This window comes from Microvirga sp. jy35, from assembly GCF_056148915.1.
This window is the reverse complement of the sequence record NZ_JBWBEW010000026.1, coordinates 1-57,671: the sequence shown is the minus strand read 5'-3', so window position 1 is coordinate 57,671 and position 57,671 is coordinate 1. Positions and strand designations below refer to the sequence as shown.

46 protein-coding genes (1 of these 46 running past the window's edge) are annotated in these 57,671 nt (G+C 62.8%); 26 read left to right on the top strand and 20 right to left on the bottom strand.

The genetic code is table 11. From position 1 onward, the window contains the following. The 5 genes in view from AC0QTX_RS18090 to AC0QTX_RS18070 are tightly spaced (at most 10 nt apart) and all read left to right on the top strand, a layout consistent with a single transcriptional unit that may run on beyond the window. Window positions 1-681, top strand: partial view of an ABC transporter substrate-binding protein gene (locus AC0QTX_RS18090; protein ID WP_474605207.1) — the 3' portion only. The gene continues 360 nt to the left of window position 1, outside the view; only the last 681 of its 1,041 coding nucleotides appear in the window; the start codon falls outside the window, past its left edge; the stop codon is at window positions 679-681. 10 nt (window positions 682-691) lie between these two features. Beyond that, window positions 692-1,540: an ABC transporter permease gene (locus tag AC0QTX_RS18085; RefSeq protein WP_474605206.1), complete on the top strand. Its 849-nt coding sequence runs from the start codon at window positions 692-694 to the stop codon at window positions 1,538-1,540. Then, on the top strand, window positions 1,537-2,328 hold the full coding sequence (locus tag AC0QTX_RS18080) for an ABC transporter permease (RefSeq protein WP_474605205.1): 792 nt from the start codon (window positions 1,537-1,539) through the stop codon (window positions 2,326-2,328). Before AC0QTX_RS18085 ends, AC0QTX_RS18080 begins: the two co-directional genes overlap by 4 nt. A 6-nt stretch (window positions 2,329-2,334) precedes the next feature. Beyond that, window positions 2,335-3,402, top strand: coding sequence for an ABC transporter ATP-binding protein (locus AC0QTX_RS18075; RefSeq protein WP_474605204.1), 1,068 nt, complete (start codon window positions 2,335-2,337; stop codon window positions 3,400-3,402). Then, entirely contained in the window at window positions 3,402-4,727 is a 1,326-nt protein-coding gene (locus AC0QTX_RS18070; RefSeq protein WP_474605203.1) for an amidohydrolase family protein, read from the top strand. The genes AC0QTX_RS18075 and AC0QTX_RS18070 overlap by 1 nt, the downstream gene beginning before the upstream one ends. Window positions 4,728-4,730: 3 nt before the next feature. Here the strand turns inward: AC0QTX_RS18070 and AC0QTX_RS18065 are convergent, their stop codons facing one another. Further along, window positions 4,731-6,605 carry an adenine deaminase gene (locus AC0QTX_RS18065; RefSeq protein WP_474605202.1) on the bottom strand — a complete coding sequence of 625 codons (1,875 nt, stop codon included), beginning with the start codon at window positions 6,603-6,605 and terminating at the stop codon, window positions 4,731-4,733. An 80-nt stretch (window positions 6,606-6,685) separates the two neighbouring features. Here AC0QTX_RS18065 and AC0QTX_RS18060 point away from each other — a divergent pair, with 80 nt between their 5' ends. Both AC0QTX_RS18060 and AC0QTX_RS18055 read left to right on the top strand, forming a co-directional pair. After that, a complete protein-coding gene (locus AC0QTX_RS18060; RefSeq protein WP_474605201.1) occupies window positions 6,686-7,648 on the top strand; it encodes a nucleoside hydrolase in 963 nt (320 codons plus the stop codon). Next, window positions 7,645-8,169, top strand: coding sequence for an ankyrin repeat domain-containing protein (locus AC0QTX_RS18055; RefSeq protein ID WP_474605200.1), 525 nt, complete (start codon window positions 7,645-7,647; stop codon window positions 8,167-8,169). The genes AC0QTX_RS18060 and AC0QTX_RS18055 overlap by 4 nt, the downstream gene beginning before the upstream one ends. 21 nt (window positions 8,170-8,190) lie before the next feature. Here the strand turns inward: AC0QTX_RS18055 and AC0QTX_RS18050 are convergent, their stop codons facing one another. The 6 genes from AC0QTX_RS18050 to AC0QTX_RS18025 form a co-directional block, all read right to left on the bottom strand. Then, window positions 8,191-9,039: an SAM-dependent methyltransferase gene (locus AC0QTX_RS18050; protein ID WP_474605199.1), complete on the bottom strand. Its 849-nt coding sequence runs from the start codon at window positions 9,037-9,039 to the stop codon at window positions 8,191-8,193. Next, window positions 9,036-10,190 (bottom strand): NAD(P)/FAD-dependent oxidoreductase, encoded by a 1,155-nt coding sequence (locus AC0QTX_RS18045; protein ID WP_474605198.1) that lies wholly within the window; start codon window positions 10,188-10,190, stop codon window positions 9,036-9,038. Before AC0QTX_RS18045 ends, AC0QTX_RS18050 begins: the two co-directional genes overlap by 4 nt. Continuing rightward, window positions 10,187-10,900 (bottom strand): methyltransferase domain-containing protein, encoded by a 714-nt coding sequence (locus AC0QTX_RS18040; RefSeq protein WP_474605197.1) that lies wholly within the window; start codon window positions 10,898-10,900, stop codon window positions 10,187-10,189. The genes AC0QTX_RS18045 and AC0QTX_RS18040 overlap by 4 nt, the downstream gene beginning before the upstream one ends. A gap of 7 nt (window positions 10,901-10,907) precedes the next feature. Beyond that, entirely contained in the window at window positions 10,908-11,999 is a 1,092-nt protein-coding gene (locus AC0QTX_RS18035; protein ID WP_474605196.1) for a type III polyketide synthase, read from the bottom strand. Between the two features lie 125 nt (window positions 12,000-12,124). Further along, window positions 12,125-13,045, bottom strand: coding sequence for a DMT family transporter (locus AC0QTX_RS18030; protein ID WP_474605195.1), 921 nt, complete (start codon window positions 13,043-13,045; stop codon window positions 12,125-12,127). Window positions 13,046-13,138: 93 nt separating this feature from the next. Further along, window positions 13,139-13,450 (bottom strand): hypothetical protein, encoded by a 312-nt coding sequence (locus AC0QTX_RS18025; RefSeq protein WP_474605194.1) that lies wholly within the window; start codon window positions 13,448-13,450, stop codon window positions 13,139-13,141. A 319-nt stretch (window positions 13,451-13,769) separates the two neighbouring features. On the opposite strand from AC0QTX_RS18025, the gene purT reads away from it, so the two are divergent. Continuing rightward, complete coding sequence (gene purT / locus AC0QTX_RS18020) at window positions 13,770-14,942, top strand: formate-dependent phosphoribosylglycinamide formyltransferase (RefSeq protein ID WP_474605193.1); 1,173 nt, start codon at window positions 13,770-13,772, stop codon at window positions 14,940-14,942. 9 nt (window positions 14,943-14,951) lie between these two features. On the opposite strand, the gene AC0QTX_RS18015 is transcribed toward purT, so the two are convergent. Continuing rightward, a complete protein-coding gene (locus AC0QTX_RS18015; protein ID WP_474605192.1) occupies window positions 14,952-16,475 on the bottom strand; it encodes a peptide ligase PGM1-related protein in 1,524 nt (507 codons plus the stop codon). A 258-nt stretch (window positions 16,476-16,733) separates the two neighbouring features. Here AC0QTX_RS18015 and AC0QTX_RS18010 point away from each other — a divergent pair, with 258 nt between their 5' ends. The 3 genes from AC0QTX_RS18010 to AC0QTX_RS18000 are packed head-to-tail and all read left to right on the top strand — an operon-like array spanning window position 16,734 to window position 20,292. After that, window positions 16,734-18,812 (top strand): PAS domain-containing sensor histidine kinase, encoded by a 2,079-nt coding sequence (locus tag AC0QTX_RS18010; protein ID WP_474605191.1) that lies wholly within the window; start codon window positions 16,734-16,736, stop codon window positions 18,810-18,812. Between the two features lie 29 nt (window positions 18,813-18,841). Then, entirely contained in the window at window positions 18,842-19,243 is a 402-nt protein-coding gene (locus AC0QTX_RS18005) for a response regulator (RefSeq protein ID WP_474605219.1), read from the top strand. After that, entirely contained in the window at window positions 19,240-20,292 is a 1,053-nt protein-coding gene (locus tag AC0QTX_RS18000) for a sensor histidine kinase (protein ID WP_474605190.1), read from the top strand. Before AC0QTX_RS18005 ends, AC0QTX_RS18000 begins: the two co-directional genes overlap by 4 nt. Before the next feature lie 93 nt (window positions 20,293-20,385). Here AC0QTX_RS18000 and AC0QTX_RS17995 read toward each other — a convergent pair whose 3' ends face one another. Both AC0QTX_RS17995 and AC0QTX_RS17990 read right to left on the bottom strand, forming a co-directional pair. Next, entirely contained in the window at window positions 20,386-22,854 is a 2,469-nt protein-coding gene (locus AC0QTX_RS17995) for an SdrD B-like domain-containing protein (protein WP_474605189.1), read from the bottom strand. A gap of 258 nt (window positions 22,855-23,112) precedes the next feature. Further along, on the bottom strand, window positions 23,113-23,454 hold the full coding sequence (locus tag AC0QTX_RS17990; RefSeq protein ID WP_474605188.1) for a hypothetical protein: 342 nt from the start codon (window positions 23,452-23,454) through the stop codon (window positions 23,113-23,115). Between the two features lie 396 nt (window positions 23,455-23,850). Between AC0QTX_RS17990 and AC0QTX_RS17985 the strand changes: the two genes are divergently transcribed. Beyond that, window positions 23,851-25,494 (top strand): Na/Pi cotransporter family protein, encoded by a 1,644-nt coding sequence (locus tag AC0QTX_RS17985; RefSeq protein ID WP_474605187.1) that lies wholly within the window; start codon window positions 23,851-23,853, stop codon window positions 25,492-25,494. Window positions 25,495-25,503: 9 nt separating this feature from the next. Here the strand turns inward: AC0QTX_RS17985 and AC0QTX_RS17980 are convergent, their stop codons facing one another. Then, window positions 25,504-25,704: a hypothetical protein gene (locus tag AC0QTX_RS17980; RefSeq protein WP_474605186.1), complete on the bottom strand. Its 201-nt coding sequence runs from the start codon at window positions 25,702-25,704 to the stop codon at window positions 25,504-25,506. 131 nt (window positions 25,705-25,835) lie between these two features. Between AC0QTX_RS17980 and gcvA the strand changes: the two genes are divergently transcribed. Continuing rightward, a complete protein-coding gene (gene gcvA, locus AC0QTX_RS17975) occupies window positions 25,836-26,771 on the top strand; it encodes a transcriptional regulator GcvA (RefSeq protein WP_474605185.1) in 936 nt (311 codons plus the stop codon). 18 nt (window positions 26,772-26,789) lie between these two features. Here the strand turns inward: gcvA and mdoH are convergent, their stop codons facing one another. After that, entirely contained in the window at window positions 26,790-28,985 is a 2,196-nt protein-coding gene (gene mdoH / locus AC0QTX_RS17970; RefSeq protein WP_474605184.1) for a glucans biosynthesis glucosyltransferase MdoH, read from the bottom strand. Beyond that, on the bottom strand, window positions 28,961-30,391 hold the full coding sequence (locus tag AC0QTX_RS17965) for an OpgD/OpgG family glucan biosynthesis protein (RefSeq protein ID WP_474605183.1): 1,431 nt from the start codon (window positions 30,389-30,391) through the stop codon (window positions 28,961-28,963). The genes mdoH and AC0QTX_RS17965 overlap by 25 nt, the downstream gene beginning before the upstream one ends. Window positions 30,392-30,716: 325 nt before the next feature. Here AC0QTX_RS17965 and glmU point away from each other — a divergent pair, with 325 nt between their 5' ends. The 3 genes from glmU to AC0QTX_RS17950 all read left to right on the top strand — a co-directional run bounded on the left by glmU (window position 30,717) and on the right by AC0QTX_RS17950 (window position 34,593). After that, window positions 30,717-32,090 carry a bifunctional UDP-N-acetylglucosamine diphosphorylase/glucosamine-1-phosphate N-acetyltransferase GlmU gene (glmU, locus tag AC0QTX_RS17960; RefSeq protein ID WP_474605182.1) on the top strand — a complete coding sequence of 458 codons (1,374 nt, stop codon included), beginning with the start codon at window positions 30,717-30,719 and terminating at the stop codon, window positions 32,088-32,090. 110 nt (window positions 32,091-32,200) lie between these two features. Then, a complete protein-coding gene (glmS, locus tag AC0QTX_RS17955; protein WP_474605181.1) occupies window positions 32,201-34,027 on the top strand; it encodes a glutamine--fructose-6-phosphate transaminase (isomerizing) in 1,827 nt (608 codons plus the stop codon). A 125-nt stretch (window positions 34,028-34,152) separates the two neighbouring features. Further along, window positions 34,153-34,593, top strand: coding sequence for a GNAT family N-acetyltransferase (locus tag AC0QTX_RS17950; protein ID WP_474605180.1), 441 nt, complete (start codon window positions 34,153-34,155; stop codon window positions 34,591-34,593). Here AC0QTX_RS17950 and recG read toward each other — a convergent pair. Next, window positions 34,545-36,662 carry an ATP-dependent DNA helicase RecG gene (gene recG / locus AC0QTX_RS17945; RefSeq protein ID WP_474605179.1) on the bottom strand — a complete coding sequence of 706 codons (2,118 nt, stop codon included), beginning with the start codon at window positions 36,660-36,662 and terminating at the stop codon, window positions 34,545-34,547. The genes AC0QTX_RS17950 and recG overlap by 49 nt on opposite strands. A gap of 88 nt (window positions 36,663-36,750) precedes the next feature. Between recG and AC0QTX_RS17940 the strand changes: the two genes are divergently transcribed. The 3 genes from AC0QTX_RS17940 to AC0QTX_RS17930 all read left to right on the top strand — a co-directional run bounded on the left by AC0QTX_RS17940 (window position 36,751) and on the right by AC0QTX_RS17930 (window position 41,630). Continuing rightward, the gene (locus AC0QTX_RS17940) at window positions 36,751-37,047 is read left to right on the top strand and encodes an FAD assembly factor SdhE (protein WP_474605178.1); all 297 of its coding nucleotides are present in this window, start codon (window positions 36,751-36,753) and stop codon (window positions 37,045-37,047) included. Window positions 37,048-37,233: 186 nt separating this feature from the next. After that, window positions 37,234-40,755 carry a transcription-repair coupling factor gene (mfd, locus tag AC0QTX_RS17935; RefSeq protein ID WP_474605177.1) on the top strand — a complete coding sequence of 1,174 codons (3,522 nt, stop codon included), beginning with the start codon at window positions 37,234-37,236 and terminating at the stop codon, window positions 40,753-40,755. Next, window positions 40,755-41,630, top strand: a complete 876-nt coding sequence (locus AC0QTX_RS17930) for a serine hydrolase domain-containing protein (protein WP_474605176.1) — start codon at window positions 40,755-40,757, stop codon at window positions 41,628-41,630. The genes mfd and AC0QTX_RS17930 overlap by 1 nt, the downstream gene beginning before the upstream one ends. Here AC0QTX_RS17930 and AC0QTX_RS17925 read toward each other — a convergent pair. Both AC0QTX_RS17925 and AC0QTX_RS17920 read right to left on the bottom strand, forming a co-directional pair. Continuing rightward, window positions 41,627-41,971 (bottom strand): hypothetical protein, encoded by a 345-nt coding sequence (locus AC0QTX_RS17925; protein WP_474605175.1) that lies wholly within the window; start codon window positions 41,969-41,971, stop codon window positions 41,627-41,629. The genes AC0QTX_RS17930 and AC0QTX_RS17925 overlap by 4 nt on opposite strands. Before the next feature lie 128 nt (window positions 41,972-42,099). Beyond that, window positions 42,100-43,908: an extracellular solute-binding protein gene (locus AC0QTX_RS17920; RefSeq protein ID WP_474605174.1), complete on the bottom strand. Its 1,809-nt coding sequence runs from the start codon at window positions 43,906-43,908 to the stop codon at window positions 42,100-42,102. A gap of 213 nt (window positions 43,909-44,121) precedes the next feature. On the opposite strand from AC0QTX_RS17920, the gene AC0QTX_RS17915 reads away from it, so the two are divergent. Beyond that, window positions 44,122-44,928 carry an invasion associated locus B family protein gene (locus AC0QTX_RS17915; protein ID WP_474605173.1) on the top strand — a complete coding sequence of 269 codons (807 nt, stop codon included), beginning with the start codon at window positions 44,122-44,124 and terminating at the stop codon, window positions 44,926-44,928. A gap of 86 nt (window positions 44,929-45,014) precedes the next feature. Here the strand turns inward: AC0QTX_RS17915 and hspQ are convergent, their stop codons facing one another. Next, window positions 45,015-45,344 (bottom strand): heat shock protein HspQ, encoded by a 330-nt coding sequence (gene hspQ / locus AC0QTX_RS17910; protein WP_474605172.1) that lies wholly within the window; start codon window positions 45,342-45,344, stop codon window positions 45,015-45,017. Window positions 45,345-45,553: 209 nt separating this feature from the next. Here hspQ and AC0QTX_RS17905 point away from each other — a divergent pair, with 209 nt between their 5' ends. Beyond that, window positions 45,554-46,525, top strand: a complete 972-nt coding sequence (locus AC0QTX_RS17905) for an AEC family transporter (RefSeq protein WP_474605171.1) — start codon at window positions 45,554-45,556, stop codon at window positions 46,523-46,525. Here the strand turns inward: AC0QTX_RS17905 and AC0QTX_RS17900 are convergent. Continuing rightward, window positions 46,522-47,730: a UbiH/UbiF family hydroxylase gene (locus tag AC0QTX_RS17900; protein ID WP_474605170.1), complete on the bottom strand. Its 1,209-nt coding sequence runs from the start codon at window positions 47,728-47,730 to the stop codon at window positions 46,522-46,524. The two genes, AC0QTX_RS17905 and AC0QTX_RS17900, sit on opposite strands and share 4 nt — an antisense overlap. A gap of 203 nt (window positions 47,731-47,933) precedes the next feature. On the opposite strand from AC0QTX_RS17900, the gene AC0QTX_RS17895 reads away from it, so the two are divergent. The 5 genes from AC0QTX_RS17895 to AC0QTX_RS17875 all read left to right on the top strand — a co-directional run bounded on the left by AC0QTX_RS17895 (window position 47,934) and on the right by AC0QTX_RS17875 (window position 53,394). Next, window positions 47,934-49,481, top strand: a complete 1,548-nt coding sequence (locus tag AC0QTX_RS17895) for an ABC transporter ATP-binding protein (protein ID WP_474605169.1) — start codon at window positions 47,934-47,936, stop codon at window positions 49,479-49,481. After that, window positions 49,471-50,547: an ABC transporter permease gene (locus tag AC0QTX_RS17890; protein ID WP_474605168.1), complete on the top strand. Its 1,077-nt coding sequence runs from the start codon at window positions 49,471-49,473 to the stop codon at window positions 50,545-50,547. Before AC0QTX_RS17895 ends, AC0QTX_RS17890 begins: the two co-directional genes overlap by 11 nt. Further along, entirely contained in the window at window positions 50,544-51,461 is a 918-nt protein-coding gene (locus AC0QTX_RS17885) for an ABC transporter permease (protein WP_474605167.1), read from the top strand. Before AC0QTX_RS17890 ends, AC0QTX_RS17885 begins: the two co-directional genes overlap by 4 nt. 103 nt (window positions 51,462-51,564) lie before the next feature. After that, complete coding sequence (locus tag AC0QTX_RS17880) at window positions 51,565-52,647, top strand: BMP family ABC transporter substrate-binding protein (protein ID WP_474605166.1); 1,083 nt, start codon at window positions 51,565-51,567, stop codon at window positions 52,645-52,647. Between the two features lie 96 nt (window positions 52,648-52,743). After that, window positions 52,744-53,394, top strand: coding sequence for a nicotinamidase (locus AC0QTX_RS17875; RefSeq protein ID WP_474605165.1), 651 nt, complete (start codon window positions 52,744-52,746; stop codon window positions 53,392-53,394). A gap of 110 nt (window positions 53,395-53,504) precedes the next feature. Here AC0QTX_RS17875 and rimO read toward each other — a convergent pair whose 3' ends face one another. Next, a complete protein-coding gene (gene rimO / locus AC0QTX_RS17870) occupies window positions 53,505-54,821 on the bottom strand; it encodes a 30S ribosomal protein S12 methylthiotransferase RimO (RefSeq protein ID WP_474605164.1) in 1,317 nt (438 codons plus the stop codon). Window positions 54,822-55,228: 407 nt separating this feature from the next. Beyond that, window positions 55,229-56,674: an exopolysaccharide biosynthesis polyprenyl glycosylphosphotransferase gene (locus tag AC0QTX_RS17865; protein ID WP_474605218.1), complete on the bottom strand. Its 1,446-nt coding sequence runs from the start codon at window positions 56,672-56,674 to the stop codon at window positions 55,229-55,231. Window positions 56,675-57,671: the final 997 nt, after the last annotated feature.

The window sequence follows — 57,671 nt, the reverse complement described above, 5'->3', positions numbered from 1 at the left end:
CCCCAGGGACAGTTCGGCCCGGCCTATACCATTGGGCGTGTCGGCATCATCTACGACAGCGCCAAGGTCAGTGCGCCGATTACCTCATGGAACGACCTGTGGCGCGAGGATCTCAAGCGCCGCGTCTCGCTCCCGGGCATCACCACCACGGCCGGTCCGATGACAGTTCTGGTGGCTGCCAGCAAGGCGGGCGTTGATCCCTACAAGGACGAGAAGGCAGCCTTCAAGGCGATCGAGCAGCTCAAGCCAAACGTGGTGAAGAACTACAACACCGGCTCCGAGCTCGTGAACCTGTTCTCGACCGGGGAGGTCTCCGTTGCCATGGCGCAGGACTTCACCCTGGCCCAGATCCAGGCGGCGGTGCCGACCGTCCGCTGGGCTGAGCTGAAGGAGGGCGACTATGCGACCCTCAACACGGTGAACATCGCCAAGGGCGCGGCGAACGCGGAACTCGCGCACCAGTTCATCAACTTCATCCTGGATCCTAAGATCCAGCAGACGCTCGCCGAGCGAGGCGTCGATGCTCCCGTCGCGACCGCGGTCCAGTTGAAGCCCGAGGAGGCGGCCCGCTGGACCTACGGACCTCAGATGATCTCGTCGCTCAAGCGCCTCGACTATGAAAAGCTCAACGCGGCGAAGAACGACTGGATTGATGCCTGGAGCGAGGTCTTCGGGAAGTAATCCAGCCATCATGACCTCAGGACGTTTCTGGCGCCGCAATGGCGCAACCGGGTGGGCGCTCTCAGCGCCCGCCACGCTCGCCGTCATCGGCTTCCTGCTGATACCCATTGGCGCCGTGATCGCCGGCACCTTCATGGATCCGCGCGGGGTTTTTGCTCCCTACATCTCGTATTTCAACAGCGGCTTCCGCACGACCGTCCTGTTCCGGACGCTCCAGATTGCCGCAATCACGACGGTCATATCCCTCATCTTCGGCTTCATGACCGCCTATGTGGTCTCCCGGGCTCCAGGAAAGCTGAAGAGCCTGCTCATCGTCGCGGCGGTGTTTCCGCTGCTGACAGGCGTCGTCGTGCGCGCCTTTGCCTGGCTCATCATCCTGGGCCGCAACGGCATCCTGAACCAGACACTGCTGGCGCTCGGCATCACCAGCGAGCCGCTCGAGATGCTTTATACGCAGGGGGCCGTCATCATCGGCATGGTCTATCTCTTCGTGCCGCTGATGGTTCTCTCTCTGGTCGGCGTGCTGGAGAACATCCCCAGGGATGTGCTGCAGGCCTCCTCGTCCCTCGGGGCCTCGCCGCTCGCCACCTTCTGGCAGGTGCTGCTTCCGCTCGCGGTGCCTGGCTTGATCGTCGGCGCGGTGCTCGTCTTCACCGGCAGCTTCACCGCCTATGCCACGCCGCAGCTTCTCGGCGGCGAGCGTCAAACCGTGCTCGCAACGCTGCTCCACCAGCGCGCGATGGTGTCCTTCGACTGGGTAGGTGCCTCGACCATCGCGGCCATCATGACGGTGATTACCATCACCATCGTGCTCGCGATGAGTCACATCGCCCGCCGCATCAATCCCATGGCTACGTGATGTCCGATAGACCTCATCCTTTTCTCATCATCGTTGCGGCGCTGGTCTACCTGTTCCTCATGCTGCCGCTGGTCATCGTCGTTGGCGCGGCGCTCAGCGACACAACCTATCTCACCTTCCCACCGCAGGGGCTGTCCCTGCGCTGGTTCGAGAACATCTTCGAGATCAGCGCCTTCCGTCGAACCATCGTGACGAGCCTGCAGATCGCCTTCATGGGAACGCTTCTCGCGCTCCTGATCGGCATCCCGGCCGCTTATGCCCTCAACCGCTTCCGGGTCGAGCTGCCGAAATGGCTGGGAACGCTGTTCGTGCTGCCGATCCTTGTGCCCGAGATCGTCTTCGGCTTCGCCTTGCTGAAGTCGCTGACTGTGGGCACGGGAGTGCCGATCTTCGCGGCTCTCCTCATCGGCCACACGCTCCTTGTGTTGCCTTATGTGGTCCGCGTGATCAGCGCGAGCCTTGCCTCGTTCGACTTCTCAATCGAGGAGGCGGCGATCAGCCTCGGTAGCGAGCGGGTGAAAACGTTTTTCACCATCGTGCTGCCGAACGTGAGGGCAGGGGTTATTGCGGCCTTCATCCTCGCTTTCATCACTTCCCTCAATGACGTGTCGGTGTCGCTCTTCCTGACAGGACCGGGGATCAGCACCCTTCCGATCCAGATTCTCGCCCATGTGGAGCAGTTCTTCGACCCGACCGTCGCCTCCGTCTCCGTCCTGTTGATGTTCCTTACCGTGGCCGTCATGGCGGTGGTTGAGCGAACCCTCGGCCTCACCTTTCTTGCGAAGTAGCTTTCCGTGACACAGCCCCTCGATCTGCAAGCCGTCTCCGCCCATTACGGAACGACCAAGGTCCTCGAAGACCTCTCGCTCTCGGTGCAGGCCGGCGAACTCGTCTCGCTTCTTGGCGCCAGCGGCTGCGGCAAGACCACGACCCTGCGCCTGATCGCGGGCTTTCTCTCGCCGACCGCCGGAACGATCCAGCTTGGGGGGCGCGACCTGACGCGATTGCCGCCTCATAAGCGCGATATCGGCCTCGTCTTCCAGAACTACGCCCTGTTTCCGCATCTATCCGTGCTCGACAACGTCGCCTTCGGGCTCAAGCAGCGGGGAATAGCACCGGCCGAGCGCCGCAAACGCGCCATGGCCATGCTGGAGCGCGTAGGCCTTGCGGCGCTGGCGGATCGGTCGCCCGGAGCGCTCTCCGGCGGCCAGAAGCAGCGCGTCGCCCTGGCGCGCGCCCTCGTCATCGAGCCGCCGCTGCTGATGTTCGACGAGCCTCTCTCGAATCTCGATGCCAAGCTCAGGGTCGACATGCGTGTGGAGATCCGTCAGCTGCAGCGGTCGAACGGCACCACCTCGGTCTATGTCACCCATGACCAGGAGGAGGCTTTCTCTATCTCGGATCGCGTCGCCATCATGAATGCCGGGCGGCTCATGCAGTTCGACCGGCCGGAGGTGCTCTACCGGCGCCCCGCCAACACCTTTGTGGCGCGTTTCGTCGGGTTCGAGAACGTCATTCCATTCAAAGTCACCGCACGCGAAGGCGACATAGTCACTGCGGAAACGGCTGGGGTGACTCTCCGTCTGTCGCAGGCCGCCTACGGCGCCATCCCGGATGCCTTTCTCCTGGCCACGCGGCCCGATGGCCTGGTGGTATCCACCGAACCCTCCGCCGAAGGTCTTCCGGCACAACTGGGTCTGCGGACCTATCTCGGCCGCGCCTATCAGTACCAATGCGAGACTCCTGCCGGCCATCTCGTCGCCAACGGCAGCCTCATGACGCCGCTGGAGGCTGGGACAGGCGTGAAGCTCGTGCCCATGCCGGAGCAATGCACCATCCTCACCGCGGACGGAGGGCAGTGATGGCGTCGATCCTCATCAGGAACGCCTGCCTGCTCCCCATCGACGACACAATGAGCGTCATCGAAGGCGGGTGGATCCACATCGAGGGCAGCACGATCCGGGCGCTGGGCTCCGGCGAGCCCCCGCAAGTGGATGGGGTGGAGATCATCGACGTGGACGGCGACGTGCTCATGCCCGGCATGGTCAACCCCCATGCCCATCTGGCGATGACCCTGTTCCGCGGCCTCGGCGAGGATGTGGATGACCGGCTCTTCCGCTATGTGCTGCCGATGGAGCGCAAGTTCGTCACGCCGGAGATGGTGCGCGTGGGCACGCTCCTCGGCGCGCTCGAGTCCATCGAAGCCGGGGTCACCACCGTCGCCGACATGTATTATTACGAGACGGAGGTCGGGCGCGCTCTGGACCAGGCAGGTGTGCGTGGGGTTGTCGGCCAGACGCTGGCGACCTTCGATCCGCCGGACCACAGGAGCATCGACGAGGGGTTCGGGCTTGTCGAGGAACTCGTCTCTGAATTCGCCGGCCATGACAGGATCATCGCATCCATCGCACCTCATGCGCCGTATTCGACCGATATCGACGTAATGGCGCGGGTCGCCCGCTGGGCTGAGGCGCATCCTGCGGTGCCTGTGCAACTCCATCTCGCCGAGATGGACAGCGAGATGGAATGGTGCCGCAAGAACCATGGCCTGCGTCCGGTCGCGGTCGTGGAGAAGGCGGGGCTCCTCATTCCCGGTCTGATCGCGGCTCACTGCCTGCACGTCGATTCGTTCGAGATCGAGCGCATGGCTAAAGCCGATGTACGCGTTGCCCACAATGCCCGCTCGAACGCCAAGGCGGGGCGTGGGATCGCCCCGATCGAGGCTATGCGGGCGGCAGGCATCAAGGTCGGCATTGCCACCGATGGCCCCATGAGCGGCAACACGCTGGACCTGTTCAGCCAGTTCGGCCCTGTCTCCATGTTCCAGAAGCTGCTCGGCCACAGCCGCAAGCCCATGCCGGCAGCCCAGGTGATCCGGATGGCGACGCTGGAAGGCGCTCAGGTGTTGGGCCTCGACAGACGCATCGGTTCTCTGGAACCAGGCAAGCAGGCCGATCTCATCCGTATGGACCTGTCCGCGCCGCGCCTGCAGCCGGTCTACGACATCTACGCCACCCTCGTGTTCTCAGGTATGCCAGGAGATGTGCAGGACGTGATGGTGGGTGGGCGCTGGATCATGCGCGGCCGCCAGGTGCAGAGCCTGGAACGCAGAAAAATCCTGCGCGATGCTGGACAGATCGCGACCGCGTTCAAGGCCGAGATGGCCCGAATAGACGCAGCGGGATGAAGCTTACCAGACGACCGGGTGCGTTTGCCCTGTCGCCACATTGACGAAGCCCTGCGGAGCGGCCTCGCACGGCGCGACCAGAACCCAGCGCCACGGGGCGCAGGTGAGAGTGGCGAATTGCAGCCGCTCGGGGAAGCCCGGATACCAACGTGGCGAGAACGTAGGCTCGTAGAGCCACTCGATGTTTTCCGCAGCTGCATAAAGCTGCTGCATGTCGGCGTCCAGCTCTTCGGCTGGTCGCTGGGTCATCAGCCCGCCGATCTCGTAACGCACCTCGGCCAGAACCCTTCCGCCGCTCACAAGCACCCAGCCGCCGCCGATCTCTGCCACACGGTTCGCTACCATCGCCATGGCTTCGTCCGAGGAACCGACGATCCAGAGGTTGTGCTTGTCATGCGCGACCGTGCAGCCCACCGCCGTGTCGGGCGTCTTGGGCCCGCAGCCGAGCCAGAACATGCGCGAGGTTCTCGCCTCTCCTGAGAAGCGGTCGACGATGGCGAACTTGGTGATATTGCGGGCAGGATCGCGCTGAACCGCGCCATCTTCGACCGGCAACTCCGTGGTGATGAAGTCGTCATGCCAATGGAAAGGTCGCAGCAGCGCCGCCTGCATCGTGGCTCGTCCAGGCTCAGCTGGGATCACGAAATCGTCAGGCTCGATCCTGCGCTTGATATTGACCGTATCGGACGCCCAGTCAGGCCAGTTGATGGAAGGTAAGGCGCCAATATATTCTGTGCCTCCGGAGACACGCTGACCGTCGGCCCACACCTCGGCGATGGAGAGCTTTTCGATATCGTCGATCAGTACGATGTCGGCAAAGCGTCCGGGCGCGATGCTGCCGACCCATGGAGTCAGGCGCATATGGCGCGCCGGGTTGATGGTCACGCACTGGATCGCGATCTCAGGCAGGAGACCTGACTGTATCGCGAGGCGCACATTGTGGTCCGTCGCGCCTATCCGCAGTGTGTCCGAGGCGCTGCGGTCGTCGGTGGCGAAGGCCACCTGCGACCAGTCGGAAAGACCGCGTTCGAGCAGGCCCTGAATGATCTCCGGCATGGAATGCGGCCGGATCTCGATGAAGATGCCGTGGCGCAGCTTGTCCCACACCTCCTCTGCGGTCCAGCCTTCGTGGTCGGACGCAAGGCCTGCTGCCGCAAAGGCGTTGATGGAGCCGAGATCCCGTAGACCCGCGCCGTGGCCTTCCACCACGCCGCGCTTTTCGAAGGTGGCCTGGATCATGCCCCACAGTCGCTTGTGCGACGGGTTCTCCGGGTTCCACACGGCAGGCCAGTCCATCACCTCGTCGAGGCCGGCGACCATGAGGCTCTGCTGGAGAAAACTCGCCTGCTCGTCGTAGCCATAATGCCCGCCCCCCCATTCATAGGCCGTGGGCGGCACTGCCGAGCCGGGGAGCGGGAAGATCTTCATGGGCGAGCCGTGCCGGCGCGCCGTGAGCCAGAATTCAAGATTGTGCGGACCATCCACATTCGAATATTCGTGGCTTGCCTCGCAGGTCCAGGTATTGCCTCGCGGCAGAACTAGGGCGGCCTCGAATTCCGGCGTGATATGCGAGCTTTCGATGTGCTTGTGCACCTCACCGAACCCGGGAGCGGCGGCGAAATCCGAGCGATCCTCCCGCGCGAGGGCCGTTCCAGGAAACGCTCCCGCGGGTCCGGTCCAGGCTATGCGCCGACCCCGGATGGCAATTTCCTGATCCACCGCCCAAGTGCGGGCGTGAACGTCGAGCAGCCGCCCGACGCGCAGGAGCCTATCCGCCGGCCGCTTGCCGAGTGCGACCAAGACGAGATCCTGACGGACCTTCACTTCGTCTGCGGCATTCACCAGGAGGTCGTCGGGAAGCGAAGCGGAACGGGGCACGGCGCACCTGTGGCTATGGTCAAACGCGGTCCGCTGGCGGATAAGAAACCGAACTGACCCGAAAGGTTTCTACCCTGATCATGCCCTCCGCAAAACCCCGCCTGACCGTCATCGACACCGATCCCGGCATCGACGATGCCATCGGGATCCTCCTCGCACTCGCCTCGCCCGACTTCACCATTGCCGGGATCATGACGGTGGCAGGCAATATCGGCATAGAAACCACCACGCGCAACGCAGGCCGCCTTCTCGCGTTCGCCGGCCGAAATGACGTTCCGGTGTTCCAAGGGGCCGCCACTCCGCTGTCGCGCATGGGACCTGAGCCGCTGAACCTGCATGGTGAGGACGGAATCGGCGGGGTTGCCTTGCCTGACCCCGCCAAGCTCCCCGAAACACTGCGCGCCGTGGAATGGCTGGCGGATTTTCTGCTCGGCCAGCCGGCCAGCACCGTAGACGTGCTCGCCCTCGGACCGCTCACGAACCTGGCCTATCTCTTTCTGGAACGGCCTGAAGCCGCAAAGCGCATTGGGCGGATCATCGCCATGGGCGGCGCGATTCATGAGCACGGCAATGTGGGGCCACATTCCGAGTTCAACCTGTGGGCCGATCCAGAGGCGGCCGCGGTTGTTGTCACCTCCGGACTGCCTCTCGTGCTCATCCCCCTCGACGTCACCCGACGCGTGCGCGCTACTCGTGAGTTCGTGGAGACGCTGTCCGCGAGCGGAAAACCCGTGGCCGCTATGGTGGCCAGCCTCATCGAGTCCTATTTCGAGGCCACCACGAACCGGGAGAGCCGTCCTCTCCACGATCCCTGCGTGATGTTGTACGCTCTCTCATCCGATCTCTTCCAAGTTGAGGAACTCCGCCTCAGCGTCGACATCGGAGGTGCCGAGACGGCCGGAGCGGTCACGATCAATCCAGGGGGGAGCCCTGTGAAAGTGGCTCTCCGCGTCGACGGTGCCGCTGCGCTCGAGCTTCTCGCTCGATGTCTCACCGGCGTCCAGACAAGTGCCTTCCAAGGAGATACTGGGAAAACGTCATGACGCAAGAGCCAGCGAAACCAGGTCCGGAACTGGACGAGGAAACCATCGAATTCGCTCAGCGCGTGTTCCAGCTTGCGAGGGCGGGGCAGGTGCAGGAGCTCGGAGACCTTCTCCGCATGGGATTGCCGCCCAACCTGCGCAACGACAAGGGCGACTCGCTCCTGATGCTGGCGAGTTACCACGGGCATGCCGAGGTTGTGAGGCTTCTGCTGCAGCATGGCGCCGATCCGGAACTTGCCAACGACCGTGGGCAGACGCCTCTCGCCGGAGCAGCCTTCAAGGGCGACGTGGCATCTGTGGAGAGCCTTCTCGAGGGAGGGGCCGACGTGAACGGCCGGGGTGACGGCGGCAAGACCCCGCTCATGGTCGCGGCCATGTTCAACAGAACTGGGATTGTCGAAATGCTGCTGGCGCGTGGCGGCGATGTTCAGGCGCGAGACGCCGGCGGGCTCACGGCTGAAGCCCTGGCAAGTGCCATGGGTGCTACGGACACGGCGGAACTACTGGCACGTCAAGCCTAGTCTTCCAGGAAATCCGAAGGTTCAAGCCGGTTTGTGCGCGGTCAGAAGACCATAGCGCATCGAGCCGGTCAGATAGGCGATCCAGATTCGCGGAACGCTCAGGGCGAAGACACGGTTCTTGGCGCGCACGTCCAGCAGGTAGAGTCTGTATTGCGGATGGGTGATGAGTTTCCTTGCGACCTGCCGCGTGCAGAGCGCCCAGGTGCGCCGAACCCTGTCACTGAGGTCTTCGAACCCATCGACGGTCAGGCCGGCTGTGCTGGCCCAAGCGCGATATTCCGTTTCGCTGCCCATCCCCGGCAGGCGACCCTCGCGGCAGATCGGCTCCAGCAGATAGCGTTCCTCCCATGAGCGTACCTCCTCACGGGCCAGCCAGGCATAGACGGCAAACCGGCCGCCGGGACGGAGGGTGCGAAACGCCTCGTCGAAGAACCGCTGCTTGTCCGTCATGTGCTCGGAACTCTCGATCGCGATCACATGATCGAAGGTCCCGTCCCCGAACGTGTTCTCAAGCCAGTCCTGGCAATTGAAGTGCAGCAGGGGTGATGCGTCGCTGCGAGACTGCGCCTGCCGAAGCTGTGCGGATGAAAGCGTGATGCCGGTCACGCGGACATCATGGCGACGCGCGATCCATTCTGCCGTTGCGCCATAGCCGCACCCGACATCGCAGATATGCTGGCCCGGCTGCATGTCCAGTCTATCTGCCAGATGCGCCACAAGGGCTTCGACCGCCTGGTCGGGCGTTTCCTGCCCGCTCGTCCAGAGACCGTGATGGACGTGCTCGCCCCAGATCTCCCGGTAGAAGGGGTCCAGTTCGTCGTAATGCTCCGCGACGGCCGCGGAAGTCTGCACCTCTCGGGGCACGATCATGGCAGGGCGAGCGCTCGCTGCATGGAGGCCTCCCGAATGCGGGTGAATGCTGCGACCAGCTGTATGAGGGACGGCCATGTCCGACAGAGGGAAAAGAGCGCCAATTGTCCCGGTCCGAAGCGGGCAGCCCTGTTGAGCACGAAGGCAAGCCGAACCTGACGCTGGATGTCAGAGGCCATCTGCCGATGGAAATCCGTGCTGGCGCGACCATCGCGAAGATGCATCGATGCCGCGAGGTACCCGCTGTGCAGGGCTATCGACATCCCCTCGCCGGTGAAGGACGGGATCACGCCCATCTGATCCCCGAGGCGGAAAAGTCCCTGGGGCTCAGTCCGCTGTGGGCGATGAACATAGCCATAGGGGATCTGAAATATGGAGAGGGGTCTCTCGAAAAGCACGAGAGCGCCTCGCAGCCGGTCGGACAGAGGCTGGCACTCACAGGTGATCTGTTCGACCAGACTGTTCCAGCTCTTGCCGACCCGTTCGAAACGATCCTGGGTCACGACCAAGCACAGATTGGCGATGCCATCCTCGATCAGCTGCAGCCCGGCATAGCCTTCTTCGAACAGGATGATCTCGATGGCGCCATCGAGGGAGGTTCGCTGCTCCTCTGACAGCCGGTAATGCATCTTGAAGCCGATGAGGTCATTGATGGAATCTGAGACCGGCCGTTTCATGCCTCTGACATCGTGCTTGCCACTGGCTAGGAACAGCGTCTGCGCTCGGATCGTGCCGAATGGACCCGCATCGATCCGAGTGCCTGTTTCATCGGCGGCAAGGGACCGCACGGTCACCCCTCGCTCGACCCGCGTGCCGTGCGAGATAGCCTTTCCCAGCAGCGCCTCGTCCAGAATCCTGCGGGAGAGGCCGCGGGCCATGAAGGGCAACTCGGCATCGGTCTGCTTCCCGCGGTGATGCAGGCGAAGATGCGAAATCCTGCTCGCACCCAGATCGTCGAGGTCGATGCCGAGATGGCTAAGATAGATCTGAGCCTCGACACTCAGGAACTCGCCGCAGACTTTGTGTCTGGGCTCCAGATCGCGCTCGAGGAGAAGCGCAGAGCGTCCTTCCTGGCCCAGGACGCAGGCGGCCGAGGCGCCTGCAAGCCCGCCGCCGACGATGACGATATCCTCGCGGCGGTTGCGGCTCATTTGAGCCGGCTCACGCAGAGGCGGAAGGGGATGTGCCAGCGGATCTCCGCCGCGTCAGTCGCGAGACCCGCAGCATTCAGGATCTTCTCCCAATCCTTCTTCCGAAAGCTTCGAGCGATGGACACGGGCCCGTCGTGCTGCACGAAGCGGTGCCAGCGGGCCAGGCGGGCGAGGGTGCCGAAGGCGTGGAATGGAACGGGATGGCGATGTAGATCGGCAATGTACCAGCCGCGCGCCGCCACCTGCTCCATCCAGCGGATGAAGATTGCCAGCTCCTCATTCGACATGTGATGCGTGGTCTGAGAGCTGATCACGAAGTCGATCGGCTGTTCGGGCTTGTAGTCGAAGACATTGCCCGTTCGGTACTCGAGGGAGACGCCAGGAGGTGTGGCGGCCCGGGCAATCGGCTCGCTCATGGGATTGAGGTCGACCCCGATAAGATCGTCGGCGCGGCCCTTGCGGCGGCTCCAGGCATGAATCCTGCGCAGAAGATCGCCATAGCCGTATCCGACATCAAGAACCGTCACGCGCTCGTTAGGTGCGAGGCTGCGCGTCGCATGGTCGAGCCATCTCAGGATGGGGCCATGGGTCAAGGTCAAAGCATTGACCGTGGCGAGATCCCTCAGGCAGGCACGGTAGTCCTCGAAGCCGACCACCTCCGTGTCCATCAACTCCGTTTCAAGACTGCGCTCGACGAAGCTGCGGCCCATGGCGGCCTTACCTCGCGATGTCGAACCGGAAGGTTTCGGCCACCAGTCCGGGCCCGAAGGCCATGCCGAAACCTTTAGAATCCGGTGGTGCCTGCTGCATCATGCGGTCGAGCACGAACATCAGAGTGGCGGAGGACATATTGCCGAAATCCCGAAGGACGCCCCGTGACCAGCGTAGAGCCTCCGGGGCAAGCTCGAGGCCCTGCTCGACCGCATCGAGAATCGTGCGCCCCCCCGCATGAACGGCCCAGAGGTCGAAGTCGTCCTTGTGCTGTCCGCGCAGAACTCCGGCATCGTCGTTGCGCGTAGCCTCATGGCGGAGCGCTTTCGCGATCTGAAGCGGCACCTCGCCGGACAGGCTCATCTGAAAGCCGGCGTCACCGATGCGCCACGTGATCAGATCCCGCGTGTCCGGAATGGTCGCGACGCGGAAATCCTTCAGGGCAATTCCCTTGGGCTCGGCGGACACGAGGCTTGCGGCGCATCCGTCGCCGAACAACAGGGCGCCCAGGATCACTTCGAGGTCGGCGGTCTCCTGGAGATGGAGCGTGCAGAGTTCCAGGTTGACGACGAGCACCTTTGCAGAGGGCTCGGACCGGACGATGTGGTGCGCCAGCTTCAAGGCATTGACCGCCGCCGCGCAGCCCATGAACCCGACCATGGTGCGCTCGATGGAGGGATCGAGGCCGAGCCGCTCCATCAGCTGCTGATCGAGACCGGGAGCGGTAAAGCCGGTGCAGGATGCCACAACGAGATGGGTGAGAGAGGAAAGTTCCTCGCCCAAATCCATAGCCTCGACGGCTTTCTGGGCAAGATCGACCGCATGGGTTTCGAAACGGTCCATCCGGGTCGCAGTCCCGGCAAACTGCCCAGGCTGAAAGAAACCCTCCTGATCGGCGGCGATGTCCAGATTCTGGCTGGGCGTTAGGGTTGAGTAGCGATGCTCGATGGCGGAACGTTGCACCATGCGTCTGAAAAGAAGCTTGTCCTTTCGCTCGTGCAGGAAGTTGTCGACAAAGCCGATGAAGGTCTGGTGGACGTCATGCTCGGGCACAGCCGTGCCGATCCGGTTGATATACGCGCCTGTCACGAAGCCCATCCTGCCTATCTGCGCCCTGGTCGCTGCCCAGGCGTCAAAGACTGCCTTTCAAGGGACATAGGGCACAGGGCAGCCGAGTGAACGCGGGTGCGGCAGAAGTCGCACCCCGCCAACAGGCGGCCGACTCAGCGCGGTGTTGATGTCGCCGTGGGGGGCTGGAGCACACTCTCGGCAGATGGTGCCGCCTCGGGACGGCCCTGCTTGAGCGTCTGCTCCCGGGCGAAGATGAACAGGCCGGCAGCGACCACGATGAGGATGCCGAACAGGGCGAGGGCGTCCGGCCACTCGTCGAAGAACAGGGCGCCGATCGCCAGGGCCCAGAGGATCTGACTGTATTGGGTCGCTCCCAGGCGATCCGACGGGGCATACATGGTCGCCACGATGAACAGGGCCTGCGCCACGAAGGCTGTGGCGGCAAAAGCCAGGAGCAGGATCCACTGGTCTGCCGTCGGCCAAGTGAACCCCGGGATCATCAGCACCCCGGCGAGGAGGGTGGTTGCCAGGAACACTGTGCCGATCAGGGTAAACCGCTTTTCCGTCTGGCCGATCATGCGGCCGGCAATGACCCCACCGGCTGCGCACAATGCGGCGCTCAGGGCTGCAACATGGCCGGGCAGGAGCTCTTTGAATCCGGGACGGACGATGACCAGCACGCCGATGAAGGCCGCACAGACAGCCAGGCCGCGCCGCCACCTGACGTGCTCCTTCAGGATGAAGATGGAAAGCACCGTCACGAGGCTGGGCATGAGGAACAGGAGCGCGAAGGCCTCTGCAAAGGGCAGGCTCCGGAATGCGATGACGCTCAAGGGCGTCGTGACCGCGAGCAGGAATATCCTGAGACCCATGAGCCAGGGCCTGTTCCAGCGCAGGATGTCGAGCACGCTGTCGCCGGTCTTCATGAAGACCGGAGAGAGGATCAATGGAATGAGATAGCCGAAGAAGGTCACCTCGAACGGATCGAGATCATGGCCGATCGCCTTCACGATGGCATCGCCCCAGGCGAAGACCGCAAAAGCGAGGAAGGCGAGAACGATACCTTTGACCATGGTCGGGCAATCCCGCTTAAGAGGCGGATCAGAAAGGCAAAGGCGCCAGCCGATCAGGCCAGCGCCAACGGGCGGGATAACAGGATAACACTCTTATCGCGGCATGACGAGGCGAGGACGCTTGCGCTCCACCACCACGACCTTCGGGCCCTCATTGCGGTCGGGCATGGAGAAACGGTCTGCCAAGCGGACGGGCCGACGGACCGGCGTCTGAACTGCAGCCTTCATGGCCACGGGTCTGACCTCGTCCTCGGACATTCCCATGAGCTGCGCCGCAATCTGGATCTGGCTCTCCACGTCGTCCGTCAGACCCTGGGCCGCTGCAATAGCTTCCTCAAGGGCAGGGGGATCGACACGGGTCACGCGCCGGTTCTGAGTTTCCGAAGAATTTTTCTTGGCTAACATCGGGTCTCTCCTGCGCAGTCCCTTAACTCACGACCCTCAGGTTTGCGTAGTGCATGGTTGAGACGGCAGGGCTGCACTCAGCGCAAGCGAGGCTGAAACTCCGTCGATGCTCTTGAACGCCGCTGGAAGAAACCAGATCCATACAGAGATGTGGAAATCGTCGGGGAACAAAGGTTTTCAGGACGCAGCGCCTACCTGATTCCTATCCTCTGCGAGGCATCATCGCGATTCCTCTTTTCGGCCGGCAGGGATTCGACCATATCGGGCCCATGAGGCGTCCAGTGCCACCCTCGCCCGAAAAGAGACGAAAGGGATTCTCGTGTTCACTGCCAAAATTCTCCTCCTCGGATCCGGTGAGCTCGGCAAGGAGTTCGTGATTTCGGCCAAGCGGTACGGGTGCCATGTGGTGGCCTGTGACAGCTATGCCAACGCACCTGCCATGCAGGTATCGGATGAGGCCGAGGTGTTCTCCATGCTTGATGCGGACGCTCTGAGGGGTGCAATCGAGAAGCACCGGCCCGACTTCATCGTGCCCGAGATCGAGGCAATCCGCACGGAGGTCCTGCAGGAGTTCGAGGACAAGGGCTTCACGGTGGTGCCCTCCGCCCGCGCAGCATCCCTGACCATGAACCGGGATAGGATCCGCGAACTCGCCGCCACCGAGCTTGGGCTGCGCACGTCCAAGTACCGCTATGCGGAAAGCTTGGAAGAGGTCAAGGCCGGAGCCGGGCACACGGGCCTGCCCTGCGTGATCAAGCCCGTCATGTCCTCCTCGGGCAAGGGCCAGAGCACCGTTCGGACGGCAGACCAGCTGGAGCAGGCTTGGAACGATGCCGTGGCCAACATGCGGGGCGATCGCAAGAAGGTGATCGTCGAGGAGTTCGTCGCCTTCGAATACGAGATCACCCTGCTGACGATCCGCTCCCGCGAAGGTGTGTCCTTCTGCGAGCCTATCGGACACCGGCAGGAGCGGGGGGATTATCAGGAATCCTGGCAGCCGACCCCCATGACCGAGAAGCTGCTTGATGATGCCAAGGAGATGGCTCGCAGGGTTGTCGACAACCTCGGTGGCTATGGGATCTTCGGCGTCGAGTTCTTCGTCACCCGCGACGAGGTGATCTTCTCGGAGCTTTCGCCCCGTCCTCATGACACGGGTCTCGTCACGCTCCTGTCCCAGAACCTTTCCCAGTTCGATCTCCATGCCCGCGCTGTCCTGGGACTGCCGATCCCGCCGGTCCGGCTCCATGGACCGACCGCCTCGGCCGTGATCCTGGCGGACCGTGAGGCCGAACGATTCTCGATTGGGGGATTGCGTGAGGCGCTGGAGCTCGCCTCCAGTGGTGCGGACGTGGAGGTCCGCCTGTTCGGCAAGCCAACGACGCGCAAGCACCGCCGCATGGGCGTCGCTCTGGCGTCCGGCGGCACAGTGGAAGAGGCGCGCGGGCGGGCATCTCAGGCGGCGGCTCGGGTGCAGATCACGTACGAGGGCTGAGCCTTCGGGTCAGATCGCGGCGCTCTCCCGATCAAGAACGTCGGTCGTACGATGGTAGAACGCGCTTGCTTCCTCGTGAGAGGGGGCAATGCAGAGGATACCGAGCTTGCCGAACTCCGATAGGGCGCCGATCAGGTGGAAGACGACGCCCTTCTGGCAGGCTCCGTCGAAATGCAGCCTGTTGAGAGCCGCGATGTCGATCAGATCGCCAGGGGAGAGGCCACGATAGAGCGGCGATTCAAGGTTGTCGGAGGCATAGTAGCAGCGGGGGTGACCAGCCGGGGTGACGAAGTTCCCCGTTGCGGGATCGTAGCAGCCGTCCGTGAGGAACTCGAGCATCATGAACGGGTGCGTCGTTCCCCCGCGTCTCAGGTTGATTTCAATTGCGTAATGGCGCCATTCATTGCCTTCCAGAACCGACAGGAAGTCGATGGCGAAGCGCCCGCAGACGCCTTTCTCGGCAAGTGACCGAGCCGCCTTCAGGCCATCCTCCTGGATCTCCAGCCGGTAGTGCTCGTCGGCCGGGAAGGTGCAGCCGAGGAAAACCTGACCGCTGTCGCCGCCGAGCACCTGATCGTGGGTGGAGACGGGTTCAAGCTGCCCCAGGGGGTCGATGCGGAACTGGGCCGAGGGTGAGCGCTTGACCTCACCTTCGATGAACTCCTCCACGATGCCTCCCATGACCGAGAACTTTTCCTCGAACAGCTGCCAGGTCATGTCCTTTGCCTCGAAGGCCAGTTGAGTGAGACGGCTGCGGATCCAACTCCGCAGCTCGGGTCCTTCAGGTGCCTCCTCGTAGGCGAAGACTGCATTGCCCTCTCCTGAAAATCCCTCATTGAGCTTGACGACTGCGCGCCTGATGGCGGGCTGGCGTTGCTTCAGTTCGAAGAGGGCATCCGCGATCTGATCCGGCGTGAAGAGATCCTCGAAGCCCTCGGGCATCGCAATCCCGGCCTCCCGGAAGATCTTCCGGGAGCCGCTCTTGGATCCCAGGGACAACAGGTCCGGGTCGCAGCCATAGATCGGGAGGTCGAGGCTGAGCGCAAGGTCCCGCTCCAGCTCTGTGACGTTGAAGCAGATCATGTAGGCGGCGGCAGGATCTGTAACGGCGTCCCGGATCCGTTGCTGCAGGCGGGGGCGCTCGATGATCTTCTCGGTCAGGGACGTCCGCGAACCGTCATGGCAGGAGAGGAGGGTGAGGCGCTTCCTGGCATGCTGTGCCGGAATTCCCGGCAGCAGATGCAGGTAATAATCGATGATGGGCTCCGGGATTGTCTGGCTCGTCACATAGATGATCTGCGTCCGAGGCAGCCGCAGGAGCATGAGGTAGCAGAGCATCCGCTCCTCGTAATGATGCACTCCCGAGATGTTGGCGAGAACCTCCCGATCCATGGTCAGACTCGGAACGATGATGACCGTCCGGGGTGTGTCCTGATCTGAAAAGCCCTGAAACATGGCGGCCAGGCGGGCCTGCAGCTGTGCGAATGTTCCCGATCCTGGGTTAGGCGCTGTGGTGCCCGCTCCATCCATCATTGACCTGCGCTCCCCCTATCATGGAGGCCATGGGCGTCTGCCCTGCAGCGGAACGCCTGTGGTCAAGGTTTTGTTGCGCCCCGCCGCCGGCATGCAGGCGGGTGAGCCCTGGGCTCGTCCCTCGCCGGGAGTGTCCGATCGGTCACAGGGATGACCGTCCTTGGCCGGTCCCATGGCTCTCGGCAGCCGAGTGCCTAGATAGGGACTAGCTCCGCCCGGCATGACACAGGGAGGCTGGCTGCTGTCCAGCGTAAGTTCTTGAAGACAATCAATTTCGAAGCTCTCTTCAGCGCATCTCCCAATCCATACGTGCTGCTGGACCTCTCCCTCAAGATCGTCGGGATGAACGACGCCTATCTGAAAGTCACCATGCGGGAGCGGGACGATCTTATCGGGCGCGACATGTTCGAGGCCTTCCCCAGCGATCCGGACTCGCCGAGCCATCGCCAATTGCGGAATTCCTTCGAGAAGGTCATTCGCGAGAAGGCGGCCGACCATCTGCCGCTGATCGAATACGCCATCTCGCTGCCCAACGGCCAAGGTTTCGAGGAGCGCTTCTGGAGCGCGACCCATACGCCGCTCATCAATCATGCTGGAGAGATGACCTTCATCCTGCAGCACACGGTCGATGTGACGGAGCTTCAGCGTCTGAGGGCTCTGGCGCGGAGCTCTGGCTTGTCGGCAGGACCATCCGTCCTGATCGAGACAGACATGTTTCGCCGGGCGCAGGCGGTGCAGGAGGCAAATCAGGCCCTGACGGAGGAACGGCAGCATCTGCGCGGCCTGTTCGAACAGGCTCCCGGATTCATGGCAGCCCTCAGCGGTCCGGATCATGTTTTCACGATGGCCAATGCCGCCTATCTGCGGCTGGTTGGCCGTGAGAACATCGTGGGGAAGACCGTTCGGGAGGCTCTGCCCGAGGTCGTCGATCAGGGCTTCATGTCCCTGCTGGACCGCGTGCATCAGAGTGGGCAGCCCTTCGTTGGACGGAGCATCAGGATCGTCCTTGAGCCAATCTCCGGCGGTGCCCCCGAGGAGCGCTTTCTCGATTTCGTCTACCAGCCGATCTTCGATCCTGAAGGCAAGGTGTCCGGTATCTTCGTCCAGGGTCACGACGTGACCGAGCAGAAGCGAAATGAAGAGGCCTTACGCGAAAGCGAGGAACGCTTTCGCGTGATTGCCAACTCCATCGACCAGATGATCTGGGCAACGCAGCCGAACGGCTTCCACGACTATTACAATCAGCGCTGGTACGAGTTTACAGGCGTTCCTGAAGGCACGACCGACGGCGAGGAATGGAGCGGCATGTTCCATCCAGAGGATCAGGACCGGGCTTGGGGCGTCTGGCGCCAATGTCTGGAAACGGGGGAGCCATACCATATCGAATACCGGCTTCGGCATCGCTCCGGCGAGTATCGCTGGGTTCTGGGGCGGGCTCAGCCGCTGCGCGACGACAAGGGGCGCATCGTTCGATGGTACGGCAGCTGCACAAACATCCATGACCTCAAGCAGGCCCAGGAGGAGACGCGCCGGCTGGCGTCGATGCTCGCCGAGCGCGTGGCTGAACTCGATGAGGCAAATGACGAGATCCAGCGCTTTGCCTATATCGTGAGCCACGATCTCAGGGCACCTCTCGTGAACGTGATGGGCTTCACGAGCGAACTAGAGGCTGCGCAGGTCGAAGTGGAGCGCTTCTATCGGGACGTTCTCGAGAAGGCTCCCCGTCTGGTCACGCCGGAAGCCCGCACGGCTGTCGAGACGGACCTGCCGGAGGCGATGGGGTTCATACGATCCTCAACCGTCAAGATGGACAAGCTGATCAACGCCATTCTCAAACTGTCCCGCGAGGGCAGGCGCGTGCTCATGCCGGAGCCGCTCACCATGCGCCAGTTGTTGGAAACCCAGCGCCAAAGCGTCGCACATCAGCTCCAGGAGCGCGGCGCGCAACTCCTCATCGAAAGCGTTCCCGATCTTACGAGCGACCGCCTCGCAATCGAGCAGGTATTCGGGAACCTGATCGAGAATGCCGTCAAGTATCTCGACCCGAGCCGTGCGGGCCGGATCGAGGTGCGTGGCAGGGAGCTGGGTATCGATGTCGAATACGAAATTCAGGACAACGGGCGTGGAATCGACCCCAAGGACTTCGAGCGGATCTTCGACCTGTTCCGTCGATCCGGAGTGCAGGACCAGCAGGGGGAGGGCATCGGGCTTGCGCATGTGCGTGCGCTCGTGCGAAGGCTCGGCGGGACGATTACCGTGTCGTCGCGACTGCATGAGGGCTCGACCTTCAGAGTCGTTATGCCAAAATACATCAGCATGACTTCGGAAGCCGCCTAGTGCCCCAGCAACAACCTGTCACCATCATCATGGTCGAAGACGATGAGGGGCATGCCCGCCTGATCGAGAAGAACATTCGCCGCGCAGGAGTCTGCAACGAGATCAGGACCTTTGCGAGCGGGACGAGCGCCCTGGAGCACCTGTTCAGCGAAGACGTTCGCAATGCAGGGCCGTTCCTCGTTCTGCTGGATCTGAACCTGCCGGACATGAACGGGGTGGACATTCTCATCAAGCTGAAAGCCGACGAGAAGTTGAAACGCGCACCGGTGGTTGTGCTCACGACCACCGATGACCAGCGCGAGATCCAGCGATGCTATGATCTCGGCGCCAACGTCTACATCACGAAGCCGGTCGAATACGAATCGTTTTCCCAGGCGATACGTCAGCTGGGACTTTTCCTGTCGGTCATTCAGGTTCCCGAGTCGCTATGATCGAGAGCGATACAGCCGGCCAGCCGATCCGGCTTCTGTATATTGATGACGACCGTGGACTTGGTCGGCTCGTCGAGCGGACCCTTTCACGTCATGGATTCCAGGTGAGGCACGCGACGAGCGGCGACGAAGGGCTCAACCAGCTCGCCGCAGAGCGCTTCGACGTAATCGCATTGGATCACTTCATGCCCGACAAGGAGGGACTGGAGGTCCTCACCGAAATCCATAAGCTCTCCGATCCTCCGCCCGTGGTCTATGTGACCGGCGCCGATGAGGGCCGGATCGCGGTTGCCGCTCTCAAGGCAGGTGCTGCGGACTATGTCATAAAGGACGTTGGCGGGGTCTTTCTCGACCTCCTCCGCACAGCTGCCGAACAGGCGCTTGCGGCGGCACGCCTCAGACGCGAGAAGGAAGCTGCCGAACGGCAGATGCGCGAGGCGCGGGAACGGGCGGAAATGCTCCTGCGCGAAGTCAACCACCGCGTTGCCAACAGCCTGCAGCTTGTCGCTTCCCTCGTTGCCATGCAGGAGAGGGCGCTCGGGAGCGACACGGTCGCCAAGGATACTCTGACCGAAACCCAAAGCCGTATCACGGCCATCGCACAGATTCACCGCCGGCTTTACACCTCCAACGATGTACGCTTCGTGGAGATGGATACTTATCTGGAGGGGCTGATTGAGGAACTGGAAGGTGCCATGCGGGCCGCTGGTCGCGTGCATACCATCCGGGTTCTGGCGGAACCGATTTCTATTCCGACCGATAAAGCCGTTTCGGTTGGCGTCATCGTGACGGAACTTGTCACCAACGCCTTCAAGTACGCCTACCCGGAAGGTGCATCCGGCGACATCCGTGTTGCCCTATCGTCCTGCGGCGAGCAGGTCGTTCTTGTCGTTGAGGATGACGGCATCGGCTGGACGGGTGACGGAGAAGTGCAGGGAAGCGGGCTTGGCACCAAGATCGTGAGAGCCATGGCGTCCAATCTGCAGTCTGCCATAGAGTTCGACCGCCAGCACGCGGGAACTCGCGCCGTGCTGATCTTCTCCGTCTGACGAGACTCTTTGGTGGCAGGCATTCACATGACAAGGTGCGCACAATGGCTGCGGCGCCCCTTGTTGTATGGTCCATGAAGGTTTCTCGGACCGTCAGATCACGTAGAAGTGGCTGTATTTCAGGTTGATGCCCGCGTCGATCTTGGCGAATTCGACGGCCTTGAACTTCGTGCCGGAACCGTCCGCATCATAGGATAGAATGCCCGCAGCCTTGTTGTAGATCAGGTAGTCGTTCTTGTCCTTGGACACCGCGCCGACGGTGAAGAAGTTCTTGTTCAGCTGCGACGGCTTGTCGAGCGACCCATTGCCGAGCTTCTTGAACACGGCATCGTCAAGGTGGAACTTGTCGTCCTTCGCCTTGAAGTCAGTGATCGTGTCGAAGTTTACCTTTCGGTCGGTCGTAGAACTTCCCATCTTTCCGTCGAACACGAACTTGTCCTTGCCGGAGCCTCCCGACAGGGTGTCGTTGCCATAGCCGCCGAAAACGACGTCGTCGCCTTCGACAGCCGCGATCACGTTCTTGCCGGAGTTACCGATCATCACGTTGTTCAGATGATTGCCGGTGAGGCTGAGGGCGACTGTGCCGCTGGCGGTGATGTTGCTGACATTGCTTGCGAGGGTCATGCTGGAGGAGGTGACGAGCGTCTTCTCTTCCTGCAGCCAGATGAGATCGCCGGCAAAGGTGGAAGGCAGAACGAACCCGTCCGGCATCTCGTCGCCGAAGATGTAGTCCACGCCGCCCGTGCCGTAGAGCCTGTCGGAGCCGGCGCCGCCAACGATCAGGTCATCGCCGCCATTGCCGTAGCCGATGTCGTCGCCGGTTCCGCCGATCATCACGTCTCGGGTGTTGCCACCGAACAGCTGATCGTTGCCCTCTTTGCCGCTCAGGCCATTTACGCCCTCGTTGCCGTAGAGATTGTCGTCTCCGTCCGCGCCGATCAGCTTGTCCCGGTCATTGCCGCCATAGCCGTTCTGACCCTTGCCGATATCCCGCCACTCGTACTTGCGAAAGGCGACCTGCCGCTCATCGTTGACTTCGAGCTCCGCCGGCTTGCGGCCTCCCATCGCGATCAGATCCGCGAATTTGACCACCGCTCCGTCACCGAGCTTGATGGCTGTGGCGGAACTGCCGTCCAGTCCCGAGTAGTCGTTGAAGACGATGGCCCCACCGTCGCTGAACACCAATGCCAGCTTGTTATGCTTCGGGGTATCGATCCAGTTAGCAACCTTGCCGACCCAAGTGGCCTTGATGTCCTTGAGAGAATAGCCTGAGAGCTCGATGACATCGTCACCTGGCCTGAAATCCCAGATCATATCAACGCCATCGCCCTTGGCGTAGCGGTAGGTATCCTGACCGTCGTTGGCGTAGAGGTTGTCGCCGATGAGAACCTTGTTCAGCTTTCCGTTGCCGGGATTCCAGGCAATCTCGCCACGGTCCGTGCCGCCGTAGATCGTGTCGTTGCCGCCTTCGCCCTGCATCTCATCGTTGCCGCGGCCACCATGAATGAAGTCGTCGTGGTCGCCAGCTTCGATGAGGTCGTCGTTTCCGATCTCCTGGGGAGGAACAACTACAGGAGGTTGGACTTCAACCTTGGACAGCCCGGCGTCGACGGCTGTGACATGCCTCGTCGTCTCATCGATCTTGTAGGAGCTCGCGCGACCGGCCGCGTCTGCGTCGCTGTCGCGCGTTCCATCCGAGCCGGCACTCCGCAGGGTGAACAGATATGTCCCGTCGGAGCCCTTGCCGAATAGAACGTCGTAAGTGCCAAAGGACAAGTCTTTAAACTGATACTCGCCGTTGCCGTCCGTCATGACGGTCGAGACGATCTTGCCGCTGGAATCGATGAGCTTGACCTCGATATTCGGCAGACCGGTTTCTTTGCTAGCGTCGTCCTGGACTCCATCCTTGTCGAGATCGAGCCAGACACGTCCCGAGAGGGAGCCGGTCGGTGCCGGCGGGGTTGTAACGGGTGGCGCGGCCGGTGCCAGGCCCCAAAGCTTGAGGCTGTCGTCGCGTTTGGTGCCATCCTCACCGACACTCATGAGGCGCGCGCCGAAGCCCTGCAGCGCCAGATGCTCAAGAGTGAGGTTGTCAGTGGCATGGTCGATGATGACGGTGATCGTCTTGACGTCGTCGCGGCCGATGCCGGACGTGCCGATTCCAATTCCCGCATCGTAAGGAGTTAAGGGGCGGCCGTTCATATTATCGCTGTTTTCAGCGCCCGGCACGGCTTCAACCCCGTCGGCATCGAATACGCGCCCGGTGACGAAGGCAGCGCTGCTCCCCGATCCTACGATCGAGAGACCTTTCAGCCACGCTACATCAGTGGGATTGTCGTCAATGCCCGCAAAGTGGAAGAAGATGCCACGCAGATCGGCCGTATCCTTGTCTGCGTCACCGTCGTTGTCGACGATGGATGCAGTCAACCGAAGCGTGCTGTCCGCCAGTTGCTCTATGAGAAAATTAACCGCAGGAGTCCCGATTTCGTACACGGAACCGGAATTTCCGACCAGTTCATCCTTGTTGATGATGAACTCGATCGCCCGAACGACGCCAGACATTCAACTTGCCCCCAGACCAGAGTGGGCCGGCGCAGTGAAGCCAGAGCAAGCCACTCGATATTTTGGGGACTATCAACTCCTTCCATGACGTAAAGTCAATCACTGCTTAAGTTTCCGGTAGCCCGGTCAAGATGAGATTAGACAAGGATTACATTCCATCTAGACAATAAGGTAACATTGGTTGTCTGGAGTGTCGCAACGCCGAGATCGTCTTCCTGAGCGGATCCGGACAAAATTCCTTGATGTACGAAATCCACTTTACCTGGGGGTATTTCTTCTGGAGGAAGTGGCGTTCAGTCGTGCCCGGATTTCCCCAACGAGAATACTCAGCTCCCTTTGCAGCCGGTTCAACCGGGACAGAAGTTCGCCATCCTGCATGACGGCAGCAGAGGTGCTTTCGGTCTCAATTGAAGGTTGTTGCGTCATGCTGCGCAACTCCTCCAATGTTGTCGGGCCGATATTCGGCACCGTCAGCCATTGGGCATCGGAGATGCTGGCCACCTCACGGATCGTAGGACAGCGGCCCTGGAACTCTGCCAGTATGGCTCCCCGGACGCGGCCGGAGCACTTCTCAATCGGAAATGGATCGTCCAAACCCATCTCACACCCTCGCATACTCACCAGTGAGATACTGTCCATCAAGAAAGCGACCCTCAAGACTTGGCCGTGTCGGATAATCATGCGTACCGGCTAATTGTGGAAAAGAGCAGACGTCATTTTGGGGATGAGAGCATGCGTTCGGAGTAGCCAAATTGTTCCACATCTACATTGGGCCGCTCCGAGAGGGTACGCAGGCTCAAATCTTTGAACCCATTACCCAAAAATGGGCTAGGCATTCGCTCACAACCCCCGTGCCTCCACATCCGCCTCATCCGCCGAAATATCGTGACTCCCATGCTCCGCACGCTCATTATTAGCCGGCAACCTTATTGCGATCTTGGCTTTTGCCCGATAAGCAGAGCGATTGTGCCGTCTTTTCCGATCATCGAGGGCTGAATGTCTGCAACGTCCGTCCTGATCCACCTTTTCGGTGAGATTGCCCTGCTTCTCTGGGGCATCACCATGGTCAACAGCGGAGTGCAGCGCGCTTTCGGCAGCGATCTGCGCTGGATACTTGGCATGGCGTTGAGAACGCGCCTCCAGGCTTTCCTGGCGGGTGTCGGCGTCACGACCGTCCTCCAAAGCAGCACGGCGACGGCCCTGATGGTCGCTTCGTTCACCGCGGGCGGAGCCGTGGACATCGTGCCGGCTCTCGCGGTGATGCTCGGAGCGAATGTCGGCACGACATTGATCGTGCAGGTTCTCTCCTTCGATGTTTCCCTGATCTTTCCAATTCTCATCTTCGGGGGCTTCATGGCCTTCAGGCGCGGAAAGACGAGCCGCGTCAAGGATCTCGGTCGCGTAGCCATCGGGCTCGGTCTGATGCTGCTGTCGCTCCACCTCCTGAGCGAAACGGTCCATCTGATCGAGGGATCGGTCGTTCTCAAGGAACTCCTTGCGTCCATTGCGTCCGACCCGCTGATCCTCGTGCTTCTCTCGGCCTTCTTCGCATGGATGGCCCATTCCAGCGTCGCCGCGATGCTGCTGATCATGTCCCTGGCAGCGGCCGGTGTCGTCGGACCGGCCGCGGCTCTGGTGATGGTGCTCGGCGCCAATCTCGGCAGCGCGCTAAACCCTTTCCTCGAAGCCATGGGGGGTGATCCGGCGAAAATCCGGGTCCCGGTCGGCAACCTGGCCACCCGGGTCGTCGGCTGTGCCGTAGCCATTCCCCTGATCGACCCGATCCTCTCCGCTATGGCAGCGTTCGATCCGAACCCATCCCGGGTGGCGGCGAATTTTCATACGATCTTCAACGTCGTGTTGGCCGCCGTCTTCATCCTGCCCCTGCCGTGGATTGCGAAGCTGCTGGTCAGGGCTTTCCCGGAAAAGCTCCAGGCCTCGGATCCCGGCGTGCCGCAATACCTGGACAAGGATGCCCTGGATACCCCGTCAGTCGCCTTGTCCAACGCAGCCCGTGAGGTTCTGCGGATGGTCGATACGGTCGAATCGATGCTGCGCAGTTCGCAGGACCTCTTCCGGGAAGACGACATCAGCCGCGTCGATCAGGTCAGCCGGACTGATGACGTGCTCGATCGGCTGTTCAGCGCCATCAGGCGCTACCTGAGCTCTATCAACCATGAAGCCTTGAACGAGACGGAAGCGAAGCGCCTCTCGGACATTCTCGCCTTCGCCATCAACCTGGAGCACGTGGGCGACATCATCGACAAGAACCTGATGGAGCTCGCCGCCAAGCGCATCAAGAACCATCTGCGCCTTCCGAAGGACAGCCTGGACGACATCACCAGCATGCACGCCAAGCTGCTGGAGCACCTGCAGCTGGCCGCATCCGTCCTCATGTTCCAGGACATCGGCTCCGCCCGAAGACTTGTCTCCGAGAAGGAGCGGTTCCGCGATCTCGAGCGCGCCGTGGCACAGAAGCATCTCGATCAGCTCAGGTCGGGCAGGACTGTGGGAGATACGAGCACTCTGCAGCTCGACATCGTACGAGACTTGAAGCGCATCGAGGCCCATATCGCCTCCACGGGACATTCCCTCCTCGAGCAGAGCGGTGAGCTCAAGCCGAGTCGCCTGACCTCCTGATCCCGAAAGCTACTTCTGGTCCTTCAGGGTGCGCCAGTCCATGTAGCGGACCGGATCGGGCAGTCCGATGTCGCGCCGCTCATGGTCAGACAGTTGGCTTAGATCCGAAACCAGCGAATCGTGCCGCGGGAAAGCCGGACGAAACCAGAGTTTCAGGCGCAGCCAAGCGCCCTCGATGCCGCGCAGGCGGCGAGTCTCTTCGTACCTCATGACAGCCTACCGATTGTTGCGTCAGAGGGCTTCCAGCGCCCTCGATCAAGCATCCATAAGGTGCTCCTGTTTCAGGAGCTTGACAAAGCAAATGCCAATGGGCTGGCATAAGGCAGCCTTATGGATCAACCATGCCAAAGCTGCCATCGAAACTGCCACCCATGAGCGCCGTCAGAGTCTTCGAGGCGGCGGCACGGCATCAGAGCTTCACCCGAGCAGCCGAGGAGCTGGGCATGACCCAGGCCGCGGTGAGCTACCAGATCAAGATCCTTGAGGATCGGATCGGCGCGCCCCTGTTCGTACGCCTGCCGCGCCATGTCACCCTGACGGCAAAAGGGCGGCAGCTTGCTCCTGCCGTGACCGAGGCGTTCGAAGCATTGCGCACGGCTTTTGCAGGCATCGAAGCGACGGCTCAATCCGTTCTCTCGATCTCGACACTCACGACATTTGCGTCCAATTGGCTGGTTCCACGGCTGGGTCGCTTTCAGCAGCTTCGTCCCGACATTGCCGTTCAGATCAGTGTCTCAGGGCAGGTGGTGGATTTCGGCCAGAGTGACTTCGACGTGGCGATCAGGAGCGGGAACGGCAACTGGCCCGGCCTGGAGGCGCATCTGCTGTTTCCAAACCTGTTCACCCCTGTCTGCAGCCCCGAGCTGATAAGGGGCGTCACCCTCAAGGATCCTTCGGACATCCTCAGATTCCCGATCATCTCGCCGAGTGATCCGTGGTGGCAGGATTGGTTCAGTGCGGCAGGCGTGCTGGACTTCGATCCCTCTCAACGCCCCGACAACAATCTCGGGGCTCAGCAGTTCGAGGGCATGGCCGCCATGGCAGGGCAGGGGTTCGCCTTGATCAACCCTTATTTCTTCCCAGGGGATCTTGCGGCAGGTCGCCTCGTCCAACCCTTCGACCTGCTCGCCACGTCCGAGCGGGGCTACTGGCTGGTCTACCCAAAGGCGAGAAGGCGCTCCGCCAAGATCGAGGCTTTTCGAGACTGGGTTTTGAGCGAGGTGGCCGGAGATGCTGAAAGCACATCGGCGCTGGTCGGGGTGGAAGCAAGGGCCTAGGGACCTGGCTGAGCCCAGCTACTCCGCCGCTTGCGCCTCTGCAGGCTTGGGCTTCAGGTGCACCAGCATGTCGATCAGCGCCCGATCGTGGAGCACGACCATCCGCTCCTTACTGTGGAGCCAGCTCACCGCATCGTCGATAGTCTCGGCATCGACCAGCTTGGCCTCCGCGAGAGCGCGCTCGGTCTCGATGATGCCGCGCTTGCGGGGCGGCGCCGGCGGAAGCATCTCGATGTGGCGCTCCCTCAAAATCGGATCCTCGTAGATGGCCCTGAGGCTGTCGGCGTCGTCGAAGCCGAAAGTGACGTTGCGGGCCTGGAGTTCGTTGGCGCGGGTGGCGATAGCCGGAGGCTGGTGCTCCTCGGGTGTCCTGAGGAGCCCAAGCCGCTTCAGGGCAAGACCCGCTCCGAGCTGGCCGCTGAGCCATGACAGAGGGATCGCCAGCAGCAGACCAATAATCGTCGGCGACATCCACAGGAAGAGGGAGGTGGCGATCATGAAGGCGGAGAGACCGGCAAGGGCTCCGAGAACCGTATGGGCCCGGTGCCGGCGGACGATGTCCTTGAACGGAATGGAGCCGTCGTCGCGGCGCTGCGGCTGCCAGCCCGTGTCGCGTCCAAGCAGGATCTGGAACACCGAACCAGACTGGATCAGCATGAGGATCGGGGCCAGAAGTGCCGACAGGATGATCTCGATCGTCGAGGAGATGATCAGCCGGACGCCGCCTCCGGACGCACGCCGGTCGCTGCCTCGAACGAGCATCAGCATCAGGCCGAAGAGCTTCGGCGCCAGCAGGATGCCCATGGTCAACGCGAAGAGCCACAGAGCCCGCTCGGGGTCGAACCGGGGCCAGATCGGGTAGAGGCGGAAGTCGCGGGCGAAATATTCAGGCCGGATGTATGTCGTCTGCAGGACAAGGGCGATGCCGACGATCAGCTGGAACAGCCAAAACGGCGAAGCGAGATACGACATGATGCCGGTAGCGAAGTGCTGCCGCGTCGGAAGCTTCAGGCCCTTCGCGGTTACCACCCGCATGTGCTGGAGATTGCCCTGGCACCAGCGCCGGTCGCGGGCCGACAGGTCGATGAGGGAAGGCGGGCTCTCCTCATAGGAACCCTGCAGGTCGGCCAGCATGTAGACCGACCAGCCGGCCCGGCGGAGCAGGGCGGCCTCGACGAAATCGTGGCTGAGGATATGGCCGCCGAAGGGCGGCTTGCCCTTCAGGTCCGGCAGCCCGCCATGGGCCGCGAAGGCCCTGGTGCGGATGATGGCATTGTGGCCCCAGTAATTGCCGTCGCGGCCCATCCAGACCGCAAGGCCCATGGCGATCACCGGACCGGTGACGCGGGCGGCATATTGCTGGAGGCGGGCAAAGAGGGTGTTGCGGTTGATGATGAGCGGCAGGGACTGGATGATGCCGGCATCCGGATCGGCCTCCATGGCGGCTGCCAGACGCACGATGCACTCACCAGTCATGAGGCTGTCGGCATCGAGCACAAGCATGTGCTCGAAATGCCCGCCCCAGCGGGAGACGAAGTCGGCGATGTTGCCGGCCTTGCGGTGATGATTCTTCTGCCGATGGCGATAATAGAACCGCGCACCGGGCCCGAGGCGCTCCTTCAGGGCGAGGAACGCTCTCTCCTCCGCAACCCAGGCATCGGGATTGGTGGTGTCGGAGAGAATGAAATAGTCGAAGCTGTCCCCAAGCCCGGTTGCGTGTACAGATTCGTAGATCGCCTCAAGGGCTGCGAAGGTCCGGTCCGTCTGCTCGTTATAGACCGGCATGACGATTGCGGTCTTATGCTCAAGCGATGAAGGCAGCTGCCCCCGATGCCCCGGGCGGCGGAGCAGGGCCAGGAAGCCCAGCAGGGCGCTGGTGAAGGCAACGGAAATCCACGAGAAGTTGACGGTGAAGAGGCCGACGAGGACCCACTGAAGGGCCGTGGTGCGGCTCACCGACACCACCTGATACATCTCCCAGGTGCCGTAGGCCGTAAGCAACAGACCACCGCCGAACACGAAGAGGCGGGCAAGCCAGGTTCCCAGCTTGGGGTGCTTCAGAACCGGTTTGCGCTCCTCGGAGGCCGACCAGCGCCGGAGCGATTGGGTCGGCATGTCCAGGTGCTTTTCGGGAGGCATAGCGGCCGCAGGCCGCTCAAGGGCGGCTACATTCGGATTCGAATCGTGACTTACGGTGTCCAACGATACAGCCATGTCTCGCTAATCGGTTTCCCGCCTGCTTCTAGGATCAGGCGCATCTCACACGCGTTTTCGTTGCCCGGGTCAAGCTCGAATGCGACACGTACTGTCTTTCTCTCCGGATATGGCAAAAGTTTGAGGTTTTGGAACGTTCCAGGGCCAACGGTTAAGACGGATCTTAGGTCCGCCGGCAGGTTTTCGCCAAGCATATCGCCAAGGAAGTCGACCGTGAACCGCCGCCGGCGGCCTCCGCTGCCCCGGCCCGAGCGGGTCTGCGTCACCGTCGCGAGGGGCGGCCGCTCCGGAGCATTCCAGCCCCAGTACTGCCGATAGGCGAGGGCGACCTCGGAGCCTGCCGCCATGGGCGCCCTCGGGCGCCAGTAAGCAAGAATATTGTCGTTGATCTCGGCGTCGGTCGGGATCTCCAGCAGCTGCACGCTGCCCTGACTCCAATCCCCCAGTGGTTCGATCCAGACGCTGGGTCGACGCTCGAAGCGCTGGTCGTCATCCTGGAAAGCCTCGTAGGAGCGCTCCCGTTGAAGCAGGCCGAAGCCGCGGGGAGAGTTGTCCACGAATGCGGAGATCTGAAGTGTCTCCGGGTTCTGAAGCGGGCGCCACAGCCATTCCCCAGAGCCGTTCAGCATCTGGAGCCCGGAGGACTCGTAGACGGCGGGCCGAATATCGTCCGTATTGATCAGATCGTTAGGTCCATAAAGATACGTGGAGGCGAGGCCTCCCAGGCCAACGTGCTCCAGGTTGACGCGAGGGAACAGGGTGGTCTCCACATCGACGATGGTCATGTCGCCGGGGCGGAAGGTCATGCGGACCGCTCCGGTCGTCGAATCGGAATCGAGTACGCCGTGGATGGTGATGCTGTTGCTGCCGACGGCCGGGCGCTCGAGCCAGAAGGCCCGGAAGACCGGAAATTCCTCGCCGCGGGCCTCGGCCGGACGCAAGGTCAGCGCCCGCGCGATGGCACCATAGTTCTGTCCGCGGGCGAGGGCCCGGAAGAAGGTGCCGCCCTGCACCACGGCGAAGTCGAAAGGCTTGCCGTTGCCCACCTGTGCGATCAGCCGGAACCCTGAATAGCGGATGTCGGCGAGGTTGTTCGGCAGATTGATCCGACCGAAGTCGAACTGTGAGGGATTGTAGCCGATCCGGCGAACCGCCCCGTCCTCGACGATGAAAAGTTCGACCGCATCCCGGAAGACGAATCCGCGATGGAGCGGCTCGATGGCAATCCCGCGCGCTTCGGAACTCCAGATCGGCGGTTGAGTGTAGCGGATCGCTCCATACTGCTCCGGGTTCAAATTTGCGAAGACGTCCGGCAGGTCGTTCGGGGGTGCAGCAAACGGTTTCCTGGAAAGCTGGCGCGCGATGTCTACGACCACCGCCGGATCGAACCTCTGATTCTCTCCCATCCTCGCGGAAATCGTCTCTTGAGGTGTTTGAGCTCTAAGGGACGGCGCGTATGCCAGCCCGGCGACGGAGGCACCGATGTAAGCCAGCATGTCGCGCCGGCGAGGATGGAAGGGGGATGGACCCCTTGGCTGAACCGGCACAGTGATACTCTTGCGTAAACGAAGGCTCTTCAGCCAGACAAGTGGAATGCCCTATACATATCGTCAATCATGAGCACGAAGTAAACGCGGCCATTGGGAAAACTGCCTGATTGCCCATGAAACGATTGCCGATCTACCTCTTCTGATTTAGCTGCACCGCAGAACCTTACCGGATTGAAACTACATGACATCGCCTCACACCGCCCAACCGTCATCCCGGAGCTGCCTCGCCATCGTGCTCGCGGCAGGTGAAGGCACCCGGATGAAGTCCGCAAAGCCCAAGGTCCTGCATCGGGTTGCCAACCGCTCCATGCTGGCACACGTGCTGGCGGCTCTTGCCCAGGCGGGCGCAACCGGGACCGCAGTCGTGATCGGTCCTGACCGTGAGGACGTCGCCAAGGAGGTTCAGAAAGTCTCGGCCGAGGCCCGGATCTTCGTCCAAAATGACCGGCTCGGAACCGCCCATGCGGTTCTGAGCGCCCGGGAGACGTTGGCGCAGCCCGCCGACGATGTGATCATCGCCTTTGGCGATACGCCCCTGATCCTGCCCGAGACCTTCACCAGGCTGAGGGCTCCCCTGGCCGAGGGGGCAGCTGTGGTCGCCATGGGTTTCGAGGCTAAGGACCCGACGGGCTATGGCCGCCTCATCACCTCGGGCGACGAGCTCCTGGCGATTCGCGAGCACAGGGATGCCAGCGAGGCAGAGCGGGCCATTACCCTGTGTAACGGCGGGCTGATGGCCATCCGAGGCGATCTGGCTCTGGCTCTCCTCGACCGCGTGGAGAACCGGAACTGCAAGGGCGAGTATTATCTCACCGACATCGTCGAGATCGCCCGCAGCCTTGGCCACAGGACGGCGATTGCCGTCGTGCCGGAGGAGGAGGTGCATGGGGTCAACGATCGGGCTCAGCTTGCAGCCGCCGAGCGCATGATCCAGGACAGGCTGCGCCAGGCCGCGATGGCCGCCGGCGTCACGCTGGTCGCCCCGGAGACGGTCTATTTCAGCCACGACACCCGGCTGGGGCAGGATGTTGTGGTCGAGCCGCATGTGGTCTTCGGTCCAGGCGTCGTGGTCGAGGAGGGAGCGATAGTCCACAGCTTCAGCCATCTGGAGGGCGCGCGGATCGCCTCCGGCGCCGGAGTGGGACCCTTCGCGCGCCTGCGTCCCGGCGCGGCCATCGGTCCCAAGGCCAAGGTCGGGAACTTCGTGGAAATCAAGAACACGGACGTGGGGGCGGGAGCCAAGGTCAGCCATCTGACCTATCTTGGCGACGCGAGCGTAGGGGCTGAGGCGAACATCGGGGCCGGCACCATCACCTGCAATTACGATGGGTTCGGCAAGTACAGGACCGAGATCGGCGCGGGGGCCTTCATCGGGTCCAACTCTTCGCTTGTGGCTCCCATCACTATCGGAAGGGGAGCCTTCGTCGGCTCCGGCTCCGTCATTACGGAGAATATCCCCGACGATGCCCTCGGCCTCGGTCGCGGACGTCAGACGATCAAGGAAGGCTGGGCCATCTCGTTCCGGGAAAAAGCCGAGGCGGCCAAGCGGAAGTAAGCGCAGCTGTCACATTAGGTTACGCAAGTTGATTCTGCCCCGGGGGGCCGCCTCTGTATGAGAGGCGTTAAGCGTAGCGTTGGTCGCGTTGCGAAAGGAAGCTTATCGATATGTGCGGGATTGTTGGGATCATTGGGAAAACGCCTGTGGCGCAGCAGATCGTGGAGGCGCTCAAGCGGCTTGAATACCGTGGTTACGACTCCGCCGGCGTGGCGACCCTGGAGGAGGGGCGCCTCGACAGACGGCGTGCCGAGGGCAAGCTGCGCAATCTCGAGACCAAGCTCTCCCAAGCCCCGCTCTCCGGGATTATCGGCATCGGCCATACCCGCTGGGCCACCCATGGCAAGCCCAACGAGACCAACGCTCACCCGCATGCCACCGACAAGCTGGCAGTGGTCCATAACGGCATCATCGAGAACTTCCGCGAACTCAAGACGGGCCTGGAAGCCAAGGGAATCCGGTTCGAGACCGAAACCGATACCGAAGTGGTGGCCCAACTCGTCACCTACGAGATCCACCAGGGTCGTGGGCCCATCGAAGCGGTGGCCGTGACCCTGCCGCGCCTTCGCGGTGCCTTTGCGCTGGGGTTTCTGTTCTCCGGTGAGGAGGATCTGCTGATCGGAGCGCGCCACGGCGCTCCTCTCGCCATCGGCTACGGTCAGGGCGAGATGTATCTCGGGTCAGACGCACTGGCGCTGGCGCCGTTTACGGACGAGGTCGTCTACCTCGAAGACGGCGACTGGGCGATCCTGAGCCATAGAGGGGCGGATATTCACGATGAGTCCGGGCGCTCCGTGCATCGTCCCCGGCACAAGATCCCGGCCGGATCCTTCATGGCCGATAAGGGCAACTACCGCCACTTCATGGCCAAGGAGATCCACGAGCAGGCGGAGGTGGTCGGGCGCACACTCGCGCATTACGTCAACTTCGCAGGCGAACGGGTTGAGCTGCCTTTCGAATTGCCCTTCGACTTTAAGAGCCTGAATCGCATCTCGATCTCCGCTTGCGGCACGGCCTATCTGGCGGGGTTGATCTCCAAGTACTGGTTCGAGCGTCTGGCACGCATTCCGGTTGAGATCGATGTCGCGTCCGAGTTCCGTTACCGGGAGGCACCTTTGGAGCCTGGCGGCCTGGCTCTCTTCGTGTCGCAATCGGGCGAGACGGCGGACACCCTGGCGTCCCTGCGCTACGCCACGGCCGAGAAGCAGCATACCCTCTCCGTGGTGAACGTGCCGACCTCGACCATGGCCCGCGAGAGCAATGTGGTCGCGCAGACCCTAGCCGGCGTCGAGGTTGGCGTCGCCTCGACCAAGGCCTTCACCTGCCAGCTCACGGTGCTTCTGTCGCTCGCCATTGCAGCCGGCCGCGCAAGGGGGACGCTGAGCACCGAGGACGAGAGACAGCTGGTGAATGCCCTAATCGCCGTGCCGGGGCAGATCACCGAGGCGATCAAGCGGGAGCATCAGATCGAGGTTCTCTCCCGTGAACTCTCCAAGGCCAAGGACGTGCTCTACTTGGGTCGAGGCACGTCCTATCCTCTGGCCATGGAAGGCGCATTGAAGCTCAAGGAAATCTCCTACATCCACGCGGAAGGGTATGCGGCCGGCGAGCTGAAGCACGGACCCATCGCGCTCATCGACGAGACGATGCCCGTCATCGTGATCGCGCCGCACGACAACATCTTCGAGAAGACAGTCTCCAACATGCAGGAAGTCGCAGCCCGTGGCGGCCGCATCATCCTGATTACGGACGAGCGGGGCGCCCTGGAGAGCGGTCTCGACACCATGGCCACCATCGTGATGCCGTCCGTGCATCCCATCGTAGCGCCGATCATCAACGCGGTTCCGATCCAGCTGCTCGCCTATCATACGGCGGTCTTCATGGGGAAGGATGTGGACCAGCCGCGCAATCTCGCCAAATCCGTGACCGTGGAGTGATCCCTTCTCCACACCTGATTCGTCCGGCGCGGCCAGACGATTTGGGCAAACTCGGACCGATCGAGCGCTCCGCCGCATCCCTGTTTCGGGACGTCGGTCTGGCATGGCTTGCAGATGGGGATACCATGGAGCCCGCCGTCCTGACGGGGCTGTGCCGGGAGGGAACCCTGTGGGTGGCTGTCGACGAACGTGACGAGCCGGTTGGGTTCCTTGCCGGCCATGAACTGGATGGGCAGTTCTATATTGCCGAGGTCTCCGTCGCTCGATCCCATCAGCGGCGGGGCATTGGCATCCGATTGGTAGAAGCGGCCTTAGAGCATGGCAGGCGACTGGGAGTTGGTGCCATCACGCTGACCACATACCGGGACCTGTCGTGGAACGGGCCGTTTTATTCCCGGCTCGGCTTCATGGAGATCGACCCTGCTGATGCAGGTCCGGGGCATCGGCAGAAGCTGCAGGCCGAGGCTGCAGCCGGACATGATTGGGCGCGGCGCTGCCTCATGGCATTGCGCCTCGATCAGCCCGCCCTCAGCAGCCGGATCGCGGAATCCCGTTCGAACAGATAGAGCAGCACCCGCAGGGCCTGTCCCCGCTCGCTGACCAGGTCCGGGTCACGGTCGACGATCAGCCGGGCGTCATCGCGGGCTGCTCCCAGCAGATCCCCATCCACCTCGAGCCGGGCCAGCTTGAATCCGGGCGTGCCAGATTGGCGGGTGCCGAGCACCTCGCCTTCGCCGCGCAGGCGCAGATCCTCCTCGGCGATGCGGAAGCCGTCTTCCGTCAGGCGCATCATCTCGAGCCGCGCTTGGGCGACCTGACCCAGCGGGCCCTTGTAGACCAGCAGGCAGGTGGAGGCTTTAGAACCTCGACCGATCCGACCACGCAGCTGGTGAAGCTGCGCGAGGCCGAAGCGCTCCGCGTGCTCGATCACCATGATGGTGGCGTTCGGAACGTCGACCCCCACTTCGATGACTGTGGTGGAGACCAGGATCTTCGTTGCGCCGCTGGAGAACCGCTCCATGGCGGCATCCTTGTCCTTGCCGGCCATCTTCCCGTGAACGAGGCCGACCTGATCGCCGAAGAAGCCCTTCAGCATCTCGAACCGCTCCTCGGCGGCGGCGAGATCGATGGACTCGGATTCACCCACGAGCGGGCACACCCAGTAGACCTGGTCGCCGTTGGCGATGGCCCGCCCGATTCCGCCCACGACCTCGTCGAGGCGGTCGATGGCGATGAGCTTCGTGGCGATCGGCTTGCGGCCCGCCGGCTTCTCGCTCAGCACGGACACGTCCATGTCGCCGAAATAGGTGAGGGCCAGGGTGCGCGGGATGGGTGTCGCGGTCATGACGAGGATGTCGACCGCCTCGCCCTTGGAACCGAGCGCTAGGCGCTGATGCACGCCGAAGCGGTGCTGCTCGTCCACCACTGCGACGCCGAGATCCTGAAACGCGACACCTTCCTGAAACAGCGCATGGGTGCCCACTGCGATCTGGATGCTGCCATCGGCGAGCCCGGCGAGAATCGTCCTGCGGGCGACGCCTTTCTCGCGTCCTGTGAGGAGAGCGATGGTAAGCCCGGCCTGCTCCGCCATGGGTGCGAGGCGTTCGTAATGCTGGCGGGCGAGAATTTCCGTAGGCGCCATCATGGCAGCCTGACGTCCTGCCTCGATGGCGCTCGCCATGGTGAGCAGGCCGACGACGGTCTTTCCCGAACCCACATCGCCCTGGAGCAGGCGCAGCATCTTCTTGTCGGACACCAGATCGTGGCGGATGTCCTCTACGGCTTTTTCCTGCGATGCCGTGAGACCGAACGGCAGGGCGGATCTGAGGCGCTCGACGAGGTGCCCGTCACCCGCATTCACCCGTCCCGGGAGCCGCCGCATGCGGCTTCTCACGAGCGCCAGTGCCAGCTGTGAGGCCAGCAGCTCGTCATAGGCAAGGCGCCGTCGCGGGGCGGATTTGGCGAGAGCATCCTCGGAAAGCTGAGCGGCATTGTCGGGTCTGTGCAGGGCAAAGAGCGCCTGCCGGAATTCGGGCAGGGCATTGCGGTCCATCCAGGCAGGGTCCTGCCACTCGGGCAGGTGGGGGACCTTCTCGAGGGCGGCACCGACGTACTTGCCCACCATGCGCGAGGAGAGCCCTTCGGTCAGGCCGTACACCGCCTCGACGGCAGGCAGGTTTTCGATGCCGCGGTCGTCGAGAATGCGGTCCGGATGGACCATCTGGCGACGTCCCTCCCAGAGCTCGATCTTGCCGGAGACATAGCGGCGCTCGCCCACCGGCAGGATCTTCTCAAGGCGGGCTTTCTGGCCGTTGAAGAAGATCAGAGTCACATCGCCGGTCTCGTCCTCCACCAGAATCCGGTAGGGCGCGCGACGGCCAGGCGGGGGCGGGCGGTGCGCAACGACGCTCACCGAGAGGGTGACCGGTTCGCCGACAGGAGCATCGGCGACGGAACCCTTCATCTCACGGGAAATGCCGCTGCTCGGCAGATGGAACAGAAGGTCCGCCACGCGCGTGGGCTTGCCCGGCTCGCCGAGGAGGCGGTCGAGCAGGGGCGCGATCTTCGGGCCGACGCCGGGCAGGGTGTTCGCCGGAGCGAAGAGGGGATCGAGAATGGAAGGGCGCAGTGACATTCAAATGGGGTGTAAGTCGAGGGGAGATAGCTATATAGCGGTCAAGCCGCCCGGAGGCGACGCAATCTTATCGGATCGGAGCATTGTCATGAGCGGAACGACACGCAGCAGCGCCGGCCTCGACGTTCGCCGCAGGCAGATCCTGTACCGTTCCTGGCATCGGGGCATGCGGGAGATGGACCTTATCATGGGCCGCTTTGCCGATGCGGAGATCGGTGAGCTCTCCGAGGAAGACCTCGACGAGTTCGAGCGCCTGATCGAGGTGACAGACCGGGATCTGCTCGGCTGGATTACCGGTGAGATCGAAACACCCCAGAACTACGACACGGCGCTGTTCCGGCGCCTCAAGGCGTTCCACACCCATGCGTCGCCGATCCACAGCTGACGCAACCTTGTCATCCCCGGCGGTCCGCAGGACCGGGAAGGGGATCCATAGCGCAGCGCTTGATCGTGGATTTCCTCCCCCTCCGCTACGCTCTGGCCGGGAATGACAAATCCAAACCTTTCCTTTACCCAGCGAACCGGGCGGAAGCGCCCGCGTTCCCTTTGATCTCTGACCTGACATCTCACCATGAAGCCTGTCCAGACCCGCGCCCTCGATGCCCTCAAAAAGGGGCAAAGCCTCACCTTGTCGGGCGTGCCCGACGGCTTCGACGCGCTTGCCGTGGCCGATCTCGCGCGCGGCCTCTCGGGGCAGGTCGAGGGGCCGGCCGTTCTGGTGCATGTGGCCCGCGACGGGCAGCGGCAGCAGAACTTCGCCAGCAGCCTCGGCTTCATTGCGCCGGAAATCGAGATTCTGACGTTCCCGGCCTGGGATTGCCAGCCCTACGACCGGGTGTCGCCCAATGCCGCGATCACCGCGCAGCGCATGACGACCCTGGCGCGGCTCGCCCGCTCCAAGACCTCCGAGGACAAGCCGCGCATCCTCTCGACCACCGTGAACGCCCTCGTCCAGCGCGTGCCGCCGAAGGCGCGGATTGCAGCTGAAACCTTCTCGGCCGCGCCCGGCAACGTGGTGGACACGACCCAGCTGGTCGGCTGGCTGGAAGCCAACGGCTTCCTGCGCACCGGCACCGTGCGGGATACGGGCGAGTACGCGGTGCGCGGCGGCATCATCGACCTCTTTCCGGCCGGTCTCACCAATCCCGTGCGACTCGACTTCTTCGGCGACGCCCTGGAATCGATCCGCGCCTTCGATCCGGAAACCCAGCGCACGGTGGGAACCCTGCGCTCCCTCGATCTGGTCCCCATGAGCGAGGTGCAGCTGACCACCGAGAGCATCAAGCGCTTCCGGCAGGCCTATGTGGCGACATTCGGCGCGCCTACCCGCGACGACCGGCTCTATGAGGCCATCAGCGAGGGACGGCGCTATCCTGGGCTCGAGCACTGGATGCCGCTGTTCCACGACCATCTCGACACCCTGTTCGACTACCTGCCCGGCATCCCGGTGGTATTCGATGCCCTGGCCGACGACGCGGCTGCCGAGCGGCTTTCGCAGGTGAAGGACTACTATGACGCCCGTCGGGAGGGCATGGGGCAGAACCAAGCAGGTGTTGCGCCCTATCGCCCCCTGCCGCCGGACGCGCTCTATTTCAAGCCGGAGGAATGGTCGGATCGGACCGCCTCGCTGCCGCTCGCCCGGTTGACGCCCTTCGCGCTCCCCGAAGCCTCGGGACGGCTCGTCATCGACTGCGAGGCGCGGCAGGGCCGCAACTTCATCGCCGAGCGGGCGGACGAGAACGCCAACGTATTCGAGGCGGTGATCCGCCATATCCGCGACCTGCAGGCAGCCAAGAAACGCGTGATGCTCGGCGCCTGGTCGGAGGGCTCGCGCGAGCGTCTGTGTCATGTGCTGCAGGATCACGACCTGCGCCAGACCAAGCCGATCGCACGGTTCTCGGACGCCATGGCCTATCCGCGGAACGAGATTCCGGTCGGCATCTGGCCCCTGGAATCCGGCTTCGAGACTGCTGAGCTCGCCGTCATCAGCGAGCAGGATATCCTGGGCGACCGTCTGGTGCGCCAGAAGCGCAAGTCCAAGCGGCCGCAGGATTTCCTCACCGAGGTGGCGGCGCTCACACCGGGCGACCTCGTGGTCCACGTGGACCACGGCATCGGGCGCTTCGAGGGCCTGAAGACCATCGAGGCGGCAGGCGCCCCGCATGACTGTCTCGAGCTGCATTATGCCGGCGGCGACCGGCTGTTCCTGCCGGTGGAGAACATCGAGCTTCTGACCCGCTACGGCTCTGAGGAGACGGAGGTTCAGCTCGACAAGCTCGGGGGCGGGGCCTGGCAGGCCCGCAAGGCCCGGATGAAGCAGCGCATCCGCGAGATGGCCGGCGCGCTCATGAAGATAGCCGCGGCCCGGATCCTCAAGGACGCCCCGCGCCTGACCCCGCCGGAAGGGCTCTACGACGAGTTCGCGGCCCGCTTCCCCTATGACGAAACCGAAGACCAGCACAATGCGATCGAGGCGGTGCTGGACGACATGGGTTCCGGCCGCCCCATGGACCGCCTCGTGTGCGGCGACGTGGGCTTCGGGAAGACCGAGGTGGCACTCCGTGCCGCCTTCGTGGCCGCCATGGGCGGCAAGCAGGTAGCCGTGGTGGTGCCGACGACGCTGCTGTCGCGTCAGCATTACAGGACCTTCTGCGATCGCTTCCGCGGCCTGCCGCTCAACGTGGCCCAGGCCTCCCGCTTCGTCCCTGCTGCAGAGATGAAGAAGACCAAGGAGGGGCTGTCCGACGGCACCGTGGATATCGTCATCGGCACCCATGCGGTGCTCGGGAAGACAATCAAGTTCAAGGATCTCGGCCTTATCATCGTCGATGAGGAGCAGCATTTCGGTGTCAGTCACAAGGAGCGCCTGAAGGAGCTGCGGGCCGAGGTTCACGTGCTGACCTTGTCCGCTACGCCGATCCCCCGCACCCTGCAGCTGGCGCTCACCGGCGTCCGCGAGCTGTCGCTGATCACGACGCCGCCGGTCGACCGTCTGGCGGTGCGAACCTTCATCACGCCCTTCGATCCGCTCCTGGTCCGCGAGGCGCTGCTGCGCGAGCGCTACCGGGGTGGACAGGCCTTCTACGTGGTGCCGCGCCTCGACGATCTCGGTGAGGTCAAGGCCTTCCTAGACAAGGAGGTGCCGGAGGCCAAGGTGGCGGTGGCGCACGGCCAGATGGCGGCGGGCCAGCTCGAGGATGTCATGACCGCCTTCTACGAGGGCAAGTACGACATCCTGCTCTCCACCACCATCGTGGAGTCGGGCCTCGACATCCCGACGGCCAATACGCTGATCGTCCACCGGGCGGATATGTTCGGGCTGTCGCAGCTCTATCAGCTGCGCGGCCGCGTCGGGCGATCCAAGACCCGCGCCTATGCCCTGTTTACGGTGCCGGCCAACAAGTCCCTGACCGTGCAGGCCGAGCGGCGCCTCAAGGTGCTGCAGACCCTCGACACCCTGGGAGCAGGGTTCCAGCTGGCCTCCCACGACCTCGACATCCGCGGAGCGGGCAACCTGCTCGGCGAGGAGCAGTCGGGTCATATCAAGGAGGTCGGCTACGAGCTCTATCAGCAGATGCTGGAGGAGGCGGTGGCGCAGCTCAAGGCCGGGATCGAGGAGCCGACGGAAGACCAGTGGTCGCCCACCATCGCGGTCGGCGCTCCGGTCATGATCCCGGAAAGCTACATCGCCGATCTGCAGCTGCGGCTAGGCCTCTATCGCCGCCTCTCCACCTTCGAGACGGACCAGGAGATCGACGCCTTCCGGGCGGAGCTGGTGGACCGCTTCGGTCCCGTGCCGTCCGAGGTCGACCAGCTTCTCAAGATCATGGCCATCAAGGTGCTCTGCCGCCGGGCCAACGTGGAGAAGGTGGATGGCGGGCCGAAGGGCATCATCATCTCCTTCCGCGACAATTCCTTCGCCAACCCGACCGGCCTCATTTCCTATGTCACCGAGCAGGCTTCCTTCGCGAAGGTGCGGCCCGACATGAAGATCGTGTTCGTCCGTGACACCGAAACCCCGGACGAGCGCATCAAGGCCTCGACCACGATCCTGCGCAGTCTCGTCCGCATCGCGGAGAAGAAGGCCGCCTGATGGCCGGGTCCTGGGCTCTGGTCAGAAACGGCGCCGTGGTCGACGGTCGTGACGCCGACCGGCTCGTGCCCTGGTGGAGCTTCACGAAGACGGTTCTCGCGGCCGCAGCACTGGTTCTCGTTCGCGATGGCCTCATGGGACTGGATGAGCCCGTTGAAGGCAGACCTTACACGCTCCGTCACCTGCTCCAGCATCGCTCCGGACTGGTGAACTATGGTGGTTTCGGGGCCTACCACGAGGTTGTCGATCGCGGCGACGACCCTTGGCCTGTGCCGGAACTCCTTCACCGGCTCGATGCGGACAGGCTGCGCTATCCGCCAGGCGAGGGGTGGGACTACTCCAACATCGGCTATCTCGTCATCGGTCAACAGCTTGGGAAAGTGACCGGCTCCGATCTGGACGCGGCCCTGCGGCGCCTTGTCCTGTCACCGATCGGGATCCGGAGCGCCCGCATCGCGCATGAGCGGGCGGATCTTGAGCACGTCGCCATGGGGGACGCGCAGGGCTACCACCCGGGTTGGGTCTATCACGGGCTGCTGGTCGGGACCGTGGCGGATGCTGCGCTCCTGCTCGACCGCCTGCTGGAAGGCAGCCTGCTGACCCCCGAACTCGTCCGAGAAATGCTGACCCCGTTTGTGCTTCCGGGACCTGTATCGGGGCGGCCTTGGCAGAGCCCCGGTTATGGGCTCGGGACCATGACCGGCGAGACGACATCGGGACTGAAGGTGGGTGGGCATACGGGAGGAGGGCCGGGCAGCACCAATGCGGTCTACCGCAGCATCGGCAGCGCAGGATCAGGCACAGCGGCGTTCTTCAGGACCAGCGAGGACCAGGCGAAGACGGAAGAAGAAGCCTTCCGGCTCCTGGGAGACTAGAGGTCCGGCGCCGCGGCGACGCGGACGCTGAGCTCGTTCTGGAGCATCGTCGCGGCTCCATTCGCTCCGCCCGTGATGATGACTGGCGTGCCGCTGTCGGCCAGGTTCCTGCGCAGCCGGCGTGCGAGGTCCAGGAAGCGCTTGCGCTCCGCCCAGTCGGCATGGAGGGGCATCTGCAGCACCACGGCGGCCGGGCTCGGCATCAGGGCCAGAACGTCGTCTGCAGCCTCGAAGGGAGTGGTCACGCTCGCATAACCCATGCCGGCCAGTTCGACGGACAGAGCGCCATCGGGGGCGCGCTCGCCGCTATCGACAACGAGGACCTTCGGCATTGCGTTCATGACGATACCCTGCAGTAAGACGCGACAGTGGGACAGGAGGTACTCACCTAACGTCGAAGCAGGGCATTAGTTTCATCTTCAACATGAATGGAAGCTCAACAATAGGCGGCCAAGGGCAGCCCTCAGGATCAGTGCGGTTGCCGCCACCAGGTATCGACATTGGTGCCCATCAGCGGCACCGTCCCGGGCCGTCTGAGGTCGCTGCTGTAGGCAAGCCATTGATCCTTCAGATAAAACAAAGGAACCACATAGAAGCCCGACAGCAGGGTGCGGTCGAGGGCGCGGACCGCTGACACGAAGTCCTCCCGGCTCTTGGCCTCCAGCAGCGCGTCGATGAGGCGGTCGATCGCCGGGGACGCTACCCCTGCGTGGTTATGGGACCCACTCCTTTGGGCCGCTGCGGCCCCCCAACGGTTGCGCTGCTCGTTGCCCGGGGACAGAGAAGCAGGCCAAAGCCACTGCACCATATCGAAGTCGAACCGGGCCAGACGCCGCCAGTACTGTACGTCGTCCACAAGGCGCACCCGTGCCCGGATCCCGATCCGGCCGAGGGACTGCGAGAAATTCAGGGCAAGCCGCTCCTGCTGGCGCGAGTTGACCAGCAGCTCGAAGGTGAAGGGCTCGCCGGTGCTCTTTCGGCGAAGGACGTCGTTCTCCAGCACCCAGCCGGCCTCGGAGAGCAGCGTCAGCGCCCGGCGGGCCATGTCCCGGTCGCGACCGGAACCGTCGCTGGACGGCGGCTCCCAGCGTCCCTCAAGGATGTCCTGCCGCACCGTGCCCGGAAATGGGGAGAGCAGCGCCCGTTCCGCCTCATCGGCCGGGCGGCCCGTGGAGGCGAGATCGGAGCCCGAGAAGTAGCTGTCGGACCGGGTGAGCTGTCCGAAGAAGAGGTTGCGGTTCACCCAGTCGAAGTCGAACAGGTAGCCCAGCGCCTCCCGAACCTTCACGTCTTCGAAGAGGGGCCTGCGGGTGTTGAAGACGAAGCCGTTCATGCCCTTGGGCATCCGGGTCGTCATGGTCTCGCGCAGGACACGCCCGTGTCTGACCACGGGAATGTCGTAACCCGTAGCCCATTGCCCCGGATCGCCCTCGATCCTGAAATCGTAAAGCCCTGCCTTAAACGCTTCGAATAAGGTGTTGGCATCACGGTAGAAATCGTAACGGATCTCGTCGAAATTATAGAGGCCGCGGGTGATGGGCAGATCCTCGCCCCAGTAGTCCCTGCGCCGGGTCAGCACGACGCGCTCGCCGGGTTTCACCTCGGTAAGGGCATAAGGACCCGAGCCGACCGGTGGCGTGAGGGTGGTCTTGTCGAAGGTGTCCGGATTGGTCGCGTGAGCCGGAAAGACGGACATCATCCCGATCAGGAGCGGCAGTTCCCGGTCGTTGGAGCCGGAGAGGTCGAATCTGATGCGCTGCGGATCGAAGATCTCGACCGCCTTGACTTGCCCGAAGCTCGACCGGTGGAAGGGTTTGCCGTTCTTCTTCAGCATCTCGAAGGAGAAGCGAACATCCTCGGCCGTAAGGGGATGACCATCCGAGAAGCGAGCACGCGGATCGAGATGGAAGGTGATGAAGCTTCGATCCTCCGGCATCTCCACGGCGCGGGCGAGAAGGCCGTAGATCGTGAAGGGCTCGTCGGTGGATCGCATCATCAGGCTCTGGAGCACGTAGCGCGGCACCACGTCCGGCGCGACGCCCAGGACGATGAGGGGATTGAGGCTGTCGAAGGTGCCCTGAAGCGCCAGCGTGATTCGTCCGCCCTTCGGTGCCAGCGGGTCGGCATAGGGCAGATGCTCGAAGCCGGGACCGAGCGCAGGCTCTCCGTGCATCGCGATGCCATGCCGCAGTGGCAGCGGCTCCCGAGCGGCAGCGCCGAAGGTCATCAGGACAAGAGCAGCCGAAAACAGCAGATTGCTTATAAGCCAGCGGCCCATGGCTCTCTCTATAGGAGTTCTCGCCTGAGCAATGTTGTACAGAATTTTGCCCGAGGTGACTGGAAACCTATCACATGAAAGGTTAAAGGAGCGCCACACGTCTTGTCTTCGCCACATTGGGCGGGGATTTGACCACGTCATCACAGGTTAAGAACGCGCCGGATCAACGGCCACTTCGAAAGCCGATCTTTCGACTGAAGAGGATCTAACGACATGTCATTCGCGACACGCTTCGCGAGCCTGGGGGGGACCCGTGGCCTGGCAACAGCTCTGGCCGTTCTGGTGAGCGCACCCGTTCTGGCTCAGACGGCCCCTGCCCAGCAGCCGGCCCGTCCGGCGGCTCCCGCTCAGCAGCCGGCCCGTCCTGCCGCTCCGGCCCCTGCACCGCAGCCGGCTCAAGGCGCTCAGCCGCAGCAGAATGCCGGCCCCACGGTCGTGCAGGTGAAGGCCGAGCCTTCCCAGCCCGAATGGACCAAGGTCTGCGGCAAGGATCAGAACACCAACACCGAGATCTGCTACACCACCCGTGACTTCGTGTCGGACCAGGGCCAGCCGGTTCTGGCCATCGCCGTCTACGACGTGAAGGGCCCGCAGCCGCAGAAGGTCGTTCGCTTCGTGATGCCGCTCGGCCTGCTCCTGCAGCCGGGTCTGCGCTTCACGGTCGACCAGGGCCAGGCTGTCGCCGGCCGTTACGTCATGTGCCTGCCCAACGGCTGCTTCGCCGAGGCGGCCGTGAAGGACGACTTCATCGCCTCCCTGAAGAAGGGCGCCAACCTGAACGTCAGCGTTCAGAACCAGATGGGCCGCGAGATCACCTTCGCCGTTCCGGCCGCTGGCTTCGGCAAGTCCTTCGACGGTCCGCCGATCGACCCGAAGGTGCTTGAGGAGCAGCAGAAGAAGCTGCAGGAAGAGCTGCAGAAGAAGAGCGAAGAGATGCGTCAGCGCATGCTCCAGAGCCAGGGCGCTCCTGCCGCTCCGGGTGCAGCCGCTCCGGCCGCCCAGGCCGCTCCCAAGCCCTGAGGCCTACACTCTTCGAGCAAACAGAAACGCCGGGCCATAAGCCCGGCGTTTTGTTTTTGATGCGCTCGCTTTCAATTCGCCAGGATTCAATTCGCCAGGATGGGATGGGCCCGGTAGGTGCCGTTCTTCTGGCGCGTAAACATCTCTGCGATCATCGGATTGCGCAGCGGCTCGCCTGAGTCGTCGGGCAGAAGGTTCTGCTCGGACACATAGGCGATGTATTCGGTTTCCGCATTCTCGGCGAAGAGGTGGTAGAAGGGCTGGTCCTTGTGCGGCCGAACATCCTCGGGGATGGAAAGCCACCATTCTTCCGTGTTGTCGAATTCGGGGTCGACGTCGAAAATGAGTCCCCTGAAGTCGAATATCCGGTGCCGAACCACTTGGCCGATCGCGAATTTGGCTGAACTCGCTTTCATGGTCTTAACTCCTGGACCTTCATATAGACATCCGCACCGGAATCTCCAAACCCGCCAGCCTCACGATCAAGAGAGCAGGCCTGGTCTCGCCCAGCCCTGCATTTTAGGACTGCGGGCCTTCCGACAGGTGGGATTGCCGCAAGGTTGGAACCTTGCCAGAAGGGATTCTGACGCTTCCGTCCGCCTTGTCCCCATGCCTGGAGCCAACCATGTCCGACCTGATCGGGCTGTTCAACCTGCTCGCCCCCTTCTTCGGCCTCATCGGGCTCGGCTTCTTCTGCGGCAAGGTGGTGAAGCAGCCGGAGGCTGGGCTCGCCTGGATGCAGTTCTTCCTCATCTATGTGGCGCTGCCCTGCCTGTTCTACCGGCTCATTGCCGACAAGCCCCTGGACGAGTTGGCGAACTGGCCCTTCATTCTGGCCACGACCTTCTCGACATCTCTCGCCTTCGCGCTCTCCTTCGCGACCGGATGGCGGTACACGAGGGACCTCCCGCAATCGGTCATGCAGGGGGTGGCAGGGTCGTATTCCAATATCGGCTATATGGGGCCGCCCCTCATCCTCGCGGCGATCGGCGCCTCGGCCAGTGCGCCCGTCGTGCTGATCTTCGTCTTCGACAACCTGCTCCTGTTCTCGGTCGTGCCTCTCCTGATGTCTTTGGCAGGGGTGGAGAAACTGAGCCTTCCGGCCACGATCCGCAGGATCGTCTGGCGAGTCGTGACCCACCCCTTCAATGTCGCCACTGCCATCGGCGTTGCGGCAAGCTACCTGCATCTCCGACTGCCGCAGGCTGCCGACCAGATCGTCACCTGGCTGGCGGGCGCCGCCGCGCCCTGCGCCCTTTTCATCCTCGGCGTCACCGTGGCCCTGAGGCCCATGCGGAAGATGCCGGGGGAGGTGCCGGTTCTGGTCCTGATCAAGCTGATCCTCCACCCGCTTCTCGTGTGGGTGGTGCTCTCGGCCCTGGGCGATTTCGGCCCCGCCTGGACCTATGCGGCGATCATCATGGCAGCCCTGCCGCCGGCCCTGAACATCTTCGTCATCTCGACCCAATACAATGTGGGCGTGGAGCGCGCCTCGGCCTGCGTGCTCATCGGAACCCTGGTATCGATGTTCACCCTGACAGGCATCCTCTACATCACCACCAAGACCGGCGCCGTGCCGTACGACCTGTTCCCTTAAGGCGCCGAGACACCCTGCATCAGGCGCGGCACGCCCACCTGCGGCAGCACCCCCTCGCGCATGACGATCCGGCGCAAGGGTCCGATGTTGCTGAGCGCCAGCAGCCCGGCACCCCGGATAAAATCCGTCGGGATCATGCCCGTGAGGAGGGTGCGGTTCAGCCCGTCCACGGCGGCCGTGCGCAGGCGGACGTCGAGATCGCGGCTGCCCTGATAGCGGACCAGGGTCTCCTCGGCACCCGGATCGCTGCCTTCATTCTGCCCGTCGACCACCGCGTCCCTTAAGGAAGCCGCATCGCGGAAGCCGAGATTGAGGCCCTGCGCCCCGATGGGCGGAAAGACATGGGCAGCTTCGCCCACAAGGGCGAGGCGGGGAGCCCAGTAGCGATTCACCGAAAGGCCGGTCATCGGCACGAGCCCACGCCGCCCGTCGATCCGCATGGCGCCGAGATGCGACTGAGCCTGGCGCTCGATGGCGAGCGCGAGCGCCCCGTCGTCCAAACTGGAGAGGCGTTCCGCCTCAGCCTTGCTCGTCACCCAGACGAGGCTGGAGCGCCGGCCGGGCAGGGGTACCAGGGTAAACGGTCCATGGCGGGTGTGAAACTCGGTCGAGGTCTCCCGGTGATCCCGATCATGGGCCAGGATGACCGTCACGGCGGATTGCGGATAGGACCAGGTCCGGGTGCCGATCCCGGCGATCTGGCGCAGCTTGGAATTGCGCCCGTCAGCCGCGACGACGAGGCTCGCCCTGATGGTTCCGCCATCTGCCAGGGTCAGGGCGGCTCCCGCCCCATCCGTATCGAAGCCGGTTGCGAATTCCGGCACGTGGGTCAGGTTTTCGCAAGCCCGCGCAGCTTCGGCCAGCTTCTCCACCAGGGTGGCGTTCTCGACGTTCCAGCCGAAGGCATCCAGCCCGATCTCGCCGGCCCTGAAGGAGGCAGGCGGGGGGCGGAACAGGCTGCCCGTGTCGTCGACGATCCGCATGGTCTCGAGCGGCGCGGCCTCCGTGACGATCAGGGGCCAGGCGCCGAGCGCCTCCAGAAAACGGACCGAGCCGTTGAGAAGGGCGACGGTGCGACCGTCCCGTCGCGTATCGAGCCCTCCCACCAGAACGGTCCTGAAGCCGTCGCGGGCGAATGCCAGAGCTGCGCTCAAGCCCACGGCGCCGGCGCCAACGACGGCGATGTTATAGGTGCTCTCGGTCAAAGGCTTGCCTCTTCACCATTCTGTGGACGGGGAGCGGACTCACAATAAACCATAGATTCGCCATTGCCGACCGGCGCGCCGCATCCCTATGATCGGCTCACAAGGGAGTGACGGACCGGTACGGCGCTTGCCAGCTTCCGTACGGATCGTCATTCATGTGCAGATTCCGACCCGGCTTCAACCTTTAAGTCAGAGACGCTTGTGTGAAGGCAGACGTACCACCCTCGGGGACGCCCCTCGTCGAACTTAAAGGAATCAGCAAGCGTTACGGCGATCTTCTCGCGAATGACGGGATCGATCTGTCGATCGAGCCGGGCGAGGTTCACGCGCTACTGGGTGAGAACGGGGCAGGGAAGTCGACCCTCGTCAAGATCCTCTACGGCGTGATCGAGCCAAGCGGCGGGGAGATCCGCTGGGAAGGACGGCCGGTGACAATCGGCTCGCCGGTTGAGGCGCGGGCCCTCGGGCTTGGGATGGTGTTCCAGCATTTTTCGCTTTTCGACGAGTTGAGCGTTGCGGAGAACATAGCCGTGGCGCTTTCCGACGAATGGAGTCTGTCCACCGTTCGCAGCAAGCTCAGCGAGATCAGCCGGACCTACGGCCTGGCGCTCGACGCAGACCGGGCCGTCTGGACCCTCTCGGCGGGGGAGCGGCAGCGCATCGAGATCGTCCGGTGCCTTCTCCAGAACCCGCGCCTGCTCATCCTCGACGAGCCGACCTCCGTGCTCACGCCGCAGGAGGCCGAGCACCTCTTCACCACCCTCGACAGGCTCTCTGCCGAGGGCTGCTCAATTCTGTACATTTCCCACAAGCTGGAGGAGGTGCGCCGCCTCTGCCGCCGGGCCACGATCCTGCGGGCGGGCAGGGTGGTGGCGACCATCGATCCCCGGGCGAGCAGCGCCCGGGAGATTGCGGCCCTGATGGTCGGCAACGAGGTAGGCGAGATCCGCACCGACGCACCGCATCATCCGCAAGGGGAAGCGCTCAGGGTATCAAACCTCTCCATGCCCCCGGCGGGCCTGCATGGGCAGGCCCTGCGCGACATCAACCTCGTGGCGCGGGCCGGCGAAGTCGTCGGCATTGCCGGGGTTGCCGGCAACGGGCAGAGCGAACTCTTCGCAGCCCTCTCCGGCGAGCGCCTGGCGGACCGCGGGGAGGGCATTGCCATCATGGGCAAACCTTCCGGGACGTTGGGCATCGATGCTCGCAGGCGGCTCGGCGCTGCCTTCGTGCCGGAGGAGCGGCTCGGCCATTCGGCGGCGCCGACCCACCGCCTGAGCGAGAACACCCTGATTTCCCATGCGTCCACGGAAGTAAGCCGCTCGGGCTTCATCCTGATGAACGCCGCCCGGCGCGTCGCCCGCTCGATCGTCCAGAGCTTCGACGTGCGCACGCCCGAAGGGGACCCGCAGGCGCGCAAGCTCTCGGGCGGCAACCTGCAGAAGTTCGTCATCGGCCGCGAGATCATCCGCAGGCCCAAGCTCCTCATCGTCGATCAGCCGACCTGGGGCGTCGATGCGGGCGCCGCCCGCCTCATCCGCCAGGCCCTTGTCGACCTCGCGCGGGAGGGCAGCGCGGTCGTCGTCGTCAGCCAGGATCTCGACGAGCTGTTCGAGGTCGCGGACCGTATGGCGGTGATCCACCAGGGCACCCTGAGCCCGCTGAGGCCCATCGGAGAATGGACCAAGGAAGCCGTGGGGCTCGAAATGCTCGGCGTCGCTCAGGCTCAGGGGGGCGTCCATGCGGTTTGAGCTGACGCCTCGCACCAACTCGTCCACGGCGATGCGTGTCTTCGCATCGGTTGCAGCCTTCATCACGGCCTTTCTGATCGCCGGCTTCGTCATCTGGCTCATGGGTCGCTCGCCCATGGCAGCCTTTGATGTCTATGTGCTTCAGCCCCTGAGCGATCCCTGGTCTCTTCAGGAGCTTCTTGTGAAGGCCACGCCGCTGGCGCTCATTGCCATCGGCCTGTCCTACTGCTTCCGAGCCAATCTCTGGAACATCGGCGCAGAGGGGCAGTATGTGATCGGAGCGGTGCTTGGAGGCTGGCTTGCGCTCAGGACCAATGGCACCGATGCTGGGCTCTGGGTGCTGCCGCTCATGCTGCTGCTCGGCATCATCGGGGGCGCCCTTTATGGAATGATCCCGGCCTTCTTGAAGACACGGTTCGGGGTGAACGAGATTCTGACCAGCCTCATGCTGGTCTATGTGGCGCAGCTGATCCTGGACTATCTCGTGCGCGGCCCATGGCGCGACCCGAAGGGGTTCAACTTCCCGCAATCCGTAACCTTCGACCCCGCCGCGACCTTGCCGCCGATCCTTGAATCCGGCCGCGTGCATTACGGAGCGGTCTTCGCGGCCATTGCCGTTCTGGTCACAGCAGTCGTCCTGGGCCGGACCCTGTTCGGCTACCGCCTCAAGCTCACGGGCGACGCTCCGCGAGCGGCCCGTTTCGCCGGGTTCAGTTCCAAGGCGACGGCCATGGCCGTCTTCGCGATTTCCGGCGGATTGGCCGGACTGGCAGGCATATCGGAAGTCTCCGGTCAGATCGGACAGCTTCAGCCCTCGATCTCGCCGGGTTACGGCTTCACGGCCATCACGGTCGCCTTCCTGGGGCGCCTCAATCCCATCGGGATCCTGCTCGCGTCGCTCGTCGTGGCGCTCACCTTCATCGGCGGGGAGAGCGCTCAGATCCTGCTCAAGCTGCCCCTCGATCTCACCCAGGCGTTCCAGGGCATCCTGCTCATGTGCGTGCTCGCAGCCGACGCCATGGTCAGCTACCGCATTCGTATTGCGACACGGGGAGGGGGCAAGTGACCACTTTCGAGGCCATTCTCCTTACCATCGTGACCGCCTCAACGCCGCTGCTGATCGCGGCCCTGGGCGAACTCGTGACGGAGCGCTCCGGCGTCCTGAACCTCGGCGTCGAAGGCATGATGGTGATGGGAGCCGCCTGCAGCTTCGCCGCTGCCGTGACCTTCGACTCCACGCTCCTCGGCGTGGTCGCCGGCATGCTGGCCGGCGCCCTCATGGCGACGCTCTTCGCGCTCCTCGTTCTGGGATTCGCGGCCAACCAGACAGGTTCGGGTTTGGCGCTCACGATCCTGGGTCTTGGCCTGTCCGGGCTGATCGGTGCTCCGTTCGTGGGCGCGAGGCGTGATCCGGTAGCGCCGGTCGACATTCCCGGCTTGAGCGATATCCCCGTCATCGGCCGCCTGCTCTTCGAGCAGGATCTCTTCGTCTATGCCTCGATCGTGCTGACGATCCTGGTTGGCCTTTACCTCATGCGGACCCGCTCCGGCCTTACCCTGCGCTCCATCGGCGAGAACCATACCTCGGCCAACGCGCTCGGCCTGCCGGTCTGGCGGGTGCGCTTCTGGGCGATCCTGTTCGGCGGCGCCTGTGCCGGTCTGGCAGGAGCCTATCTGGCCCTCGTCTATACCCGCTTCTGGTCGCCCGGAATGACTGCGGGTCGGGGCTGGATTGCCCTTGCGCTCGTGGTTTTCGCCGCCTGGCGCCCAGGCTGGGTGCTGGTCGGCGCCTACATCTTCGGGGCGGCGACGGTGCTGCAGCTCCATGCTCAGGCGGCCCAGTTCGGGGTGCCGTCGCAGCTACTGTCCGCATTGCCCTATCTGGCCACGATCCTGGCCCTCCTGCTCCTCTCGATCCGCCATGGCAGGGCCATCGGAGCGCCTGGATCCTTAGGTGCACCCTTCGTGCCTGACCGGTGAGCAAAGGGGTGTTAATCTGACCAAAGTGTAGGCAGAGGAATTCTTGCCAGAACGCTTCAGACCTGCGACGGAATATTGTAAACCCAACCTCGAGGGAACGAGCATGTTTTCAGTGAAAGTCTTTGGAGCCTTGGCAGGAGCCACAGTCCTGGCACTGTCGGCCAGCGGCGCGGTCGCGCAGCCGAAGGATAAGATCAAGGTCGGCTTCATCTATGTGGGCCCGGTCGGCGACCACGGCTGGAGCTACCAGCACGACGTGGGCCGTCAGGCCATCGAGAAGGCTTTTCCGGGCAAGGTGACGACCACCTTCGTGGAAAGCGTGCCGGAGGCCGATTCCGAGCGCGCCATCGAGCAGCTGGCCCGCACCGGCCACGACCTGATCTTCACGACCTCCTTCGGCTTCATGGAGCCGACCCTGAAGGTTGCGAAGAAGTATCCGAACATCAAGTTCGAGCACGCCACCGGCTTCAAGCGGAACCCGAACCTCTCGACCTATGCTGCGAAGTTCCATGAGGGCCGCTACATCATCGGTCAGATCGCCGGCAAGATGACCAAGTCGAACACCATCGGCTACGTCGGCGCTTTCCCGATTCCGGAAGTGATCGCCGGCATCAATGCCTTCTATCTCGGCGCGCAGTCGGTGAACCCGGCCGTCAAGATCAAGATCGTGTTCGCCAACACCTGGTACGATCCTGCGAAGGAAGGCGATGCGGCCAAGGCGCTCCTCGATCAGGGCGTCGACATGCTGGCCCAGCACACGGACAGCCCGGCTCCGATCCAGGCCGCCGAGGCCCGCGGCAAGTTCGGCTTCGGCCAGGCGTCCGACATGGAGCGTTTCGCCCCGAAGGCGCAGCTGACGGCCATCGTCGACAACTGGTCCGACTACTACGTCGCCCGTACGAAGGCGGTTCTCGACGGCACCTGGAAGTCGGAAGACACCTGGGGCGGCCTCGCCTCCAACATGGTGGTCATGACGCCCTACAAGAACATGCCCGACGACGTGAAGAAGCTGGCCCAGGAGACCGAGGCCGCGATCCGCTCCGGCAAGCTCAATGCCTTCAAGTGCCCGATCATGGGGCAGGACGGCAAGGAGATCGAGTGCAAGGGGCAGGGCGCCCTTTCGGACGAGCAGGTGCTCGGCATGAACTTCTACGTGAAGGGCATCGAGGACAAGATCCCGCAATAACCATTGCAGGTTTAGCAGAACGGGGCAGCCTGGAGACAGGCTGCCCTTTTTTATGTCCGGACCTACATCTCAGGCGGACAAGCAGGGGACGACACGATGGCGGTAGAGAGTGTGATCCGGCCCGGCGAGGGGGATGTTCTCATCGTCGTGGACGTTCAACACGATTTCCTTCCAGGCGGCGCGCTCGCGGTACCGGACGGGGATGCAGTGATCTCACCCATCAACCGGCTCGCCAAAGCTTTCCGCCATGTGGTGCTGACCCAGGACTGGCATCCGCAAGGACATGCCTCCTTCGCCTCCAGCCACCCTGGCAAGCAGCCCTTCGAGGTGACGGAGCTCCATTATGGCGCTCAGGTGCTCTGGCCCGACCATTGCCTTCAGGGCACGCCCGGCTCCGAGATTTCACGCGATCTCAATATTCCGCATGCTCAACTCGTCATCCGCAAAGGCTACAATGCCGGGATCGACAGCTATTCGGGCTTCAGGGAGGCTGACCGGCAGACCTCGACGGGTCTGGAGGGCTATCTCAGGGAGCGCGGCTTCCGGCGGGTCTTCTGCGCCGGACTGGCGCTTGACTTCTGCGTCGCCTGGACGGCCCTGGATGCGGCTGCCGCCGGGTTCGAAACCTACCTGATCGAGGACGCCTCACGGGCCATCGACACGAACGGATCCCTGGAGAGAGCCCGGCAGGACCTGAGTGCTGCCGGCGTACATACGATCAGGAGTGGCCGGATCTCCGGTGGTTGAGCTCGTTCGTTGCGGCCGCACCTGTTGCGGCCATCCACGTCCCGGATCCCAGCAAAGACGAAGATCCCCGGGACAAGCCCGGGGATGACGACTTGATCTGGAAATAGGAGTTAAACGACCGTCCCGTGCAGGTCGTACTCGTCCGAGCTTTCGATCCTCACGTTCACGATCTCGCCTGGCTTGAGCGCCTGGCGCGAGGCCACATAGACGACGCCGTCGATCTCCGGGGCATCATACTTCGTGCGCCCGGTCGCGACCGTCGCTCCCTGCTCGTCAATGATGACCGGGAGTGTCTTGCCAACCTTGCTCCTGAGGATCTTCGCGCTGACCTTCTGCTGTGTCTGCATGAACCGGTGCCAGCGTTCCTCCTTCACCTCCGCCGGCACAGCGCCGGCGATGTCGTTGGCGGGAGCACCCTGGACCGGCTCGTACTGGAAGCAGCCGGCCCGGTCGATCTTCGCGTCCTTCAGCCACTGCATCAGGAAATCCACGTCTTCCTCCGTTTCGCCGGGGAAGCCGACGATGAAGGTCGAGCGGATGGCGAGGTCCGGGCAGATGTCGCGCCACCGGTGGATGCGCTCCAGGGTCTTCTCCTGGTTGCCGGGGCGGCGCATGGACTTCAGCACCTTGGGGGAGGCGTGCTGGAAGGGGATGTCGAGATAGGGAAGGATCTTCCCCTCGGCCATGAGCGGGATGACCTCGTCCACGTGCGGGTAGGGGTAGACATAGTGCATGCGCACCCACATGCCGAGCTCGCCCAGTTCCCTGGCGAGCTCGAAGAACCGCGTGCGCACCTCCCGGTCTTTCCAAAGGCTCGGCTGGTACTTGATGTCGAGGCCGTAGGCGCTGGTGTCCTGGGAGATCACCAGGAGCTCCTTGACGCCTGCCTTCGCCAGCTTCTCGGCCTCGCGCAGCACGTCTCCGATGGGGCGGCTCACCAGATCGCCGCGCAGCTTCGGGATGATGCAGAAGGAGCAGCGGTTGTTGCAGCCCTCGGAGATCTTCAGGTAGGCGTAATGGCGCGGCGTCAGCTTCACGCCCTGAGGCGGCACGAGATCGACGAAGGGATCATGCGCCGGCGGCACCGCCTGGTGGACGGCCGAGACGACCGACTCGTAGGCCTGAGGGCCCGTGATGGCGAGCACGTTGGGGAACTGGTTGCGGATCTGCTCGGGCTCGGCGCCCATGCAGCCCGTCACGATGACCTTGCCGTTCTCGGCCATGGCCTCGCCGATGGCCTCAAGGGACTCGGCCTTGGCACTGTCGAGAAAGCCGCAGGTGTTGACGATGACCACGTCGGCCCCGTCGTGCTCCTTGGTCAGCTGATAACCTTGAGCGCGAAGCTGCGTGATGATGCGCTCTGAATCGACCAGGGCCTTAGGACAGCCCAGGGACACGAACGAGACTTTGGGCGCGGGAGCATTCATCCGCTCAATCCACTCTCAATAGCGAAACTGACATTCAGGACGGCACCCGCCCATGTCCGATTCTATGCGATTTCGGGGCAGGGACCTGTTGGTCGGAGCAGAAAACCCTGCCGGACTAGCCCCATAGCTTGGGCCTGCCGGAGCAGTTCCTTGATCGACCGCGCCCCGCGCAGGCGTTCCGAGACAGCAGAACAGCGCGACTAAGGACACGCCTGTGCCTTTACAACACTGGGGTGGCCTTTACAACATCCGGGTTGACGCGGGGCGAGTATGCGCCTGTCAGGCTTCCAGCACGGCCGTGAAGCTAGGGCCTGAAGCCCCAGCACAAGCTTTGCTTTGGATAAACCCTCATGAGCTGGCTGTATTGATAGGATGGCAACACGGCTTAACCTGGTATCGCTTGCAACTCAGTAGGCCCTGGAGTCGTACAGGACCTTCATGAAGGTCATGAGAATGATCTTGATGTCCAGGAACACGGACCAGTGCTCGATGTAGTATAGATCATAGGCAACGCGTCTCTTGACTTGATCGCGGGAGCGCAATTCTCCCCGGGCTCCGTTGACCTGCGCCCAACCGGTGATTCCAGGCTTGACCCGGTGTCGAGACATATACTCGGCCGCAATCTTTTCGAGAGCTTCGCCCTCGGCAGAAGTCTTGAGCGCATGGGGACGTGGGCCGACCACCGACATCTGCCCCTGCAGGACATTCCAGAACTGCGGCAGCTCGTCGATACTGGTCCGTCGGATGAAGCGTCCGATGCGCGTGACACGTGGGTCGTCTCTGCTGGTTTGACGGGACGCATGAAGATCAGTGTCTTCAACACGCATCGATCGAAATTTCCAAACCTCGATCATATCGCCATTGAACCCCACACGCATCTGTCTGAACAGGACAGGTCCTTTGCTTTCGAGCTTTATGGCCAAAGCGACGAGGATAAGCAGAGGGGAACTCAGTAGGAGTGCCAGTGTCGCGATGACGACATCGAGAGCCCGCTTTCTTTCCTGATCCCAAGCAGCGAGCGGAGGCTCCATGATCTGCAAGAGGTTCTGATGCCCAATGCGGCGAAGCCGGATGGCCTTCTGCATGCATGCGCTGGATTGTGGGAGGACCAGCACTTCAAGAGCATATTGAGAGAGTGTCTTGAGGCCGCTTACAGCGTTCTCGAGATGCGCCCATGGTAGGTTGAGGACGATGATCTCGGGTCTGAACTGCCGTATGTATGGCTCGAGATCCGGGACCGAGTTGGCATCCGGCACGCAGACGGTTCCGACAATGCGGATGCGATTGTCTGCCTCCAATGAAAGCTGAGCGCTGTTGAGTTCGTTATCGACGCACGCAACGACCAAGGCGCGCTGGAGATAGGCCCCTTTGGAAAGGCGAGCCTCCGCATAGATCAGGAGAGCCACGCGCGTGAATACGAGTGAGCCTAGGGAGAGGGCGATCCACGCATAGAACCAAACCCGGGAGTACGCTTCGGTCGCCTTCGTCGCTATGCCCACGAGTACGAGAATGAAAAAAGTGATGAGCAGGGACACGGTAGCTTTTCGGAACGTACGTCTCCAGTTGAGGATCTGCTCCGCCTCGTAATCATTCGAGATCCAGGAGACAAGAACGAACAAAAGCGTCCCGACGGAGATGGCCGAAAGATACTGAGGTACCGAGATGGCGCTTATCGCGCTGTAAGAGAATGCAGGTATTGCCCCCGACAGAAGCATGAGCAAGATGTCTAGAAGGAGCACCAGTGAAGCGAAGCGATGCAGAGGTAAAGAATATTCTCTCCGAGGAGAATTGCTTAGCAGGGAGATCTGAGCCTCTCTGTGCTCAGGACTGCCCGTTGGTCGTGCTAAGCTCATCGCGAAAACTCCAAGCGCGCTACGAGCCAACAGCATAAGAAAAGCAGGTCCTGTACTGCTATTGCGATAAGCTAATCCTGAAGGAGGGTTTCGGGGTCTTGGACTGAACTCATTAGGATTGCCGGAACAGAGCGATGTCTTTTCCGAGATAACCGTCATCGCGAGAGCACTTCCTCGCCCCTGATTGGAGCGAGTTCTGCCTATGACGATCAGAAGAATGGTGCATCCGCAGCATAGGACTAATTGCTCATGTCTGGCGGATCCGTGTTCAGGTCGGCATGGCTATGACAATTTTGCTATCGCACGCGGGAGATAGAAGCGAATCTGCGAGTAAGATTTCCCTAGCAGGTTTGTACTACCATGATCGAAATTCACTGGAATGCAGACAATATTGGTGCTCGGAACAGGTTTCTCATCTTAAGCGGCGTCGGATCAAGGAAAATGCTTCGAACATAGGAAAACGGCTACGCTTTTGAAATATCTATGCTTTTCAATCAGTTCTCTTCCTGCGGAGGTGCATCAATCCACAAAAAGCTAAGTACGCCACGATCATGCCTTATTCCCAAATAAATAAGATTGAGCAGATCGCAAGGCGCAAGGTCTTCGGTCTCAAGTGTTGCGGGACTATTGTCATATATTCCTGTAACGCGTCGTGTGCATATTGCGTACTAAGACTCATCTGATTGTAAAATCGTCATCGAACTACAAGACTATATTCAAAACTCTCTCCTTAAGAGAGAGCGATTACGATTAGGGGCATTAACATGACTTTCCTGTCTGACGTCGCGCTCAGCGGCTCTGATGCTGCTTGCCTTCTGCAAGCCCATCCGGGTCGATCAGTATTGGCCTTCACTGGCCAATGGCTGAGCAACCGGCATGCCCCGACTAACAAATCACAAACATTTAAATAGGGGCATGCAGAATGGCTTTGTATTTCGAACCCGGTACTTTTGGCATCCAGAACAGTGGGGATGCGTACAGCTATAGGTCGTCTGGG

Excerpts from the sequence above, each read along its gene's own strand:
- AC0QTX_RS17940 (WP_474605178.1), top strand. The coding sequence starts at position 36,751 with ATGAGCGGAACGACACGCAGCAGCGCCGGCCTCGACGTTCGCCGCAGG.
- AC0QTX_RS17980 (WP_474605186.1), bottom strand. The coding sequence starts at position 25,704 with ATGAGGTACGAAGAGACTCGCCGCCTGCGCGGCATCGAGGGCGCTTGG.
- AC0QTX_RS17905 (WP_474605171.1), top strand. The coding sequence starts at position 45,554 with ATGTCCGACCTGATCGGGCTGTTCAACCTGCTCGCCCCCTTCTTCGGC.
- rimO (WP_474605164.1), bottom strand. The coding sequence starts at position 54,821 with ATGAATGCTCCCGCGCCCAAAGTCTCGTTCGTGTCCCTGGGCTGTCCT.
- AC0QTX_RS18050 (WP_474605199.1), bottom strand. The coding sequence starts at position 9,039 with ATGATCGTGCCCCGAGAGGTGCAGACTTCCGCGGCCGTCGCGGAGCAT.
- AC0QTX_RS17990 (WP_474605188.1), bottom strand. The coding sequence starts at position 23,454 with ATGGGTTTGGACGATCCATTTCCGATTGAGAAGTGCTCCGGCCGCGTC.
- AC0QTX_RS18045 (WP_474605198.1), bottom strand. The coding sequence starts at position 10,190 with ATGAGCCGCAACCGCCGCGAGGATATCGTCATCGTCGGCGGCGGGCTT.
- AC0QTX_RS18025 (WP_474605194.1), bottom strand. The coding sequence starts at position 13,450 with ATGTTAGCCAAGAAAAATTCTTCGGAAACTCAGAACCGGCGCGTGACC.
- AC0QTX_RS17915 (WP_474605173.1), top strand. The coding sequence starts at position 44,122 with ATGTCATTCGCGACACGCTTCGCGAGCCTGGGGGGGACCCGTGGCCTG.
- AC0QTX_RS17890 (WP_474605168.1), top strand. The coding sequence starts at position 49,471 with ATGCGGTTTGAGCTGACGCCTCGCACCAACTCGTCCACGGCGATGCGT.
- AC0QTX_RS18005 (WP_474605219.1), top strand. The coding sequence starts at position 18,842 with ATGGTCGAAGACGATGAGGGGCATGCCCGCCTGATCGAGAAGAACATT.
- AC0QTX_RS17950 (WP_474605180.1), top strand. The coding sequence starts at position 34,153 with ATGGAGCCCGCCGTCCTGACGGGGCTGTGCCGGGAGGGAACCCTGTGG.
- AC0QTX_RS18035 (WP_474605196.1), bottom strand. The coding sequence starts at position 11,999 with ATGGGCTTCGTGACAGGCGCGTATATCAACCGGATCGGCACGGCTGTG.
- AC0QTX_RS17875 (WP_474605165.1), top strand. The coding sequence starts at position 52,744 with ATGGCGGTAGAGAGTGTGATCCGGCCCGGCGAGGGGGATGTTCTCATC.
- AC0QTX_RS18030 (WP_474605195.1), bottom strand. The coding sequence starts at position 13,045 with ATGGTCAAAGGTATCGTTCTCGCCTTCCTCGCTTTTGCGGTCTTCGCC.
- mfd (WP_474605177.1), top strand. The coding sequence starts at position 37,234 with ATGAAGCCTGTCCAGACCCGCGCCCTCGATGCCCTCAAAAAGGGGCAA.
- hspQ (WP_474605172.1), bottom strand. The coding sequence starts at position 45,344 with ATGAAAGCGAGTTCAGCCAAATTCGCGATCGGCCAAGTGGTTCGGCAC.
- AC0QTX_RS18015 (WP_474605192.1), bottom strand. The coding sequence starts at position 16,475 with ATGATGGATGGAGCGGGCACCACAGCGCCTAACCCAGGATCGGGAACA.
- AC0QTX_RS17995 (WP_474605189.1), bottom strand. The coding sequence starts at position 22,854 with ATGTCTGGCGTCGTTCGGGCGATCGAGTTCATCATCAACAAGGATGAA.
- AC0QTX_RS18000 (WP_474605190.1), top strand. The coding sequence starts at position 19,240 with ATGATCGAGAGCGATACAGCCGGCCAGCCGATCCGGCTTCTGTATATT.
- AC0QTX_RS18040 (WP_474605197.1), bottom strand. The coding sequence starts at position 10,900 with ATGGGCCGCAGCTTCGTCGAGCGCAGTCTTGAAACGGAGTTGATGGAC.
- gcvA (WP_474605185.1), top strand. The coding sequence starts at position 25,836 with ATGCCAAAGCTGCCATCGAAACTGCCACCCATGAGCGCCGTCAGAGTC.
- AC0QTX_RS17965 (WP_474605183.1), bottom strand. The coding sequence starts at position 30,391 with ATGGGAGAGAATCAGAGGTTCGATCCGGCGGTGGTCGTAGACATCGCG.
- AC0QTX_RS17930 (WP_474605176.1), top strand. The coding sequence starts at position 40,755 with ATGGCCGGGTCCTGGGCTCTGGTCAGAAACGGCGCCGTGGTCGACGGT.
- AC0QTX_RS18055 (WP_474605200.1), top strand. The coding sequence starts at position 7,645 with ATGACGCAAGAGCCAGCGAAACCAGGTCCGGAACTGGACGAGGAAACC.
- AC0QTX_RS17925 (WP_474605175.1), bottom strand. The coding sequence starts at position 41,971 with ATGAACGCAATGCCGAAGGTCCTCGTTGTCGATAGCGGCGAGCGCGCC.
- AC0QTX_RS18060 (WP_474605201.1), top strand. The coding sequence starts at position 6,686 with ATGCCCTCCGCAAAACCCCGCCTGACCGTCATCGACACCGATCCCGGC.
- mdoH (WP_474605184.1), bottom strand. The coding sequence starts at position 28,985 with ATGGCTGTATCGTTGGACACCGTAAGTCACGATTCGAATCCGAATGTA.
- recG (WP_474605179.1), bottom strand. The coding sequence starts at position 36,662 with ATGTCACTGCGCCCTTCCATTCTCGATCCCCTCTTCGCTCCGGCGAAC.
- AC0QTX_RS18070 (WP_474605203.1), top strand. The coding sequence starts at position 3,402 with ATGGCGTCGATCCTCATCAGGAACGCCTGCCTGCTCCCCATCGACGAC.
- glmS (WP_474605181.1), top strand. The coding sequence starts at position 32,201 with ATGTGCGGGATTGTTGGGATCATTGGGAAAACGCCTGTGGCGCAGCAG.
- AC0QTX_RS17880 (WP_474605166.1), top strand. The coding sequence starts at position 51,565 with ATGTTTTCAGTGAAAGTCTTTGGAGCCTTGGCAGGAGCCACAGTCCTG.
- AC0QTX_RS17985 (WP_474605187.1), top strand. The coding sequence starts at position 23,851 with ATGTCTGCAACGTCCGTCCTGATCCACCTTTTCGGTGAGATTGCCCTG.
- AC0QTX_RS17865 (WP_474605218.1), bottom strand. The coding sequence starts at position 56,674 with ATGAGCTTAGCACGACCAACGGGCAGTCCTGAGCACAGAGAGGCTCAG.
- AC0QTX_RS17920 (WP_474605174.1), bottom strand. The coding sequence starts at position 43,908 with ATGGGCCGCTGGCTTATAAGCAATCTGCTGTTTTCGGCTGCTCTTGTC.
- glmU (WP_474605182.1), top strand. The coding sequence starts at position 30,717 with ATGACATCGCCTCACACCGCCCAACCGTCATCCCGGAGCTGCCTCGCC.
- AC0QTX_RS18085 (WP_474605206.1), top strand. The coding sequence starts at position 692 with ATGACCTCAGGACGTTTCTGGCGCCGCAATGGCGCAACCGGGTGGGCG.